Consider the following 57,671-nt stretch of genomic DNA (forward strand, 5'->3'; position numbering starts at 1 on the left):
ACTTTATCTTCTAAAACATAATGGAAGGTTTGACCTTGTTCAGAAATTGTGACTTCGAATGGTTCAAATAGTTTATACCCTTCTTTTCCTTTGGTTTCAGAAAGAATGTACGTATCAAAGACAACAGTATTTTTACCAAAACTAGCATAACCATCTTTATCTGTCACAACTGTTTTTACCACTTTTCCAGTTGTTTTTGACGTCAAAGAGATTTCAATACCAGCTAATTTTGGTTTATTATCTGGATTCGTTGAATCGATTAAGTCTTTATTAGCAACTTTCACTAAATCAATGGTGCCCTTAATCACTTGATCTTTTGCGGTCGCATTGACAGTTTTTCCAGGTTCAACAACAATTTCAATTGCTTCATCAGAAAGCACATAACCTTTTGGCGCTTTGATTTCTTTTAAAACATATTTGCCAGGATCAAGGTCTTTAATTTCTGCTTGAACTTTCCCATTGACGTTCTTCAAAGTAACTTCTTTGATTTTCTTCCCATCGGCTTGATACAAACCATAAACGGCGTTGTTCAAAGAAGAGGCACCTTGTGCTTTCACACTGGTTTCCGCATCTTCTTTAAAAACGCGAATGTTTCCTTGTTTCAGGATATTCAAATTAATAACAGAGTCACCAGGTTCAAAAGGATTCAATACACCAATTGTTTGAGCACCTAGACGACGATATGCTAATGGTGCCCCCAGTGCTTCAACCTGATTAAAATGAATCTTTGCCTTTTCAGACGCATCTTTTGTAACCGTAATCCAGACTTCATTGCCATGAACAGAAACATTTACGCCTTTTGGCTTTTGAATGTCTTTTACACGGTTTAAAAAGTCATTACCGCTTTTTATTTTTAACGTTTCGCCAATTTTTACCGTATGTGTTTGGTTATGAAACGTCGCTCTTACATCAAAATTATTAAGCAAACGTTTAATTTCTGTTTTTCGACGATCATAGTCAATACGAATATTTTTGATTGGGATTTTCGCTCCTAGTATTTCCCACATCATCAATTGTGCCGCTATATATTGTTCATCTGACTGATCTTTATTTGTGACATATCCTAAATAAGAGATCAAACTTGTTTTTTTACGGATATTCGCGTTCTTCAAATAGTTTTCTAAAGCAGTAGCCGTATAAGTTTCTCCTTGACCAGCTGCAACACCAGGTTCAATACAAAAAGCAACATGACCATCAATTTCAAAACGAACCATATAATCTAGGGTAAAATTTGGATTATTGGGAGTAGAAGTAACAGCAATATTTTCACCCCAATCAATTCTTCGTCCACCTAAAACAACAGTATTGATTGCACGGCGAACGCGAACCGAACGATTGGTTGGTACTGTTACTAACAGTGTAGGTGTACCTGTTTTTGGAATGTCCTGCTCTTTTTTCTTTTGATCTTCAATACTATCCGTAGATTCTTTGTTTGGTTTCGTTGGTTGATTTTGACTAGCTGCGGTTGAAGAGATTGTTTTTTCAACGTTTTCCTCATTTTTTCCTTCTTTGTCAGCAGTAGCCGCTGGTTGTTCCACTGTTTCTTCTATTCGTTGCTTTTCTTCCGCTTGTTTCTCAGAAGACTCTTGCTTCACAGAAGGTGTTGCTTCGGCAGCTTTTTCTCCTTCTGAAGTGGACGTTTCTGAAGCAGGGGTTGTAATTGAGGCAGTTTCTTCAACTGGTTGTGAAGTAACAGGACTATCCCCTGAGTGTTGTGTTTCCCCAATCGTCTGATCGAGAGTCGTTTTGGAATTGACCGTTGGTGCTTCTGTCACAGGGGCCTGTTCAACAGTGGCTTCACCAGCTGGGACCCCGGCTTCTGCTAGTTGGACTTCTGTCACTTCAGAAGCGACTTGGGCAATGGCTTCCACCGTAGGCTGTGTAGCCGTCGTTTCTTCTGCATGTGCTTGAGCAGTTCCCACCAAGAAACAGAATTGAGAAAAGGCCACCAATGCGAGTGCTTTCAACCAATTCATTATCGTTCTTGCATACACAAGAATTCCTCCTTTTCCTGAGAATTTTATATAATAAAACAAAACGCCGTTACCAAAAGTGATAACGACGTGAACTGTCTCTTCTATTTTTATCTGGCGCTCTAATCTGAACACATTTCATCAATGATTTTACCCTCCCACTATAATTACAGAACAAAAAAAGAACCTGCTTCGTGGAAATCAACTGTCCATTTCCCAATTGGAATACCATCTTTATTGGCAACTCACCATCACCAAATCTCATGCCATACCAATTACTACCTTCATCCTTAATTTCTTTCCAACTATATGACATAGCTTCATCTAACGAATCAAAAATCATGCCACTGTTGCCAATTGTTGCAGGATCTGGCTTAAGATCTTTTGGAAGAGAAATATCAATCACACCATAATGATCCGATTCCCCAGTATTATTGTCATTACTAGCTACTGGTTTGGTTGTTCTACTGGCTTATTTTGATACAACAAGTACGCTTATTCTTCTTTTACTTCTCCATTTTCAATTTCCCATTCAAACCACTCCGCAAAGTCTTGCTTAAAACCATCTACTCGATACCTATTTTGTAAATAGCCATCTTCTGACGTCGTAGGATCTAAATAGGTAGGTTTATTCTCTGGACGAGCATAGACACCTACCCATGTTTCGTAATCTCCTTCAAAATAACTATCTACCAAATAGCTTTTTTTTCTAAGAATCTCACGAACTTGATTTTTAATTATTGATACTTGTTCAAAACCATCACTCATTCTATTACCTCAAATAACTCTAGATTCTCATAAATATTCCCGACAATTTCAATCCTATCAATGATCTCTAACAAATCGCTACTTATGCTTCCCCATTCGTATAAGCATTTTCCTTCCGCAAAATAAATTTTCCATAAACCTCTTCATGATCGTCCCAACCAATGTCACTCTCGAAAATTTCCACGTTGTTCTTATCTTTTAGCTCAGTAAATGCCATAAGTTCAACATATTTTCCAACTTCGAAACAATCACACCACCCATCAACCGTTACACGTGTGCCTTCAATACCTAAGAAACTTTGTCCTCTTGTATTAAACACTAAAACTTTCCGCATTTTTTGTTCATTAATTAATCACGCGCGAAATCTAGGAATCACAACTTGTTCGCTTCTTCTTTATAAAATAAAAAAACTCCAATAATCGGAAATTACTATCTTTTCCTCATTCCTTTTTTAAATCTTCATACTTCTTCTTATCTTTGTCCTAACCTAATAACACAAATTTTGAAGAAAAACTCAGTAAAACCTGATTCTTTTTTATCTTCACAACAACCAACTTTTTCTTCAGATCCTTTTACTAGAACTTGTATACAAAAATTGTTGAATGCTGATACAATTTGCGGTTACTTGAAAAAACGATAGATGTAAAAAGATAAATAGAATCATTTTTATTCTATATCAGTCTATGATTCATTGCTTATCAATCACCCAACCCATTCGAAGCCGTTTTTTTTAAGAGAAATTTAAAAAAGACCGTACGAATCTCGCATTGTCCGATTACTTTTCCAGAAAAGATCCCCAATTCTGTATAAATAACCCTATCTTCTTGTTGGTTTCATTTTCTCATATAAGAATTCAGTCAATCTACCCACTATGACCATTACTACGTCCAACACAACCGACATATTAACCACGTAAGTATTCCCTCACAGATCTCCGAATCTCCATGGTATGGATTCCTATCCTGACGCTGCAGAGGACAACATATTTCATGTGGCTCTGTACCCTTTTGATTTGGAAACACTACAACTCAATACTCATCTATAACTTATCAAGCGAACTTTCGCTAGGCTTCTAGTGATTACTAAATTGTTGGATAACATACCTAGCCCATTTTATCTAGCTGTTATTCATAACAGTTATTTCTTGTATTACTTCTTCCGCTTGTGTTGCCATTGAGCTTGTCAAAAAGTTACTTAGAAAAAAGCTGCCAGTAAAACAACTTTCAACAAACCTTTTTTGTTTCTTATCATATCAAGAAACCTCCTTTTATAAATTTTTTCTATAATAAAAAACGTCGATAACTTAATAAGTATCGACGTAAACTATTTTTATATCCCGTAAATCAAAAATTCTAAAGAAAGATTTCCTATATAAGCATATTGGATAATTCGATTGGTATTGGGTATATCTCTACCATTCTCATACCTATCTATGGACCATTTTGAAATTGAAGGAGAAAAAAGCTTTCCAAACTCCTCCCTTTCTAGATAATAATCTTTCCTAATTTTCCTCATCCTTAATCCCATACTAAAAGAATTTATCTTTTTAAAATCGCTAACTCTTTCATCTTTTGGAAGTATATTCTTATAATCTTCTCCGTACATAAGGTAAGGAACAGTGACCTTACCAAGATAGGCAATATTCATTAGTTTTTCAATATCTGGAATATTAATACCTTTTTCCCATCTACTTATAACATTTTTGCCTGTATAGATGGTAAAGTTTTTACCAAATTTTTCAAGCGTCTCTTCCCGGTTCTTTCGGACTTCTCGTATTCTTTTTCCCATAACAATTTTATCGTCTTTTGATAAACTAAATATCTCACTATCACGATTAATCTCCTTCAAAATTTCTTTTTCATTACTTAATAGAAAAATATCGATTTTTTTTTGCATTTCTTTTGATGGATTTCTCTTTCTATTTAACACATAACTGAGTAATGCTTCACTAATCCCTATATTATCAGCTAACTCTTTGTTAAGTAACTTATTCATATCTCTGTATGCAATTAGTTGACCGATGAGAATCTCAATCTTATCTTCCTCATCTTTTATTAGAGTTTCTATATTCAGAATCTTGCTTAGAGTATTATCTACGTCTTTAGGGATTTTTCTTGACCCTTTTTCATATTTAACTAAAGTACTTTGTGAAATACCTGCTAAATCAGCTAACTTTTTTTGAGATAGTTTTTTCTCTTTTCTTAGAGATTTAAGAACCCTTCCACTTGAATTATCAACCATGAAAAAAGCACCTCCTATGAGATGCTTTCATCATATACTGACAGCTAAAAATCTTCAAGAAAAATATTCCAATTTTGTTAATTTTAGTATCGCCGTGATAACCAAATGACAGTTTAAAATCTTTTATACAGATAATCCTCAGTGTTGCATCTACTCAAAAAGGTTGATTTAATAGGTTTTTCGATTGATTATAAGTTATTTCACACTATCTTGCTCATCCATTTTCAGAACGGCCATGAAGGCTTCCTGCGGAACTTCTACTGAACCGATTTGTTTCATGCGTTTCTTACCTTCTTTTTGTTTCTCTAGGAGTTTCCGTTTACGAGAAACATCCCCACCATAACATTTCGCTAAAACATTTTTGCGCAGAGCTTTGATATCGGAGCGAGCCACAATTTTTTGGCCGATCGCTGCTTGTATCGGTACTTCAAATTGTTGACGCGGAATGAGTTTTTTCAATTTTTCTACGATGGCTTTTCCGCGTTCGTAGGCAAAATCTCGGTGAACAATAAAGCTTAATGCATCAACTTTTTCAGCGTTCAACAAGATATCCATTTTAACTAACTTGCTGGTACGGTAACCGGACATTTCATAATCCAGTGATGCGTAACCTTTTGTGCTGGATTTCAGTTTGTCAAAGAAATCAAAGACGATTTCAGATAATGGAATTTCATAGACGACATTGACCCGATAATCATCTAGATAGTCCATGGTGACAAAATCTCCCCGCTTACGCTGTGAGAGTTCCATAACTGCACCTACATAGTCATTTGGTACCATGATTTGTGCTTTGACAAAAGGTTCTTCGACATTTTCAATAGTACCTGGTTCAGGGAAATCTGCTGGATTATCGACTGTCACGGTTGTTCCGTCTGTTTTGTTGACATGATAGATAACAGAAGGCGCTGTCGTGATCAATTCCAAATTGAACTCACGTTCTAAACGCTCTTGAACAACATCCATATGCAAGAGACCTAGGAAACCGCAACGGAAACCAAAACCAAGCGCTTGAGAAGTTTCAGGCTCGAATTGGAGTGCCGCATCATTCAATTGCAGCTTCTCTAATGCTTCCCGCAGATCATTGTAACGAGAAGTATCGATTGGATAGAGTCCACAATACACCATTGGATTCATTTGACGATACCCTTCCAAAGCTTCTTGCGCTGGATTATTTGCTAGTGTCACAGTATCCCCTACTTGTGTATCTTTCACTGTTTTGATAGCTGCTGTGATATAACCAACATCTCCCACCATCAATGCATCCCGTTGGATCGCTTTAGGTGAAAACACCCCAACTTCGGTGACATCAAAGGTTTTACCATTACTCATCATTTGAATTTTATCCCCAGGTTTGACCATCCCATCCATGATACGGACGTTTAGAACAACCCCCCGATAAGAATCGTAGACAGAATCAAAGATCAATGCTTTCAATGGCGCTTCAATATCTCCAGCTGGTGCCGGTACATATTCGACAATTTGTTCTAAGATATCTTCGATGCCAATTCCGGCTTTGGCACTAGCCAAAACAGCTTCACTTGCATCGATACCGATAACGTCTTCGATTTCTGTACGTACTCGTTCTGGGTCTGCCGCTGGCAGATCGATTTTATTGATGACTGGTAAGATTTCTAAGTCGTTGTCCAGAGCCAAATAAACATTGGCTAATGTTTGAGCTTCAATCCCTTGAGCTGCATCCACAACCAATACAGCACCTTCACACGCAGCCAAACTCCGCGATACTTCATAAGTGAAATCCACGTGCCCTGGAGTGTCGATCAAATGGAAAATATAGGTTTCACCATCTTTTGCGGTATAATTCAACTCAACCGCATTCAATTTAATGGTGATTCCCCGTTCCCGTTCTAAGTCCATGGAGTCTAATAATTGATTTTGCATTTCTCTAGACGTTACCGTATGAGTTTGTTCCAAAATCCGATCGGCTAGCGTAGACTTTCCGTGGTCAATATGAGCGATAATGGAAAAGTTACGAATCTTTTCCTGTCGTTTTTTCATTTCTTCTATATTCATGGATACGTTCCTCATTTCTTTTAGTCAGCTTTTCTATTATACCAACGAAATGCTGATAATTAAAGTATTTTTCTTGACCGATATCTAAACAAATTTGTTCAGGTTTTGCTATACTATAGCTAGTAAATAAATTGGAGTTGAAAGAATGGACAATAATTTTCATCAAGATTTGCATATTCGACCAGTAGAAGAAAAAGATGTCGATCAGTTCAATGAGCTTCTAAGCTATGTTTTTCAAATCACTGAGTCGGACATCGAGGAAAGCGGTTATGAAAGCAAGCGTGAAATGATCAAATCAAAACGACCAATCTTGGAATTATCTAAAGTGTTCGGGTGGTTCAACGGTGATCAGCTTGTTTCGCAAATTGCTGTCTATCCCTGTGAAGTGAACATTCATGGAACTCTTTACAAAATGGGCGGCGTGACCGGTGTCGGAACTTACCCTGAATATGCGGGACATGGACTGATGAAAGACTTGATCAAACTCGCTCTTGAAACGATGCGAGCAGATCAGCAATGGATCTCTTATCTCTATCCTTATAATGTCCCTTATTATCGTCGTAAGGGCTGGGAGATGATGTCAGATAAATTAACCTTCAAAATACGTGATACCCAGTTACCAAAAACGGTGGAAGTTCCAGGGATCGTTGAACGAAAAGAGGTAGATGATCCTGACGTTTTCACTGTCTATAATCAATTCTCAAGAGAAAATCATGGTGCATTACAGCGGACCGCTTTCCACTGGGAAGAATACTGGCGGTACGAAAACGAAGAAAGCCGAACAGCAGCTGTCTATTACAATAAAAGTGGTCACCCCACTGGTGTACTTTTTTATTGGGTCGCCGAAGAAGTCTTTCACGTAAAAGAAATGTTTTACTTGAATCAAGAAGCCCGCAATGGATTATGGAACTTTATCTCTGCTCATTTCTCTATGGTCTACTGGGTCAAAGGCGATATTTATAAAAATGAACCATTGGCTTTCTTGTTGGAAGACAGCCAAATCAAAGAAACGATCGAACCTTACTATATGGCACGCATCGTTGACGTAGCAGAGTTTTTGAAAAAATTCCCCTTTAAAGCATTTGATCAGCCTTTTCATTTCGTTGTCTCCGATCCTGTTGCTGAATGGAATAATGGGATTTTTGGGTTGAACTATGCTAAAGGTGAAGTCATCGTTTCGAATGATCCGATCGGAAAAGCGGTCCAATTAGATATCCAAACGTTAACTTGCGTACTGATGAATTATCGGAGACCTGCGTATTTGGCTCGAATCGAGCGTCTCCATACCGATTCGGATACGTTACAGTTATTGGAGACTATTATTCCTGATATGGAAGCTTATTTTGGCGACTATTTTTAATCATGTTGATAAATGAAGGAGAATGAAAATGAATATTTACTTTGCAGCCCCCCTCTTTGCTAAAAGCGATTTGCTTTATAATGCCGATCTAGTCAATCAAATTCGGAGCACTTATCCAAAAGCAGAGATCTATTTGCCACAAGAAAATGCATCCATTAATGATAAGTCTGCTTATGCTGATAGTAAAATGATAGCTCAAGCTGATACAGAAAAAGTATTGGAAAGTGACCTAATGATTGCATTATTAGATGGTCTAACGATCGATCCAGGCGTAGCCTCAGAAATCGGCGTGGCTTTTGCCAAAGAAATCCCTGTCTTAGGGCTATATACAGACAGTCGCCAACAAGGAGCAGATAATCAGCAAAAGATTACTGCACTGAAAACTGTAGCCGAAAATCAATTCCATTATTTGAATCTCTATACAGTCGGTTTGATCAAACTGAATGGAGAGATCTATTCTTCAGAAACTGCTTTACTAGAAGGTTTGGCTGCCTATCTCGGGGAGGAACAATAAATGGGTGATAATTATAAACGTTTATTAAAACTATTTACACTATTTGGCTTCCTTGTTTTCGCATTTTCTGTTTGGGAATTCTTTCAAGGAGTCTATCCTAAACAGCAAGCACTGATTTTTCTTGTTCAAGCATTACTAGGTATTTTGTTGATCTATGTACCTGAATTCAGTAAAAAGCTGTTCCGAATTCAACTTCCCAATGCGACTATTTACTTTTATTGGTTCTTTTTGTTGATCTCGGTCTTTATGGGAACGATTTTGCATCTGATTGAAATTATTTCCTTCTGGGATAAAGTACTGCACACAGTTAGTCCGATGGTTCTGACAGCAGTTGGTTATGGGCTGATCTGTATGTTTCTAAAAGATGTTCCAGTACGAAAAGTTTCTCCATGGCTTTTTCTTCTGATGGGATTTGCTTTTGCAGGCCTGTGTGGTGTTTTTTGGGAGTTCTGGGAGTTTATCTGCGATTCGCTTGGCGGAATGAATCTGCAGCGCTATGCGACGCTAGAAGGCACCCCATTCATTGGCCGCGAGGCATTAATGGATACGATGGGTGACCTTTTGACCAACACGATCGGAGCTGTATTGATGGGATTGATTGCTTACTTCCAAGGGCGAGGCAAGCCTGATTATTTTGAAAGCTATCGTATCAAAAAAATTGAACAGTGATTTTTATTAACTGTCTGAACTAGTAAAATTAGTTCAGACAGTTTTTTTATCCTAATGATTTCGCAAAAACTAATTTTGACAACGATCATTTTTTAGCAAAAAATTCCCCAAATTCATTGAATCCGCTTTTATCATTAAAGAAATAACTGTTATTTAATAATTTATGTTATTGGACGAGTTCTCTTTATACCAATAATTACAAAAAGAATTGCCTGAAATACAGTGTATTTGATTTCACGATTCTCAAAAGGTCTGTTATAATATTTAACAATAAGTCGACCTGGAAGTCAGTAAGGAGATCGCCATGATTTTGACGGTATTTTTTCTTTTGTGCTGCATGATCTTTTCATCTATTACCTATGCCTTTTCTAAAGATGCACGAAAATTCGTCCAACCCCTGCCTATTAAAATCATTTTCATTGCTTCTGCGGCGATTGCCGTTTGGACAATGTTCTTTTCCGTGATTGCGCTAGTAGCTTGGGTCGTTTAAAAAAGCATTCTTGCATGTTTCGAGTGAAGACTCGCTCCTGTGCAAGAATGCTTTTTTACTGTGCTTTAAAATAATGAAATTTCACTTAATGGCCAGTAACGCAAGATAACTTTTCCTTGCATTTGATCGGCATCCACCACACCGAAAGAACGGCTATCTCTTGAAATCAGACGATTGTCTCCCATAACAAAATATTTTCCCTTAGGGACGGTAATAGAGAAATCTTCAGTGAATTGGGTCGCACTGGCGGCGATTTGCTGGAATAATTCCCGGTAGCTATATTCCTTTTGCAACTGATCATCCGCAAATTGCTTCTTAAAATCTTCTAAGTACTCTTCTTGATACTCTTTGCCATTGATTGTCAGGACGTCATTTTTCATCTCGATTTTATCTCCAGGCAAACCAATTAGGCGTTTCACCGCAATTTTACTGGTATCGTCCGGTTCTACGCAAATAATCACGTCTTGCCGCTGATAACTTGAAATCTTGGAAGCAATCAAGCGTTGCCCATCAGCCAAAGTCGGATCCATTGAATGTCCGCTGACTTTGACAGGCGTTAAAATAAACAATCGAACGACAACAATCACAACAATAAAAGCGAGAATAAACCAATTCTCTTTTAAAAATTTCTGCATCTTATTTTATTTGCTCCTTCAACTATTTTCTCAGTAGATCCTTCATTAGAAAATAGACCTGCGTTTTGCGTTTACTTCTCAATCTTACGTTTAATTTGCCTTTTCGGCAAGTAAAATCTTTTTACGAAAGGTTTTTTTTACGAGAAACTTACCAATCTTTGTTTAATAAAAAGGAAGTTCTTAAACCACATTGACGTAGCATAATAACATGCTTGATTTTTTTCAAAAGAAAAAACCTGAAAAATAGCGGAATAGGCAGAAGACTTCATTCAGGTCTTTCCCACAGTATCAATCCGTCTATCATTCAGGTAATTCAAGGGTTATTTTCTCGTTTAAGTTAGATGACTAAGAAATCTCTTATTCACTTATCGGTGTATTTTCAAAAACAAGCTGGTCATTCAACACTTCTATCGTCACTTTTGTTTTCGGCAAAACACGTCCGGCAACGATTTCTTTAGCCAGAGGTGTTTCTACCTCCCGTGTAATGAAACGTCGCAATGGTCTTGCGCCATAAGCGGGTTCGTACGAATGCTCTGCGATCCATTTTTTGGCTTCTTCTGTAATGGATAACTGAATGTCTTGATTTTCCAAGCGTTGAGACAATTGAGCGATAATTTTATCCACGATACCTGTAACATTGGCTAGGCTCAGTGGCGTGAACAAAATTGTATCATCGATACGGTTCAAGAACTCTGGTTTAAAATGACCGCGTAATAGCGAACGAACATTTTCAGCAACCGATTCTGGAATCGTTCCCTCACTAGTCACACCATCTAATAGTAATTGGGAGCCAATATTGCTCGTCATGATCAAGACCGTGTTTTTGAAATCTACCACTCGACCTTTTGAATCCGTCAATCGGCCGTCATCCAATACTTGCAATAAAATATTGAAAACATCTGGATGGGCTTTTTCAATCTCATCCAATAAGACGATCGTATAAGGGTTACGGCGAACAGCTTCTGTCAGTTGGCCGCCTTCTTCAAAACCAACATAACCTGGAGGTGCCCCGACTAAACGTGACACAGAATGTTTCTCCATGTATTCACTCATGTCAATCCGCACCATATGATCTTCTGAATCAAACAGATTGACGGCTAAAGCTTTGGCTAACTCGGTCTTACCGACTCCTGTTGGCCCTAAGAATAGGAAAGAACCTAATGGTCGATTTGGATCTTGAAGACCTGCACGGGACCGGATCACCGCATCACTTACTGCATCGACTGCCTCGTCTTGGCCAATCACGCGTTGATGAAGTGTTCCATTCAATTTCAGTAGTTTTTCCCGTTCCCCTTCTACTAATTTCGCAACTGGAATGCCTGTTAGGCGGCCAACAACTAGTGCAATTTCGTTTTCGGTCACAGATTCTTGCACCATTCGAACGCCTTCCGCTTGGTTTTTTGCTTCCAATGCAGCAAGTTCTTTTTCTAATTGAGGAATCGTTCCATGGCGTAAAACAGCAGCGCGTTCTAAATCATAATTATTTTCGGCATCTTCTAATTCATGCTTGGCTTTGTCGATTTCTGCCCGTTTATTGGAAACCGCATTGACTTCATCTTTCTCAGTTTCCCATTGCATCTTCATGGTATTGGCTTCTTCCCGCAAATCAGCTAATTCTTCTTGCAGGTTTGCCAACCGTTTTTTAGAAGCATCATCCGTTTCTTTTTTCAATGCGGCTTCTTCAATTTCCAGCTGCATTAAACGTCGAGTGACTTGGTCGAGTTCAGTTGGCATTGAATTCATTTCTACGCGGATCGTTGCACTCGCTTCATCAATCAGATCGATTGCTTTATCCGGCAAAAAGCGATCTGTGATATAACGATCGGATAATGTCGCTGCAGCAACTAGTGCGTTGTCATGAATGTTGACCCCGTGATGGATCTCAAAGCGTTCTTTTAGTCCCCGCAAAATCGAGATGGTATCTTCAACCGTTGGTTCCTTGACTAAAACTTTTTGGAAACGACGTTCCAAAGCTTTATCTTTTTCCATATATTGACGGTATTCGTCCAATGTTGTTGCACCGATCGTATGAAGTTCGCCACGAGCCAGCATTGGTTTTAGTAAATTACCAGCATCCATGCTACCTTCCGTTTTGCCGGCACCCACGATATTGTGGATTTCATCAATAAATAAGATGATTCGTCCGTCAGATTTCTTGACTTCTTTCAAGACAGCCTTCAACCGTTCTTCAAATTCACCACGGAATTTTGCTCCAGCGATCAATGCGCCCATGTCTAAAGAGAAAATCGTTTTGTCTTTTAAGTTTTCCGGCACATCTTTTCTAACGATTCGTTGCGCCAGTCCTTCAACGATCGCTGTTTTTCCGACACCAGGCTCCCCGATCAAAACTGGATTGTTTTTCGTTTTTCGTGAAAGAATGCGGATCACATCACGGATCTCTTCGTCACGACCAATGATCGGATCCATTTTTCCGCTGCGTACTTGCTGAACAAGATCCACGCCATATTTTTCTAAGGCTTTGTATTGTTCTTCTTGGTTTTGAGATGTCACACGTTCTCCTCCTCTCAAAGATTCAATCGTTGCTTTTAATTCTTTTTCATTGATTCCTTGACCTTTTAAGTAATTGGTCAATGGATGGTTTTTTAGTTTCATTAATGCGAGTAAAACGACCTCAGTCGATAAATACTCGTCGTTGAATTCGTTTTTTAGTTGGTCCGCTTCAGAAAGCAAACGAAATAAGTTTTGACTCATACTTTGTCCATATTGGACATTGCCACCCTCTACGGATGGATATTCATCTAATAATCGGTCGACTTCTTTCTCGAAAGCATCAACATCAATACCAGCGTCCGTATAAAAATTGCGGCCAAATTGATTGGCTTGCAATAAAATTTTCCATAAATGAGCGATATCGATTTCCTGATGATGGCGAGTTACCGCCACTTGTTGCGCTTCAGCAATAGCACTTTGCAAAGTTGTCGTCATTTTTTCTGGGTTCATTGTTCTACCTCCCCGTCATTTCTAGGATTTCTCCTACTTTTTTAGTATACCACTTTGGTCAGTAATGGTCAAAAGATATACAATGACTTTTTGACCTTTCTTAGCAAAAAAAGCGAAAGTTGACACAAGGAAAGTCAAGATGTTATGCTTAATGAACAATTTCTATGGAGGATCAGCAGATGTCACGCTACTATTTTAAGTTTATCAGAAAATCTGCTCTTAACAGGAAAACGATGAAGCATTGTTAAGAGCCTACAAGCGCCTAGCGCATCTGCTTCATCAAAAACTCGGAATGAGGTTTTTTTCTCATGCCTTAGTTTTTGATGGATACTAAAAAGATTGTAAGCTGTAGACAATGTCTGTCTATGGCTTTTTTATATGGAGGAAAATCATGTTAACTATATCAAATTTATCACAACAGTTCGGTGACAAAATCTTGTATGAAGAAGTCAACGTTCAAATCAATCGTGGAGAGAAAGTCGGATTGATTGGACGTAATGGAGCCGGAAAAAGTACCTTGATCAAAATCATTACCGGGGAGATTCTTCCTGATGAAGGACAAGTCAATTTCCCCAAAAATCTGAACATGGGCTATTTGGATCAATATGTCAATGTCGATGAAACTCAGACCATTCGTGATTTCTTACGATCAGCTTTTGCCGCTGATTTTGAAAAAGAAGCAAAAATCGCGTCACTTTACACGGAATATGCAGAAACATTGGATGATCAGTTACTTGAAAAAGCTGGTGAATTACAAAATCAGTTGGATCAAGGTTCCTTCTATCAAATGGATACGCTGATTGCAGATTTAGCGGAGGGGCTGGGAATTGCCATCCTTGGTATGGAGACCCCATTGGTCAATTTAAGTGGTGGTCAGCGTTCAAAATTAATTTTAGCGAAAATGCTTCTGGAAAAGCCTGATATGTTGATTTTGGATGAGCCCACCAATCACTTAGATGATGAGCACATCAAATGGTTGGTTCAATTTCTGCAAGATTTCAATGGCACCTATTTGGTGGTTTCTCATGACCAACAGTTTCTCAACCAGATCACAACCCATATCATTGATATTGAATTCGGAAAATTAACGAAATATACCGGCAACCTCGAAAAATCCCTGAAACTCAAAGCATTGCAAAATGAAAGTTATTTGAAACAATATGAAGCCCAACAGGCACATATCAAGAAAACGGAAGCCTATATTCGTAAATATAAAGCTGGTTCTCGTTCTACGATGGCCAAAAGCCGAGAAAAACAATTAGCGAAAATCGAACGATTAACGCCACCAACGGATGCGCCGACACCGCATATTGCTTTTCCTTATGCCCCTATCGTTACAACATTAGCACTGGAAACAACTCACTTAGAAATTGGCTATGAAAAGCCGCTGTTGCCGCCAATCGATTTGACGGTACGCTACGGTGAAAAAATCGCTATTCGTGGGTTTAATGGGATTGGGAAATCGACGTTGATCAAGACACTCTTGGGTCAGATACCTGTTATCAATGGGGCCGTTTCTTTTCCCCAACACACAGAATTCAATTATTTCTCGCAAGATTTGATCTGGGAACAACCGTTACAGAACCCTTTGCAATATTTGAGCGACAAATTCCCTAAAGCCACTATCAAAGAACTTCGACGCCAACTATCCCGCGCTGGATTACCCAGTCAGTTGGCGCAAGAAGCGTTGAAATCATTGAGTGGTGGCGAACAAACAAAAGTCAAACTCGCTGAAATGATGATGATCAAGAGCAACTTCCTCCTATTGGATGAGCCCACCAATCATATTGACCAAGCCACCAAAGATAATCTGAATGCAGCACTGGCTGATTTTCAAGGAACTGTCTTAGTGGTTTCCCACGAAGCCGATTTCTACGAAGACTTTGCAGATCGAATCATTGAATTAAGTGAATAAGTACGACACTAAAAAAATCTCGAAGAAGTGCCGAAATTTCAGCGAACTAGCTGAAGTTTTTGAGGCATGCCTTCGAGATTTTTTTGATTCAGATTTAATAGGAGAAAGAAAAAGTTTCATTCCTTTGCTCACGCTTTTTCGTTCTTCAACTCTTCCAACTCAGCACTCATCGTTTTGCGTTTTTCCAAAATGACATAGACGAAACCGATCACGAATGGCCAAATAAAAGTAGCAAATCGATAAAGCAACATCGATGACGCTGCATCAACAGTCCCTACCATTGGTCCAAAAAGTAACATATAAACAAATTCAAACGAACCGATTCCAGCCGGCGTAGGAATAACACCCGATAGGATCACTGCAAAGCTGACAAAAGAAAGCGTCAGTAAGAAGTCGATTTCTGGATGTTTAGGCGCCAATACTACATAAGGAATCACATACCAAGCAGCCAATTTAACAACATTCCAGAAATAGATCCGCAAAAAAGCGGTACGATCATGGAGAATCGAATAGACTGTCTCCCGTAACGAGTAAATCTGCGTATTGCAAGTATCGATGATTTTGCGCATGCTCTTACTTTTGAAAAGTTTGTCGCTGATTACCACAAAAGCCACTTGAACGTTGACACTTACAGAAAGTGCAAGCAAAAAGGCAATAATTAGAAAAGTAACGACCATACCAGCTAATATCACCCAAATCATATTTGGGGCTTTCTCATAGAATAAAGAAAATTGAATCACTAACCCTGCGATAGCATAAGTCAAGACCGCCAATTTATACATGACCATATGCAACGTAGTCACACCTACACCTTGTGACAATTTCAAACCATTTTTACGATAAAAATTGACTTCTGATATCAACGTCCCAGCACCAAAAGTAATAATTCGATAGAATCCAGAGTAACAAACGGTAAATAAGCCGTCTTTCGTTGTAAACTCCGGTTGAAATCCTACAGCGATCTCTTTGACGGAACGGCCTTCAATAAATAAGTAAATTGTTCCTAACGCCATCACTGCTGTAACGATCGACAGACTGGTTTGTCTTAATTCCGCCAAAATATCAGTCATAGAGCTGCGAATAAAATAGTACATCGCACCTAAGATCACTACCATTAATAGCAGGTTTAAGGCAAATTTCACTTTTGCTTTCATTTTTAACTCCTTAGGCAAACTTAATAAACAATAGAAGATCTACAATCACACCGAAAGCAAAAAAAATATAAAATTTACGTTTGCGTGTTTTATGGTGAAAAACGCGTTGCGCGATCAATCCACCGATTCCGCCGCCAATCAATCCCATAAACAACAGATTCCATTCAGGAACACGCCATTTTTTTCTTACGGCTTGGTATTTATCATACCCCATCAAGCCAAAAAGATAAAGATTCGCTATAAGTAAATAAAACCACAATGGATTTTGTATAAATTCTGTCATCATTTCTCCCCTGGTTGAAATTATTTAGCATCCAAGTCTTCTTCTTGAACACGGACACGAAGGGCCTGTTTCATCACCTTCATTTTAACAGGCAGATTATCTGTCGGATCGCCATCAGTTCGTGTATAAACAGTTTTTTCCTGAGCACGAATCTCAATTTCATTTGCAGTAAAGTACTCGACATCTGGCACTTTCGCAATACGACCACGTATGATCCGGGGCAAATAAAGAATGAATTCCAATAGATTGAGTTTTGGCAATAAAATCATGTGAAACAGCCCGTCATCAGGTCGTGCCAACTCGTCGAAATTGGTAAATCCGCCAGCTGAATTGGACATGACCACTGTTAACAATTGACTCTTGCCACGCCAGCGTTTTCCGTCTGCAATGATTTCCAATTTGTATTGTTTCTTTTTGAATAAATAATGGAAAAACCGCTTGGTAAAAGCGAATGGTCCAAACTGTTGTTTTTCTTCTTGCGAAGTAGCTGCTGCCGTATCGGCCAGCAATCCGATGGTCATCGTCGAGATCATCATGGAGTCATTGACCAATCCATAATCAATTTGTCGATCAGTCCCATTCAATATCGTTTCAAATGCTTCTTCAGGTTTGAGAGGAATCCCTAACATACGGGCAAAGTTATTGACCGTTCCGCCAGGAATAATTGCCACTGTCAGCTTATCTAACTGATCCACAAATGTTTGCAGCACATGATGGATTGTACCGTCTCCACCAATGATTGCAATCGTATCGATTTGATGTTCTTTCGCATTTTTTTGGATTGTTTCCGGCTCAATATCAGGATTGGAAGGTTGCAAGACTGCTTCACTTTTAGGATCATGTTCTTCTAGATAGTTCTTAAAAGACTCTGCAGTATCCTTGGCATCGCTTTTGCCAGCCGTATCATTATATAAAACCATGATCTTCATATTTTTCACTTCCTAAATAAAATAGGGCTGCGAATGGTGCAGACTTCTGCATCAAGTCTCAGCCCATTATTCAACTCATTTTTCATTATCAAGCGATATTTTTTCACTTGAAGACGAAACAAAAATAAAGTTCTACTGTGCGTTTTTTTCGGCAATCTTCACAATTACATCAGTTGCTTTTTTCATTGATTCCAAGGAAACAAATTCATAGCGTCCATGCATGTTTTCACCACCGGCGAAAATATTTGGTGTCGGAATTCCTAAATAAGAGATCTTCGACCCATCTGTTCCGCCTCGAACTGGTTCGATAACTGGCTCGATACCCAGATCTTCCATTGCAGACTTAGCTAACTCAATAATACTCATGTCTTTTTCAATGATTTCTTTCATGTTGTAGTATTGATCATATAAATCCATTTGGATTCTTGCTTCGTCAAATTGGGCATTCATTTTTTCTTGGATAGTAAGCAATTGTTTTTTACGATTTTCAAACGTTTCACGATCATGATCACGAATGATATACGCCATTTTTGCTTCTTCGACGGTTCCATTCAACGCCATCAGATGGAAAAATCCTTCAGCACCATCTGTTTTTTCTGGCACTTGATCTTTTGGCAATTGATTATGAAAATCGATCGCCAATTGCAAAGCGTTGATCATCGTATCTTTTGCGGTTCCTGGGTGCACATTTTTCCCTTGAATCGTTAGTTCAGCTTGTGCAGCATTGAAAGTTTCATATTGCAACTCACCCACTGGACCGCCATCCATGGTATAAGCAAAATCAACATTGAAATCAGCAACATCAAATTTATCAGCCCCCACCCCAATTTCTTCATCTGGTCCAAAGGCGATTTTGATTTCTCCATGTTTGATTTCAGGATGGTTAAGCAAAATTTCCATAGCCGTCAAAATCTCTGCGATACCTGCTTTGTCATCGGCTCCTAAAAGTGTGCTGCCATCTGTCGTAATCAACGTTTCTCCACGATAATTTTTCAAATTAGGAAAGTCTTTGACATTCAGTGTAAATTTGCCCTCTTTATCCAATTTGATCGTTGACTCACCGTCATAGTTTTCAATAATTTGGGGATCCACATTCACCGCGTTAAAATCCGCCGTATCCATATGTGCGATAAATCCAATGGAACGAACTGGCTCGGAAACATTACTTGGTAACGTACCAATCACAAAACCATTTTCCTCATTATAATGGACATCATGAAGTCCTAATTCTTCCATTTCTTTTTGCAATGTCTTGGCAAACGCCACTTGCGTTTGTGTGGAGGGTGTTGTTTGACTTGTTGCATCAGAACGAGTTTCCGTCTTTACATATCTTAAAAAACGCGGTAATAAATTTTCGTACATAATTGATCACTCCTATTTATATTGGAATGGATTTGTGGAGGTCTCTGAAGGAATAAAGTCTACTTGCCAACCTTCTTCCGCTTTCCATTCATTGAATTTTTTGATAAAACGAGGGATACATTCCCGTTCAATGTTATGACCTGGATCGATTGCCGTCAAGCCGTTTGCTTGTATATCATGAGCGGTGTGATAACTGATATCTCCAGTAATATATACATCTGCTTTGGCCTTCACGGCTTCTTGATAAAATTGTTCGCCACTGCCGCCGCATATAGCAATCCGTTGAACGTTTTGCCGCTTTGCTTTTGGTTCAATCAAACGCAACCCCTCTAACTGAAAAACACATTTGATTTCGTCGATGAAATCTTCCAGCAAAACAGGTGCTTTTAATTGACCTACTCGCCCGATCCCATAATGCTGAGACAAGTTATCCAAGGGATAAAGGTCATAGGCGGGTTCTTCATAGGGATGCGCCTCAACCATCGCTTGCAACACCTTTTCGGTGATGGTTTCCGGGAAAATCACTTCGATTTTTGCTTCTTGTACCGACTCTTCTTTCCCAATTTCACCAATCGCAGGATGGGCATCCTCTTGAGGAGTAAAACGGCCGGTACCAATCAGTGAATAGCTGGTATTTTGATAATTTCCTTGCTGTCCAGCTCCAGCTTTCCCTAATGCTTTTCTCATTGATGCACCCTGCTCAATTGGAACAAAAACAGCCAATTTTTTCATTTTGATTGTATGGGTGGGAACGAGATACGTGGTTTCTTCTATTCCAAGCATTTCACAAAACCAGTCATTCAACCCATCATGAATAATATCCATATTTGTATGCGCAGCATAGACCGAAATATTATGTTTGATCAGATCCATATACATTTTTTGTTGCGGATCATCGGCTCTCAAACGACGTATGGAACGAAAAATCGGTGGATGTTTGGCAACAATGAAGTCTACTTGTTTCTCAATTGCTTCTGCAACGACTTCCGGGCGAACATCTAGTGTCATCATTACCCGTTGGATCTCGTTGTCCAACGTTCCGATATGCAATCCCACTGGATCGCCATCTTCTGCTAACCATTGCGGGCAATACCTTTCAAAACGTTCAATAAACGTTTTAGCCAACATTATTCCAGCACCTCCTTGATCCAATCAATCTGTTCATTCAACTCACTTATTTTATCTTGAGGAGGAGTTGCCGCTTTCTCTAGTTCTTGCAAAACGATTTCTCGCTGCTGCAATTCATGGGCCCATTTTTTATAAAAAACGAGATTCTTTTCTTTCAATAAACACGGACCAAAAAATAATTCTTGTGGTGTATAGATTTTACTGCCTTCTTCAGCTACGATGATCTCGTAGTTTTTATGGTTTTCTTCAATCAGTTCTTCGTGTAAAATCATGTAGTTATTTTCTTGAAGCCATTCTCGCAACGTCCGCTCCCCCACATTGGGTTGCAAGACAAGGCGCTCCTTCCCAGTAATTTTCTGCTGAGATTTTCCATTTTCTAAAATTGTTCGAATCAACGTGCCACCCATACCAGCAATAACCACCGTATCGATCTGATCTTCAGGTTGGATTGCAGCTAACCCATCTGCTAAGCGAACAGTGATTTTGTCACTTAAGCCATTTTTTTCGACTTGCCGTGAAGCAGATTCGAATGGTCCTTTTACAACTTCACCTGCTACTGCATACTGAATTTTATTTTGTAGCATCAATGCTACGGGTAAATAGGCATGATCTGATCCAATATCTGCCAATCGGGCTTGATCCGGAATCTGTTCGCCAACACGAGTCAATCGCAGTGATAATGATTGTTCGTTCATAACGTCACTCCTTCAGAAATAGTATATCATTCTTTATTGCATTTTAAAGGGAGAGTTTTTACTCCTTTTATTTACGGCTTTACTTCGCCTAGAGTTGATTCTGCACTTTTCGTAAAGAAAACTTTGCATATCTTGCTTTTCAAACCAATCGCAGTGATTCATACGAAGGTTACTACGCTCCCTTTGGTCGCCTAGTACTGCTCATCATCTGCTCTGCTACTCTATGAGTATCAATCGCAGTGATTCATACGAAGGTTACTACGTTCCCTTCAGTCACCTAGTACTGCTCATCATCTGCTCTGCTACTCTATGAGTATCAATCGCAGTGATTCATACGAAGGTTACTACGTTCCCTTCAGTCACCTAGTACTGCTCATCATCTGCGCTGCTACTCTATGAGTACCAATCGCAGTGATTCATACGAAGGTTACTACGTTCCCTTCAGTCACCTAGTACTGCTCATCATCTGCTCTGCTACTCTATGAGTATCAATCGCAGTGATTCGCAGCAAAACGCGTTGTCCGTTGGGACAACGCGTGGGGTTATTGCACGATTTCAACTGTTTTGATTGAATTTCCTGGAACTTGAGGTGGGATTGACATAGTCATTACTGGCAAGCCTGTCAATGTGACTTGGACCGTTGTTCCTTTGGTCAACTCAGAAACTTGACCTTTAAATGATTCCTGTGGTGCGTGTAGGATCACGCCGTCTGTTTGAAAGTTAGGGACAATCGTTTCTTGATCGTCGACTGCTTCGATATCATTTAGAAAAATCTGTATCGTTTCGTTGTCGCCAGCTGTTGCATTTTCTTGAAGAACTCCTGTAAAAATAGTCGTTGCCTCGCTTTCGACAGTGCTATTTGTCGTGCTTTCATCGTTTTTAGTTGTTTCGCTCATCGAATCATTATCTGACGGCGAACCGCAGGAAACTAATAATAAGGCTGTCAAAGCCAAACCTAAAATCGTCAATTTCTTCATAAGAAGTTCTCCTCTCTTCTATATTTCCGAATTCCGGCGATTTTTGCCAGTCATTTGGATCTCTTTTGTCAAGTAACGAATTCGTTCCATGATCCGCTTGGCTTTCAATGGCTCTGATTCTCCACGTTGAGTAACGGATAGATGCTTCTCTAACTCTTGCATAGTAAAGTTGGAGGAAAAGAACGTTGGCAGTTGTTCTTGCATCCGATATTGCAGAATGACACCAAAGACTTCATCACGGATCCAACTGCTCATGGCATCTGCACCAATATCATCCATCATTAGGATAGGAGCTTTTTTAACTGCATTTAGTTTGTCGCCAACCAAGTCTTTGCCGATTGCTTGCTTCATTTCGACAGCAAATGTCGGGAAGTGAACAAGGGTCGTCGTATAACCTGCTTCCGCAAGGTCCCGGGCAATTGCCCCTAGTAAATAAGTTTTGCCGATTCCGAAACTTCCCACCAGATATAATCCTTTGTGGAAAGCCCTTGGATCGTTTTTTAGGTTTTCAATAAACTCGACTGCAGCCATCAAAGCTTCGCCCCGGCCGGGAGTACTTTCATACTGAGCAAAATTGGCCTCTTGAATATCTTTCGGCATATCCATTGCTTTGATGCGGCTGCGGATCTCTTCTTGTCGTTGATGCGCTAAAAGCTCTTGCGTTGGCACATAAGTGACATCGATAAAATGAAAGTTCAACGCTAGTCGTGGCTCATATCCAGGTGCGATCATTGTAGGGTCATTCAAACGAAACTTGCGTTTTTCTTGAACAAATTCATAGAGTTTCGCATAACTTTTTTGGATATCTGCATCAGTCAGTTCATCCCGATGTTCTGAGATGAATTCTTTAACATCCGGATCTTTCAATACGTCCCCCATCATCTCAGAGAAACGATCGCGATAGTTTCGTTTGTCTAAAATTTTTGATAGATTCTTCCCAACATCTTCCATTAATTGTCACCTGCTTTCTTTTGCAAGTAGGCTTGCAGTTTTTTGTCGATCTCTGCCTGACGTTCTGGGGATAATGTCGTTTCTTCAACTGGTTTTTCGGCCCAGCTTGGCAGTTTTTCTTCACGAATGATCTTTTTAGACGGGCTTTGCGGCCGTGTGCGTTTTTCTTTTGCTGAATTAACTAAGTCTCGCACATGCTTGATCGCTTCTTCCGCGGTTTTTACTTGCAATTCAGACCATTGTGCCGCAATGTTATTGACATAACTTGCTGGCAAAGCCGCATTGTTCTGTACCACTAACACATAATGAATAAGAACATTGATCACACTATTGGATAATGGCGAGCGTTCCACTAAGCTTTTTAGCAGCCATTGTTCGGAGTCTGTGACAAAGCTCTTTTTTTCAGCTTTGATTGCTTTCAAGAATGCCATCGGCGCATTATTCTCACTTTCGCGGATCAATGCAAGATCATTATCACTATACCCATTTTGTTTTAATGTATTAAATCGTCGAATCTCCTCATCTGAAGTGGGATCCACTTTATTTACAGTTTTGGTAAAACGCGTTCGTGCCTTTTGTAAAATCAATTGTTCTAATGCCTTCTGATCGATTTTCCCAGTAGTTAAAGAAACCGAATCTGCCATCAGATCCAACAGCTCCATCACACCATAGCCGTATAATGAATGGTATAGGAGTAGCTTTTGCCGAAAGTCTTTATCGAAATTGTCTGCACGGATGTAGCGACGTTGTGCTTCATAAAGAAGAAAATCCCAATCTAGTTGTTGTTCATCTAACACCAGTCTGCTTTGAGTGTCTTGGAATTTGCCATTGACTTCCTGTAATTCCTCTTCATTGGCTGCAAATTGTTGCGTGTCCAAGCGATAAGCGTCCATAAAAGAAGCCGTAACTTCTTGATAGCCTTCTGCTTGCCATTTTGCTGGTTGGAACAACGAGACGAGTTGTCGAAACTTTCGCTCTCCAACATGGTTAAGCAATAAGAAACTATAGAGTTCATCTTGAAAGAAATCACTCGCATGAACTGGCTCTTGCAGGTGATACAAAAATGTGATTCCTAACTCATCATCTTCTTTTTCAAACGTTTTGAGTAAGCCGATTCCTTCTAACTTATTTCGTGCTTGAATAAAACGCTGTAAACCTACATTCATCGCATTCAAAATATCTAGATGAATAAACTCACTTTCTTGCGGATCCTGTTGATCCGCAGTCAGTGTCAGATAGAGTGCTAAGGCATCACTTTCGATGATTGGCTGATAAAGATGAATCAGCGCATCCTTCCCTTCAGTTGTTAGTGGACGACTTTTGAAGACACGATACAATTGATTTGGTAATATGTTGCCCACCATTCAGGGACCTCCTATTCCTCTTGATTGTCTACTGTTTCTTGCGGATCACTTGGTTCTTTTGCCTTTTCAACGATGTCCTGCAATTCTTTTAAGAAGACTGACATATCTTTGAATTGTCGGTAGACACTAGCAAACCGAATGTAAGCAATCTCATCTAAGTCGACTAGATCTTCCATTACATATTCGCCAATCATCGTTGTCGAAACTTCATTTTCACCTAGTGCTCGCACCCGATTCTCCACATGATCAACAATTTTTTCCATTTGTTCCATTGTAACGGGTCTTTTTTCAGCAGAGCGTATCAACCCTCTTAATATCTTTTCACGATTAAATTCTTCACGAGCCCCATTTTTCTTAATAACTAATAATGGTGCTTCTTCAATTCGTTCAAATGTGGTAAATCGATACCCACAGTTTTCACATTCGCGGCGGCGGCGAATCACGCGACCATCGTCGGCTTGGCGGCTATCAATCACTCGAGAATTGTTATGATGACATTTTGGACATTGCATAGTTCCACCCCGTTCTCTCTTCCGTGTCTCGAATGATGGCGAGACAGCGGTGATTTATATGCTTAATTATAACATGAAATTCTTTTATCTAATAGGTAAAGTCTTTCAAGCGAAAGAAATATTACAAATTTAAATAATGTGACGGGTGTTTTTTTAGCCACAAAAGAAAAACGACAGAATCCATTCTGCCGTTCTCCTCCTTATCTCATTTGTAACAGTGACACAAACTCATCCAGATTTTCCCGTTGTTCCATTTGTTGGTTGCATTGCTCACTGTCGCGACAAATATAATTTCCTCGCTTGGTGTATGTTCCATCGCCACCACTTTTTGTCAACGATAAAAACATGGAGACGGTAGACTCATGTTGACATAAAGGACAGATTCCTTTTGTTACTTCCGTAGATAAATGACCATAGATTCCTTGGTAGCCTTTTTGAGTATTTACGATCATAAATTTACTTTGACTACCAATGTCATCCCAAGCCAGATACGTATAATCACGAAGGTCTGTTTGGGAAAAATCAGGAACTTTTAATTTTTTTACTTTACGAAATAGTTTCTCTGTTTGTTTGACTGAAGGTACTTGAAAAGGTCGGACATTCTTTTTTAATGCTTCAAGAATGGTCAAGCTCTTTGACATCGTCAAAGATGAATCAAAAAATTGACGAATCAGAGACTGCGCTTCTTTGTCCTCCGCAGAAAAAAATGGTTGAATGGCTTCTTCGGTTAACATTTCAACTGTGCGAATCGTATGGCGATCATTAACAGACTGATAAGTCCGAACTAATTGTTGGACTTGATGTTTGATGAAATGAAATTGATAGGGTTCAATGGTGGTCATAATAGATATCGATCCTCTCTTTAATGAAAAAACAAAAGACATTACTGATAAATTCCTCTGACCACAGTCAAGGACAATGCAGAATTCAGCATTTGTTGACCACCTCCTGGACTTCCCGTTTTTTTATGGAAAGTCATTGGCTATTATAGTTTTTCCTTCAGGGGTTGTCAATCATTGTCCGCAGATAGCATCTTTTTCTTGTCAAAGTGGAATTATTGATACTTTTTAAATCAGGATTTCCTTCTTTTTTATCTATGTATGTTGATTGACGAATATAGGGTTCATCATAAAAAAAAACTCCAGATCCTATCTAGAGTTTTTCTTCGATTCCTGTATAATGTTTCAAATGATCAGCATCCCGTCGTTCGGTTGAAGAAATCTGTGCAGCATCTGTGTCTTCATTTTCGTTTAGCAATCGGTCCCGACCAAGTGTTTCTGTTGTTTTATCACCCGGTTGAGCATCTAATTCATCATGCCGATCCTCAATTTCGTCTACCCGTTGTTGACGGTGATCTTTTTTGGCTTTTGCTTCATTCGCCTGTTCTTTTCCTTCTTGTTCCATTTTTTCATTATTGATCAATTCACCAATTTTTTCTTTTGCAGAACCAACAATTACATCTTTTTCGTCTTTCAATGATCCCATGATGATTCCTCCTTTTTTATTAGCATAGCAAGAATTTCTTCGATTGACAAAAGATACGTATGCGCTTCATTTAAAGATATGGTATACTGAATCAAATTTTCAGAATATTCTTTAACAAGGAGCAGTTTATGGACATCTTAAATTTTGAAGACATTCAGTTGATTCGCAAACAAACTGTTTTGTTGCAAGACATCAACTGGCAGATTGCTAAAAATCAGCATTGGGCACTTTTAGGATTAAATGGTGCTGGCAAAACACTTTTATTACAACTGATCATTGGGATGATCTGGCCGACTTCTGGCAAACGGCAAGTCCTAGGTCAAGTTTACGGAAAAACATCTGTGCCAGACCTTCAGCGCAGAATTGGTTGGATAAGTGCGACCTTGCAGGAGAAGATTCCTGCTCAGGAACTATCAGAAATGGTCGTTTTATCGGGAAAGTATGCTAGTATCGGTATTTATGAAGACTACCAAATGAAAGACTTGAACCAAGCTATTGCCATTCTTTGTTCAACTGGCGGCAGTCAACTGATTGGCCAGCCATTTCATCAGTTATCTCAGGGGGAACGTCAATTAGTCTTAATCAGCCGCGCTTTGATGGCAAATCCCGAATTGTTGATTTTAGATGAACCTTGCAATGGATTGGATCTTTTTGCTCGAGAAGAATTGCTAAGTCGAATTAGCGAGATGGCGCACAAGGGATCACCTACGTTGATTTATGTGACCCATCATACAGAAGAGATTTTACCGATTTTTGATCATATCATGATGCTGAAAAATGGTAAAATCCACGCTTCTGGCAAGCGCCAGCAAATTTTTAACGAAAAAACGTTATCTGCTTTTTATGGGAAACCTGTTTTTTTCCATGAAGTTACTTCCGATCGCCTGGCAGTTTTACCAAAAGCAACTCACTAAACAAAAGATGAAACAAAAAAAGAGACAACGACAACCAAAGCCTCTTTCCAGATATCCTTTCTAACTTCAGTTTCCCGCAAACGACAAAATAATGCGTCAACTGTTAGCTTTTCAGAAATAAAGAGGCTCATTTGTGTCGGTGTCTCTGTCTTAATTCTTTCTTTTGGCAAGCCATTCTTGAACTTGCGTCTTAACTTCTTCAATGGTTCCTTGATTGTCAAAGAGAATATCTGCCCGTTTGCGCTTCTCTTCTATTGGCATTTGACTATTGATACGTTGTTGGGCTTCGAAGCTGGTTAAATGGTCTCGCTTCATCAGTCGCTGCAACTGGATCGATTCCGGAAGATAGACGACCGCTACTTGATCTAGCAGGGGTTCATAACCAGTTTCGTATAACAAAGGAATATCTACGATCACAAGATCAGCTTTTGCTTTCATGACTTCAATTTGTCGTAGGATTTCTTTACGGATAAATGGTCCTAATGTGCGATTCAGCAATTCCCGTTTATTGTCATCCGCAAAAATGATTTTTCCTAATTTTTTCCGAGCAAGTGTCCCATCGGGATTGATGACCTCTGGTCCAAAAACAGTTTTGATTTTTTCAAGCCCTGGCATCCCTGGCTCCACCACTTCGCGAGCCACGATATCAGCATCGATGATTGGAATACCAGCTTCTTCAAAGCACCTGACAACGGTACTCTTGCCAGTAGCAATCCCGCCCGTTACACCTACAACCAAACTCATCTTTCTGTCCCCGCGTGTAATTGCTGGCAGGATGGACAATAGTGGGTCCCTCGTTGTGCAACTTTTGTTTTTACGATCGGAGTACCACAGCGGACACAAGGATTGCCCGTTTGACCATAAACGTGTAGAGAGACTTGGAAATGCCCCGCTTCGCCTAACGCATTCAAATAGGACCGAATCGTCGTGCCTCCTGCCTCCACTGCTCGTGCTAAGACATCAATGATCGCCCGATGCAACAAGTCAATTTCGGTTTCATTCAGTGTCGCTGCCGATTGCTCGGGATGAATCTTTGCTTCCCACAAAGCCTCATCCACATAGATATTACCTAAACCTGTCACGAGCTTTTGATCTAAAAGCAGCGGCTTGATGGCTTTTTTTGATTTCTTTAGGTCACGAGTAAAGTCTGCCAACAGAAACAATTCCGGCAATGGTTCCGGTCCCAACTGCATGATTCCTTTATACGTACTGCTCTGGTCTTTTTCAACTAAAGTCATACGTCCAAATTTTCGAACGTCTCGATAATGCAATTCACTGCCATCAGTGAAATGAAAAATCACATGCGTGTGTTTATCCGGCACCCCCTCTTTTTCAAAAAATTCATACTTGCCTTCCATGCGTAAATGGGAAATCAAATCATAATCGGTCAATTTGAAAATCAAGAATTTGCCTCGACGATCAAAAGCTTGAAATTGTTGTCCTTTTAGCATCGCTGCAAAAATAGGTACTTCTGGAGATTCAATGATCCGAGGCCAACGAATCTCCATTTCTTTGATCGTTTTATTTAAAATCAGTTTCTCTAGTCCTCTGCGAACTGTTTCCACTTCTGGTAATTCCGGCACAACATTTCACCTCATTTATTTTGCTTCATACCACGTTTTGCCCCAGTTACTATCTGTCAACAATGGCACATGCAGTGAGACAGCATTTTCCATGACTTCTTTGACAAGAGCATCTAGGCGTTCTAATTCATCTTCTGGTACTTCGAAGACAAGTTCATCGTGGACTTGTAAAAGCATCGTTGCTTGTAATTTTTCTTCTTTTAGACGACGATCCAAATCGATCATGGCAATTTTCAAAATATCTGCGGCACTGCCTTGGATCGGTGTATTGATTGCTGTACGTTCCGCGAATGTCCGCAAATTAAAATTGCGGGAATTGATATCTGGTAAATAGCGACGACGATGATACAATGTTTCCACATAGCCTTTGTCTTTCGCTTCACGGACAACGTCTTCCATATAAGTTTTGACCCCTGGATATTTTTCAAAGTAGGTATCAATGTATTGCTGCGCTGCTTTGCGAGTGATCCCAAGATTTTGGGAGAGACCATAATCAGAGATACCATAAACGATCCCAAAGTTGACCGCTTTTGCTTGACGTCGCATATTTGGTGTAACTTCTTCTGGAGTGGAGATTCCAAAGACTCGCATAGCGGTACTTGAATGAATATCTTGTCCTTCTACAAAAGCCGCCTTTAAATGCTCATCATTCGAGATATGGGCTAAAACCCGCAGCTCGATCTGGGAATAATCCGAAGAATAAATGACCCAATCTTTGGCTCTTGGAACAAAGGCTTCTCGAATTTTCCGTCCTTCTTCTAATCGGATTGGGATATTCTGCAGATTGGGATCAACGGAACTCAAACGTCCAGTTTGTGTTAAAGTCTGCACGTAACGGGTATGGACTTTGCCATCTCCTTGAATCACTTTAAGCAGTCCTTCCACATAGGTGGATTGGATTTTGGCAATTTGACGATAAATCAAAATGTCTTCGACGATCGGTGCCTGCTCCTTTAGTTGCTCCAATACATCAACAGCTGTCGAATAGCCAGTCTTGGTTTTTTTAATGATTGGAAGCCCCATCTTTTCAAATAAAATCACACCTAATTGTTTTGGTGAGTTCAAATTGAATTCTTCTCCAGCTTCTTGATAGATTTTTTGTTCGATTTCGTGCAAACGTTCAGCGAATTCGCCTTTCATTTGATGCAAACGAGAAGCGTCCACGCGAATCCCCGTGATTTCCATCTCGGCCAAAATCATCGATAATGGCAGCTCCATATCGGTAAAAAGGGCAGTTTGATTTTTCTCTGCTAATTCTTTTGCCAAACGGACTGATAGATAGTTGATCGCTGCAACTTTACGAGCTAAATGGGCAAAGAAGACTTCTTCGTCTGCGGGTAGTCCTCGTTTAGCACCTTTTCCGTAGATGGCTTCATCAGATTGAATCGCATCAAATCCATAATGCTTAGCAACACCAGCAATATCATTATTTGAATCATTGGTATCTAGCAAGTAAGCCGCTAATAATGTATCAAAGACAATCCCTTGTGGTGCAGTCGCATAACGATTCAGCGCCACATACGTTCGTTTTGCATCATAGACTTTCTTCTGTGAAGAGGCATTTTTTAGCCAAGCAATAAAATACTCATTTTCAAAGAGATCATCTTGATTGGTCACATAAATTTTTTGCTGATTCCCCCAAGCGACACCAACGATATCTTCTAAATGATAGTTATCGCCCAGCATCTCAACATAAAGAGCCATGTCCTCAGTAAACATTTCCGGAGTGACCTCTGTTACAACGTCAAAAAGAATATCTTCCATTTCTTCCGGTTCAGCCACCACATTTAATTTTTCCAAGAAAGAATTGAAGTTCATTTCTTGATAGAATGGAATCAATTTATCCAGATCTTTTCCTTCGTACTTCAATGAATCAATGGCCACATCCACTGGCGCATCCACATCGATCGTTGCCAATTTTTTTGACAAAAAGGCTGTCTCTTTATCATTGAGCAAGTTTTCTTTCATCTTGCTTGGTTTCATCTCATCGATATGCTCGTAGATTCCTTCAACTGAACCATATTCTTTCAAAAGTTTGATGGCCGTCTTTTCACCGATTTTTGTGACACCGGGAATATTGTCAGAGGCATCTCCAGCTAATCCTTTCATGTCAATGATCTGTAATGGCGCTAAACCATCATATTTTTCTGCAACATGTTCTGGCGTATAACTTTCAATCTCACTGACACCCTTTACTGTGATATCAACTTTCACATGGTCGGTAGCCAATTGGGTCAAATCGCGATCTCCAGATAATACCACAACATCAAATTGCTCTTTGTCAACTTTTTGTGCCAATGTGCCGATAATATCATCCGCTTCATAATTATCCAGTTCATAATACTGAACCCCTAAAGCGGTGATCAATTCGCGAATATAGGGCATTTGTTCCTTGAATTCTCCAGGCGTTTTTGAACGGCCGCCTTTATATTCTTCATACATCGCAGTCCGAAAAGTGGTTTTGCCCGCGTCGAAAGCAACGAGGACATGAGTTGGCTGTTCTTTTGCCATCACATTTTCAAACATGGTGTGAAAAGCGTAAATCGCATTTGTGTGCAGCCCATTGTTGTTTTTAAAACGTTCCAATGAATTGTGCAGTGCAAAAAAAGCCCGAAATGCGACACTATTTCCGTCAACTAGCAATAATTTATTTTTTGTCATTTGAATAACTCCTCACCTCAAAAGTTCTCTCTTATTCTATCAAAGAAATCCATGAAAAGCGATGGATTGCCTTTGTTCGATTGAGCCAATTGCAAAAAAAAATGCGAGTTTCCTCGCATTTCTTCATTAGTTGTTTTTACCAAAGATTCGTAAAATCGCTAAGAACAAGTTGATAAAGTCAAGGTATAACTGCAATGCCATGAAGACGGCCATTCCTGAATTTGCTTGACCATTCGATGCTTGGTATAAATTGCGAATCTGTTGGTTGTCATAGGCGGTGATACCCATAAAGACAAACACCGTTACGATCGACAAGAAAAAGTCGACTGGACCACTATGCAAAATAAACACATTCAGCAATGTCGAAATGATGATCCCGATCAATATGCCGTAGCCGATTCGTCCCACAACACTTAAATCACGTTTCGTCATGATACCAAATGCTGACATTACGCCGAAGGTAATCGCTGCGGAAACAAATGCACCTGCGATCGATCCGAAGTCATAATACATTAGTGTAACTGACAGCGTCACCCCATTTAAAAGGGAGTAAACCAGATATCCTGCTATGGTCAGCGAAGGATTCTTTTGCGCTTTTGCGCCTAATACCAAGACCAAAATAATTTGAAGGATCCATAACCCTGTAAAGCCTAGTGGAAAATTACGGATAAAATTCATTGTCTGTTGTGCAAATACCTGTCCGAAAAAGTAGGCAGACACTGCGCTGATTCCTAGTCCTACAGCAAAAAATAGATAGACTTTGGAATAAAAACGATTGAGCCCTTGGGCATTAACTACTTCATTGTTCATTTTCTTCACCTTCCTCTACGATTTTTGGAGGTTGGACCATCACTACTGCATCCAACACACGATCTTCTTGCGTATTGATAGCTTCAACAGAGATCGTCACTACGTCTTTCATTTTATCGACTTTGATCACTTCGAAATCGAAGGTCAACGTCTCATAATGAAAAACGGGTTCAATAAAGTTCACCGAAAAATTCACCACATGAGAACCTGGTCCTGGCAAATGTTTAGAAATCGCACTTGTAATAATCCCCATCAACATTACCGAAGGCACGATTGGCCGTTGGTATTCTGTTTTTTGGGTATAGTCATGCTGAATATAAAGCGGATTGGCATCATTTGTCAAACCGAGATACAACAAAAGCTGACTGTCTTCGATCGATTCTGTTAAAGATAACGAATCGCCTTCCTCGATTTCATCAATTTTCTTACCTAATTTTCGCGGTTTACCAATGTTCAAGTTTATTTCCTCCAAAATAAATAATTTTACTCTGATTTCATTTTATCAGATGCAGATAAAAGTGCAAGTTCGTGGTGCGATGTTCCAAAAAAGCAAAAACGGGGCGCTGACTTTTGTCAAATCGATGCGAGCAATAGCAACGAAAACTAAATAGTAGGTCTCACTGGTTGATTTTGTATCATAGTTCTGTTGACAGCCAGTGCAATTGAGATACCATTTGTCTCGTTGGTCTGCTCGGGTGATTTGATTGGGTCATCGCTCCGTATTTTTTTATAACACGTTTCGAGTCGTATTACTCAACAACTTTTCATAAGCTGATTCAAACTTTTGTACGTCCCCGGCACCCATGAAAATGATCACAGCATCTTGATGATCCAATAATGGTGAAACATTCTCTTCTTTGATCACTTGTCCACCTTTTTGAATCTTGTTCCCAAGATCTTCAATTTTCACATCGCCGCGAGATTCCCGAGCCGAGCCAAAGATATCGCACAGATAAACGCTATCGGCTAGATCCAATGCCTCTGCGAATTCGTCCATCAATGCAATCGTCCGGGTAAAGGTATGGGGTTGGAAAACAGCGATAATTTCTTTTTCAGGGTATTTTTGGCGTGCGCCGTCAATCGTTGCTCTGATTTCTGCCGGATGATGAGCGTAATCATCAACGATTGTCATATCAGCGACTTTCTTCTCACTGAAACGACGTTTAACACCAGGAAATGACAACATTTCTTCCGCAACTTCTGTCATATCCAGCCCTTCTTTATAGGCTACTGCAATGACCCCTAAAGCGTTGTTGATATTATGTTGGCCAAATGCCGGTAACACGAAATGACCGATGTTTTCGTTATGGATATAGACATCGAACTCAGAACCTGTCGTTGTACGCTGAATGTTTTTTGCTTGTACGTCATCATCATCATTCACACCATAATAATAGATCGGTACATCTGCTTCTAATTTTCTTAAATAGGCATCGTCACCAAACGCAAAGATTCCTTTTTTGACTTGCTTGGCCATCGATTGAAAAGCTGAGAAAACATCGTCGATCGATTGATAATAATCAGGGTGATCAAAGTCGATATTCGTCATGATCGCATAATCTGGAGAATACGCTAAAAAGTGACGACGATATTCACAGGCTTCAAATGAAAAGAACTCTGCGTTAGGGTCTCCATGACCTGTTCCATCGCCAATCAGAAAACTAGTTGGACGAACACCGCTCAACACATGGGACAATAGACCTGTCGTACTGGTTTTACCATGAGAACCAGTGACTGCAATACTTGTGTAAGGTTGGATGAATTTACCAATAAAATCATGGTAACGCGTAATTTCTAACCCTAATTCCTTCGCACGAAGGATTTCTTCGTGGTTATCCGGAAAGGCATTTCCTTGGATGATCACCATTTCTGGCTGAATATTCTCTTTATCGAAAGGCAGTAATGTGATTCCGGCTTTTTCCAGATCACGCTGTGTAAAGAAGTACTCTTCCACATCTGAACCTTGTACATGATAGCCCTTTTCATGCAGAACCAAAGCCAATGAACTCATGCCGGAACCTTTGATTCCAACAAAATGATATACTTTGTCTTGATTTTCCATTTTTTAAAATCCTCTTTTCTCAAGTTCACATTACAATAAACGCATGTTTATTAACATTTAGATTTGTTGCACGTCCTACATTATCATACAAAATGAAAAAAATAGCAACGAGTTTTGTTTTTGGGCTTGACTTTTTGCTCAAATCGCTATTTCTTTCAAGCGTCCGCGACACTTTCCACAGCCATAACGTTTAACGTTCAGCCTTCTCGTTCGTTTGATCACAGCTCCACAGTGTTGACACTGGTACTGATGCTTCGCATTTTTCATCATACTTGGGGCATAACGAAGTCCACCAGTAGCTGCCAAAAGAGCTTTGAATTCTGGATCTCGGTGACGGTAGCCTTTGCCAGCTAAATGCAGATGATAATGACACAACTCATGCTTGATGATTTGAATGAATGTATCTACCCCAAATTCAGCTAATAAATGCGGATTGAAATCTAAATGATGATCGCTTAAGTGATAACGTCCACCGGTGGTCTTTAGCCGCCCATTGAAATATGCCTCATGTTGAAATGGTTTGCCAAACGATTCTAGAGAAACTTTTTCAACGAGCTGCTGCAATTCTTTGGTGGTCATTTTCCGTGTGTTGGATCAACCATTGTCAGGCTGATTCGGCCTTTCGTGGTATCGACTTGTTCAATCCAGACAGTAACGATATCTCCGACAGCGACAACGTCTTTCGGATGCTTGACAAAACTTCGGCTTAATTTTGATAAATGTACCAAACCATCTTGTTTGACACCAATATCAACAAACGCACCAAAGTCAATAACATTTCGGACAGTTCCCATCAATTCCATTCCTGGTTTAAGGTCCTCCATGCTCAGGACATCTTTACGCAACAATGGTGCCGGCATCTCATCCCGCATATCTCTTCCAGGTTGCATCAGTGATTTCAAGATATCTGTGATCGTTTCTTTTCCAATCGCTAGTTGTTTAGAAAGATCAGCAACATTTAACTGTGCAAGTCGTTCTTTGGCTTCTGCTGATTGGGCTCCTAGTTGAGTTAGTTTAACTCCAGCAACTTCTAAAATTTCTTTGGCTGCAGTATAACTTTCCGGATGGATTCCAGTGTTGTCTAAAATATTCTTCCCACCAGGGATCCGCAAAAATCCAATCGCTTGTTCATAGGCTTTGGGACCTAAACGAGGCACCTTTTTTAATTGGCTTCTTTGCGTAAAGCTACCGTTTTCTTCTCTGTAAGCAACAATATTTTGTGCAGTCGTTTTATTCAATCCTGAGACATGCTGCAGCAGTTGAGGACTAGCAGTATTGACATCGACCCCTACTTGGTTGACGGCAGTTTCGACCACAAAATCAAGTTGTTCACTCAATCGTTTTTGTGACACATCGTGCTGGTATTGACCAACCCCTACAGATTGAGGATCGATTTTGACCAGTTCAGCTAAAGGATCTTGGAGTCGACGCCCGATACTAATGGCGCTGCGTTCTTCCACTTGTAGATCTGGAAATTCTTGACGGGCGATTGGGCTGGCAGAATACACGGATGCACCCGCTTCATTCACAATCACATAAAATGCTTCGTGATCGATTTGTTTCAATTGTTCGGCAACGAATTGTTCTGATTCACGACTTGCCGTCCCATTCCCAATAGCGATCATTTGGACACCGTACCGATTGATCAAACGTTGCAGTGCTGGACCAGCTGCTTGGCGTTTATTCATCGGTGCCGGTTTATGAGGGTAAATGACCTCGATGGCTAATACTTTCCCAGTTTCATCAATCACAGCTAATTTACAACCTGTTCGGTAAGCCGGGTCAAACCCTAAGACGATTTTTCCTTTTAAAGGTGGCTGCAGCAAAAGATTTCGCAAGTTTTCACCGAAGATGGCAATTGCTTGTTCATCTGCTTTCTCTGTTAATTCATTGCGGATTTCCCGCTCAATCGACGGTGCAATGAATCGTTTATAAGCATCAAGATAAGCTTCACGAACAAATGGAGTTGCTGGTGAATTGGCGTGCTTAATGAGTTGCCGTTCAAAATAATCAGTGATTTTTGACTCATCGACAACTAAGGCAACCTTTAAAATATCTTCTTTTTCACCGCGATTCGTTGCCAAAATACGATGAGAAACCATTTTATTGATGGGGTGCTGAAAATCGTAATACATTTCATAAACACCTTTCTCATCCTTTTCAGCATCGCGAAGTGTACTCGTGTAACTTCCCTTATTTGCAAAATAACTTCTGATCCAAGAACGATAGCTCGGCTCATCACCAATCGTTTCAGCAATGATCTCGTGGGCACCTTGTAATGCAGATTCAGGATCAGGGATGGCTTCATTGGTAAATTCCGCCGCTTTTGCATAGACATCTCCTGTTGTTGGAAATGCCACTATCCAGTCAGCTAACGGCTGCAAGCCATTTTCTTTTGCAATAGTTGCTTTCGTACGCCGTTTTTGTTTGTAAGGACGATAAAGATCTTCGACCTGCTGCATTTTTGTTGCTTGCTGAATCGATTGCGCCAATTCACTAGTCAATTTTCCTTGTTCGTCAATCAACCGAGCAACTTCTTGCTTGCGTTTTTCCAAATTCTCAAGATATTGGTAGCGCTCTTCAATTTCACGAATTTGTACCTCATCTAAACCGCTAGTCATTTCTTTGCGGTAGCGAGCGATAAACGGAACGGTGTTTCCTTCATGGAGCAGTTCCAATACTTTCGTGATTTGTCGTTGATTGTAAGATGTGGTTTCCTGCATTAGTAAGTGCAACACATCATGATTTAATTCTGCCATATTCGTTCACCTTTCAATTTAACTGCTCTAAGTTTAACATAAAAAAGTTTAACATAAAAAAGACACCTCAGAAAAGAGACGTAAGCAACAGGTTAAAAACAGAACATACTGAACATGAGGTACGAAATTAAGGCTCAAGATATAAATCAGCAAAAAACACTTCCGCTGAATCATCAGCAGGAAGTGTCATCTACATTCAAAATCTTTCTTCAACGTCCTCGAAAGCCGTAGTTATTAACAAGCATGGATGTTTCCTTTTTACTATGCGGATCCATCTTAACTCTGTTTGAAAATAGTTTGTATACCCTATCTTTTTCCAAGGACCTTTAGACGCAATAGTCGTAATGACACATAGATTCCTCTATGGTTAGAAAAGTTTTTTAAAAGTCTGGATGCCAAGGGCCGGTTAAATTTTGGTATTCAATATCTTGTACAATGCCATCTTTATCAAAAATCACGCCGTGAACGGAACCACCAAAAACAGCCCCTCCATCGATGCCAATCTTATTATCATGAAACCATAAATCCGTTGTTTCCATGTCACCATGAAGCATGGGTGTGATAGTATGGCCAAAGACGATTGTTTTTCCCGTATGATTTTCTCCAGTATGAAATGGTTCTCGAATCCAGATAAAATCGTGGTCAGAAGTATCCTGCCAATTCTTCTTGGTCAAATCAACACCAGCATGAACAAAAAGATACTTTTGCCATTCATAAGAAAGCGGCCTTTCCATTAAAAACGCCACTAAGTCACGGTAGCGACTCCGGATCATTAATGCAATCTCAGTTGGTGAGTACTCTTCTGTTGCTCCCGGATGTAAAAGACTTTCCATCGTCTCCTTGCCTCCATTACGGACATAAGCGGAATACCAGTCTTCTGGTGCGTTCAAAAATTGCAGAAAATATTCTTCATGGTTCCCGCGCAAATAAATCGCTCCTGTCTCTTCCACCAATTGTTTACCCAACAAGAGACACTCTTTACTTCGTGGTCCTCGATCATTCAAGTCCCCAATCAGAACAAGCTGATGCAGTGACGGATCGTAATCCAATAAAAGTTTTTTAAAAAGATCATACATCCCATGGATATCACTAATGACGTAAATGAGTTTTTTCATTTGGGTTCATCCCCTTCTTTAAATTATTATAAAAAAGCCAGCGAAACTTTACAACTGTTAGCCCTTTCCTTATAATAAAACCAACTAAAGGAGCGAGAAGATGAATTGGCTGCATCAACAATGGATCCATTTTAAAAAAGACATGCGAGAAGCTTTTGATACAGGAGCAATCGCTACACATGGCAAGAAATAATTTGAATTTTGATCGTTAATTGATTGAATCAAAAAAAGAGAATTCTCCAGTTAAGTACTGGGAATTCTCTTTTTTTATTTTCCAGAAACAGCAAAGTAATTACCATCTGGATCTGCAAAATTAAAGACCATTCGTTCTTCCATCTGAATCAGGTCGCCAACTTCTACATTTGTATCTAGTAATTTCTTGTAAAGCGTTGTGATATCTTCCGAAAAAAACATGATCGATGGTGAGTTCAATGCTACTTCAGGAGAATGGGCTTCAATAAAGCCTTTATCATAAAGCACAAAACGAGCATCTGATTCTCTGCTTGGTGCTATTTCAACGACAGAAGTCCCATCTGCCGTTTGCTCATCAATGACTTCAAATCCCAATGATTGCCAAAACGCAACGGATTTGGGCACGTCCTCTACATATAACATGATCTGCATTTGATTGGCAAACATATCTCTCACTCCTCTGTTGTTGATGATTCTGATGTTTCTGAGGCTTCATTTGACGTATTGAAATTCAATTGCAGACCTGGTTTGTCGGTAATGATTTCTGTTACTTCATAGGTTAAGCGTTTGATAATATCAAACAGCGGCTCCACCAAGCGGTCTGTCTCCGCTTTGCTTAAGTCTTCACCTGAACGGACTTGCCGGTTCAAGATGTGATTGACCTGTCCTACCCGACCGGACAGCACATATTCAGGAAAAACGAGTTGAAATTCCAAGCGGGCGCCAATAATACTATTCTGTTTCATATACTCTTCATCTTGTACCTTCAACGGGGCAAAGCCAACATTCAATTTGGTTTCCATTTCTTTGTCTTTAGGCTTCATATCGAAATGATAAGCTTCGACGATTGGTTGTTGTCGTTTGATTTCCACAGTCTTCACACTCCTTGATTAAAAGTATAGCATACCGATGACATCCAGCCTACCTTCATTAAAAAAATCCAGACAAAAAGAAGCAAGATCCCCTCCATGCTAGAAAACTTGTTCCTTCGTTACAATTGGATCGTTAGGATCCAATCGTGACTTGATAAATTGTTTTCTATCTGATGGGTTCTTGCTTCCTGTTGTATTCTTGCTTCTATTTCGTTAAGTAAAATTCTTTATTTAAGCGTTTTGAGATAATCTAGTGCGTCTTGCACATTTGAGACTGGTACGATCTTCATGTCAGTCCCTAGTTTCTTCGCAGCTGCTAAAGCTTCTTGATAATTTGTTTTGATCGAAGGATCTACTTCTTTTTCTTCCTTCGTGATTTCATCCTCTGGTGCAAAAAAGATTTCTACACCACTTTCACTTGCGCTTGCTACTTTTTTATCGATACCACCAATGCGGCCAACGGTTCCGTCACTGGAAATCGTCCCAGTACCGGCAATATTATGCCCTTTACGCAGGTTTTGCTGCGTCAATTGTTCGTAGATTTCTAACGTGAACATCAAGCCTGCTGATGGCCCACCGATATTTCCTGCATCGATAACAATATCTTGATCTGAACTAATTTCCGTATGGTCAACTAACGAAATGCCGATGCCGGCTTTTTTATTCGATGGCAATTCAATCAGCGATCCGGTTGCTTCTTTTTCTACATCGTCTTGGAGATACGTCACTTGGATCTTATCACCGACTTTTTGACTTTGGACATAATCAATAAAATCTTGACTGTTGTCAAACCGTTTCCCATTGACAGCTACTACTGTATCACCAACAGAAATTTTCCCTTTGAAGCTAGAGTTGGATTCTACACCCATAACATAAACACCTTTATAGTTCATTGTGTAGGGAATATCTGCTAGCTTCAGTGCTTGCTCAATGGCACTATTTTGAGAGGACTCCATGTAGTAACGTTGGATTCGATTGTACTCTTCATCCGTTGCACCGCCAAAAAGTTCTTCTTCAGAAACCAAGTCTTGAAATTGATTAAATTTACTGCCAATTGCAGTAAAAACGGTTGCCTGTCGAATACCGACACTGGTCAATGAAAACGAGCCATCGTTTTGATCTTTTTGGTCATTGACTGTAATTAGTTCTTTCAAATTGATCGTTGCCCCAGGCTGTTCAATATAATAAGGGATTGGTAAAAAGGCACAGGCGGCAACTACTAATGCTACAACAAGTAATAAGGTATATTTAACGGTTGATTTAAGATTCATGAGCATCACGCTTCTTTACGATTGCTTGGTAAATATTTGGTGGTAAATAGGCTTTCACATCGCCACCGAAATGCAAAATTTCTTTTAGCATACTTGAACTAATATAACTGTATTTGGCATTTGCCAATAAAAAGACTGTTTCTAGCGTCGGATCCAAGTGGTGATTCATTTCCATGATATCTCGTTCGTACTCATAATCCTTGACACTTCGAATTCCTCGCAGTAAAAATTGGGCACCCATTTTTTTGGCAGCCGTAACGGTCAATTCCGTCTCTTGCGCAACAACGCGAACATTCGGGACATGCGCTAGTGCCTCAGTGATCAATTCCACTTTTTCGCCACCGGTAAAGAAGTTGACTTTACTAGTATTCACAAAGACACCAATGATCAATTCATCGAAAAGGGGCGCTCCCCGTTCGATCAGATCTACGTGACCAGCAGTCAATGGGTCGAAACTGCCAGGAAATAATGCTATTTTCTTCATCTTATCCCTCATTTCTATAAATCGTGACTGCCGTAATCCCATAAACCTGTCGTCTACTTTGGGCCAATGTGCCAATTCTCTCTGGCATATCTACTTCTTTTGCTGTTTCACAAACAATGACCGCATGAGTTGTCATAAGATCCGCTTGTACCATTTGTTCCAGCTGCAAAAGCAGCTCTTGCTTCGCATAAGGAGGATCCAAAAAAATGTAGTCGAACTGCTGTTGATTGCCTGCAAATTCTTTTAGGGCTTGTTTGGCGTCCATTTTTAATACAGTAAACTTTTCAGGCTCCTTTGTGATGCCAATGTTTTCTCGAATGATCTTAATCGCTGGATAACTGCGATCGACACAGACGGCATGTGCGGCACCGCGAGAAACAGCTTCAATAGCTAATCCGCCACTGCCCGCAAATAAATCCAATACCAAGCCGCCATCCAAATAAGGACCAATCATATTAAAAATCGATTCTTTCACTTTATCGGTGGTTGGTCGGGTATTATCCCCGCTTAAGCTCTTCAATTTTCTTCCTCGATAATCTCCTGCAACAACACGCATATGCGTTCCTCCAATGGCTCCATAATTTCTTAAAAAAAGCATTCCAGCGACCGTCATCTTTTTGAGCAACAAAAATGGGTGCGATTGGCACCCAAACTTTTGTTATACATTTTCTGCCAGTCGAATCGTCGTATTTTTTTCTTCCACATCAAATCCATCGTCACTCACTTGATATGCTGCGTCAGTGCCGATTTTTTCCGCAAAATTCATCTCAACATCTGGTCGATATGAAGGTTCCACTTGCCGTACGAAATGAAATTGTTCGATTTTATTTTTTTTCATTTCATAGTCTTCTTCATTCAAGTACATGACCACATATTTCATTTTGCGTGACACGTAATGGACAAATCCGAATCTGCGTAAATTTTTTAATTGGCGTAAACTATAGACCCATACGATCAATCCCCGTCGTTTTTGGATCTCAAACGTTTCTTTCGTCTCCTCTTGCATGACAACTTCCTCCACATGTTGATTTCGATTGAAAAAAAGGACTTCCAGCGTCCACTTTGACTTCCTCTGAGAAACAATCAGCAATCGACACTGTGATCTCATCAAGCAAGACTTGCAGCTGGTTTTCACTGTGTCGAAATTCTCCGACTTGAGGGTTCAAATCAAGTGCCCTTTTGGCTTTGCGTAATGCCCGCTGCTGTTCTTTATACCCGGGAGCAAACGTGCCATAAGCAGCTGTTTTTTCAAAATCGGTCTTTTTATGTACAAATGAATCAATTAATCCCAATACTTCTTGGTCTTGGTACATCGCCTTCTTATTGTAACAATAAGAGCGAAACAACTGACTGTTCTTGATACTGGAAATTAATTGTTCAATTTGGTCTTCAATTGCATATAAATGGTCATTATAAATCATCTGATGTGCTATCCTCTGTGTGTTCATTCTCATCTTCTTGGATTAAGACTACCATATTTGCTTTAGAAAAAGCAATTCCTATCTTCTCAGGGGTTTGATTCGATAAAACATTGTAAACCGAAGGATCACTATACCATGATAAAATCGTAAATGTCGGATCGTAGACAGGTGCTTCAAAGATGGAAGAAACGGTTGAAATTTCCTTTTCCTTTAAGATATCCTGCCATTCTTCTTGGGTCAGAGTGAAGGTGCTGGTTCGCTCAGCTGTCAATGCTTTTTGATAGGCATGAATCCGTTGAGATGTTAAGTGATCCGAAAGATTCTCCGTGATTTCTTGAAGGAGATCTTTGGCTTCACTATGAGTATCTAAAGCCATCCCAAAACTTTCCAGCTCTTTTTGATCACGCATTTTTTGGATGATCACAAAAGCTAACGTTTCTTTTTCAAGAGCAGCTGTTTCTTGGTTCACTGTTTGAGACTCTTGAAACAGCGTCAGCTCCCCTTCTGTTAATTGATAAGGAGATAGCTTCAATAATGTCGTTTGATCCAGATAAGTGACTGCTGCTAATTCCGATGTCGTTTGATCAAAAAACAAAACTGCGAAGGTGCCATTGTCAAACGCCACTAAGGGACGATAGTTCATATCTTGTTCCATAAGTTCAAAACTCACTGAACGATCATTTTGACTCAATGTAAAATTCGGATAGATCATCGTGAGCTCTGTAAGATCTGTCATTGTCATCCCAATCGAAAATGGGGCTAAGGATGCGCCGCCCTGACCAATCACTTTGATTGCCTGAACACTTTCGCCGTCGGTGTTGATTTCGAGATATTGTTGATCATCTAGGTGATTATATACGCGAACTTCAAAGTCATATCCTGTACGATACGTGCGTATCGGCGCGCCAAAATCTTCTTCAAAATCAGAAAGAGGTTCACCGATCGCTTTTGCTAAGCCATCTGCTTTGATTGGTTCATAATTCAAATTGGTAGGCGCTTTTACAGGATTATCAAAAAGAGGTCTTGAAGGAGAAACCCGCTGAAAAAATACTGGCTGCAGATAGACGACGACCAGCGCCAAAATAAACAAGCAGCAAAATAAAATTCCTCTACGTTTCATCTTCAAGACCTACTTCCTACTTCTCTTTGATTTCGATCAGCAAATCACCTGATGTGATGGCTTCACCTTCTGCAACATAGACGTGTTCTACCACACCTGAGAAACGAGCTTCGATCGCTGTTTCCATCTTCATCGCTTCAGTTACTAGAACGGTTTGTCCTTTCGCTACCCGATCCCCTTTTTTGACTAATACTTGTAGAACAGAACCTGACATCGTTGCACCAATTTGTTCTTTATTTGTTGGCTCAGCTTTGCGTTTTGTTTGAACGGAGCTGATGATTGAATGATCTTTGACTAAGATCTCCCGACGTTGTCCGTTCAAGTTAAAGAACAACGTGCGGTTGCCTTCAATATCTGGTTCGCCAATTTCATCCAAGCGGATGATCAAGATTTTCCCTTTTTCAAGTTCAACATTGATCGTTTCACCTAATCGCATCCCATTAAAGAATGTTGGTGTATCTAGGACCTTGACGTCGGCAAACTGTTCATATGCTTTTCGGTAGTCTAAAAAGACTTGCGGATACATCAAATAGCTCAATACTTCTTCTGTTTTAGGCTGATAGCCGATCTTTTCTGCTAATTCGGCTTTGACTTTTCCAAAATCTACTGGCTCAGCAAACGCACCAGGACGTTCTGTGAATGCTGGACGACCTTTCAGAATGATCCGTTGTAATTCTTTTGGAAAACCACCGACTGGTTGACCTAGTTCACCTTGGAAGAAAGTAACGACTGATTCTGGAAAACTTAAGGTTTCACCTTTATCATAAATGTCTTGTTCAGATAACCCGTTTTGTACCATGAAAAGAGCCATATCGCCAACCACTTTTGATGATGGCGTGACTTTGACGATATCACCGAACATCATGTTGACTTCATGATAAACTTCTTTGATTTCATCCCATTTTTCGCCAAGTCCCACTGCTTTTGCTTGTTGTTGCAGGTTCGAATATTGACCACCAGGCATTTCGTGTTTATACACTTCTGTCTGAGGTGCATTCAACCCATTCTCGAAAGGATGGTAATACATCCGCACATCTTCCCAGTAATGATTCAACTGCTGGATATTATCGACATTAATTTCTGGACAACGTTCGCCGTTGACTAACGCATAGTAAAGACTGCTCATACTTGGCTGGCTAGTTGCCCCACTGACTGCAGACATAGCAACATCGACAATATCGACACCCGCTTTGGTTGCGGCAGAGTAAGTGATGATGCCATTGCCACTCGTGTCATGGGTGTGCAGATGAATTGGTACATCAATACTCGCTTTCAATTCACTGATCAAGCGATACGCCGCTTGTGGTTTCAGCAATCCTGCCATATCCTTGATCGCAATGATATGTGCACCAAGATTTTGCAACTCCTTAGCCATATCCTTATAATAATCGATCGAGTATTTTTGACGAGTCGGATCATTGATATCTCCGGTATAACAGATCGCTGCTTCTGCAATTTTGCCTGCGTCCCTTACTGCTTGGATGCTTTTTTCCATTTGCGGAATCCAGTTCAAGCTATCAAAAATTCGGAAGACATCGATTCCTTGCGCAGCAGATTCTTTGATAAATTCTTCTAACACATTATCCGGATAATTTGAATATCCCACCGCATTTGATCCTCGGAACAGCATTTGTAACAATGTGTTCGGCATTTTCTTACGAAACATACGCAGACGTTCCCATGGATCTTCTGTCAAGAAACGGTAAGCAACATCAAACGTTGCTCCGCCCCACATTTCACTGGAGAATAGTTGAGGAATCCCCTCTTCTGTCAACGCAGCGATCTTCTTGAAGTCCTGGGTACGAACTCGTGTAGCTAGCAAGCTTTGATGCGCATCACGGAAAGTCGTATCCGTTAGCAAAACATTTTTTTGCTGATTGATCCAACGAACGACGCCATCAGCACCTTGAGTATCTAAAATGGTTTTAGCCGATACGAAATCAGGCAATGTCTCGATCTGTTGCGGGATTCTTGGATCATTATAAAATGGTTTTTTCAGTTTCTCGATTCCCGGAAAGCCATTGATCGTAATCTCACCGATATATTTCATTGTTTTATTTCCGCGGTCGCGAATGCGAGGAAACTTAAACAATTCAGGAGTATTATCAATAAATGTCGTTTTCGCTTCGCCAGACCGAAATTGCGGATGAGAAACAACATTACGCATAAAGAGAATATTGGTTTTGACTCCACGAACCCGAAATTCTTTCAAGCAGCGCATCATTTTTTGAATCGCTTGATCAAATGTCGCTGCATGGGTACAAACTTTTACCAGCAATGAATCAAAATAGGGAGTTACAACGGCGCCAGCATAGGCATTACCAACATCTAACCGAACACCAAAACCACCAGGTGAACGATAGGTGTCGATTTTCCCAGTATCAGGCATAAAGTTATTCGCAGGATCTTCTGTCGTTACACGGCATTGGATCGCAACTCCTTCAAAATGGATATCCTCTTGTTGAGGGATGCCGATTTCTTTGTGCAAGTCTTTCCCCTGGGCAATCAAAATTTGTGTCGTTACAATGTCCAAGTTAGTGATCATTTCAGTAATGGTATGCTCCACTTGAACCCGAGGATTCACTTCGATAAAGTAAAAGTTGTCTCCTTCTACCAAAAACTCCACTGTTCCCGCATTGATATACCTGACATGTTTCATCAACTGTACCGCAGCTTGACAAATTTTTTCTCGTTGGGCAGCATTCATTGATACACATGGAGCAACTTCCACCACTTTTTGGTGTCGTCGTTGGACAGAACAATCTCTTTCAAATAGATGAACAACATTGCCATGACTGTCCCCTAATATTTGCACTTCGATATGTTTTGGATTACTGATGTATTTCTCTACATAGACTTCGTCACTACCAAATGCTGCTTTTGCTTCGCTTTTAGCTCGTTCATAACCTTCACGGGCTTCTTTCTCATCGTGAGCGACCCGCATGCCGCGGCCACCCCCGCCTAAGGCTGCTTTAATCATGATTGGATAACCATGGGTTTCAGCAAACAGCAAAACGTCATCAATAGTGTTGACGGGTCCGTCGGAACCTGGAATGGATTGGATACCAGCCTCGATTGCAGCTGTTTTGGCTTTGATTTTATCGCCAAAGATATCCAGATGGTGTGTCGAAGGTCCAATAAAAATCAAGCCTTCTTCTTCACAGCGTTGCGCAAACGCTAAATTCTCGGATAAAAATCCGTAACCGGGATGAATCGCTTCGGCACCGGCCTTTTTCGCGGTGCGAATAATATCTTCTATGTCCAGATAGGCTTCAATGGGGCGCTTGCCTTTTCCGACAAGATACGCTTCATCCGCTTTAAAACGATGGACTGAATATTCATCTTCTGCAGCGTAGATACCCACTGTTTTGATGCCCAACTCTGCACACGCACGGAAAACTCGAATCGCGATTTCTCCACGATTAGCGACTAATACTTTTTTCATCATACCACTCCATTCCATTGATCAATAATTCAAACTATATTGTTTCCTCTTTTCTTCTGCACTGATGTTCAAAATAAAGCCGATACAAATCGACAACATTAACAAACTTGATCCTCCTTGACTCAAAAAAGGAAAAGTGATCCCAGTTAACGGAATCAAGCCGGTGATCCCACCTAAATTGATAAAAATCTGTGACATAAATAATGTCCCGATCCCAATACACATCATGGAATTAAAGGAATCTCTTGATCGAATTCCAATCAAAAACATTCTTCCTACCATATAAAAGAGAATCCCTAACAAAATGATTGAGGGAATCAAGCCAAGTTCTTCCATCACGATTGAAAAAATATAATCGGTATGGGCTTCATTCAAGAAGCCTCGTTTTTGAATACTATTTCCTAATCCGCGACCAAATAATCCACCATTGAACATGGCATAGTATCCATTGACCATTTGATGTCCTGTATCAAATTCATCGGCAAAAGGATTGGTGAAAGCGGCAAATCGATTGTAGATATATTCAGGCAGAAATTTCCCACCTGTCAAATTGACAAAGGTAATCGCCAAAAAACTAAAGAGAACTGTGGCCCCACCTAATATCAAGGTATACACATAATTGAGACCGCTAGCTAGTAAAACGACAAAAGCCAGCATAAAAATAATAACAGCGTTCCCGAAATCGGGATAAAAGGCCAAAATCACCGTATAAGCCAATACGATCGCCATTGGTCTTCTCACAGAACCCCAGAAGTCTTGCTGGATGCCATCTTGTCGATAAGAAAATGTGACCGACAAGAACCAAATGATAATAAACTTTAAGTACTCCGCTGGCTGAACAGAGAATCCTGCAATCGAAAGCCAGCCCCATGCACCATTCCTTTTTTGGAAGAAAAAGGCGGCGATCAAAAGAAAGAAAATAACGATCATGGCAATTTGAACAAATTTCTTATTGCGAAAGACATCAGTTTTCATCTTGTACATGATCGTGATCATAATCAAACTTACCACCCAAAAAACGGCTTGATTAATCACATAAGCTGCTGAAGTAGTCGGTGGCTTTGCTGTCATTGCGACATATGAGGTCGAACTGTAAACCATCATCAAACCAGTTACGCATAAAATAAGGTAAGGTATTAAAATGCTATAGTCTAAAAGGTGTCTTTTTTTAACTTTTTCTGGCAAGATTATGCCTCCTTGCCAATTTCAGTAGATTTTTGTTCTTCATATACTTCGCTATACAATTGATTTAGGTCTTTTTCCAGATCTGCCATCAATTGTTGGCCAGCAGCATTGTCTACAATACCCAAGCGTGTTGCGAAAGCGACTTGTCGTGATAAGCCATACATTTGTGTGTCAACGACTTCCTCGAATGCTTTACACTGAGCAATACACAAACTATTTTCTTGATTGCGAATCAATCGTTTGATTCGTTCGGCATCCTCTAAAAGCAGATTCAATGCCATTTCTGAATCAATCTGCGCCATTCTGGTCCCCCCATTTCTTAGTTTCATTATTATAGCATATTCTATACCGATTTGGCACAGTAGGATGTCATAAATTCAGCCGCAAATAACGAACATAAAAATTTTTTTGCTAACAAAAAAAGCGAATTGGCGACTGATATAAAAAAATGAAGTATTTTCATTCGTTTTTTTCTGTTTTATTTGGTTCCGCTTTGCCTTGTAAAATGTGAAACATAATCCTGTTGTGAAACAATCTTTACGATTCTCTTAATGAGGAAAAAGATAAAAGATTGATTCAGCAGCCTTTATTGAAAAAAAGAAGTGGAATTGTCCACATGTCCTTTTTTCCTTTCGAAAAAAAGAACAGGAAGCGCGCAGCTTCATGTTCTTTTGATTACTACTGTTTTTGCTTTTCACCGATAAAGCCATCACCGTTGATGTCCTCATCTGATAACCGTTCGACTTCTTTGATGAAGCCCTGACTAAGTTCTTCGTAAGATTCCCCAACAACTGCGTCATCTGGAATTTGATCTAAGTTCGCAAAAAATTCAATATGATTATGCAAGTTGGTAAAGATCATCGGGGCATCGCCGCCGTATTCACCATCTAAATTGATCATCAAACGATCTTTTGCATCTGGCGCATCGACTTCCAAACGAGACGTTTTTGTATAGATCAAGCGTCGGTCATTGATATGTTTGCCACCGTTCATCATCAATGCAATCAGATGAACGATCTCAAAAATATTTGCCGTTTTCACTATGATCAGCGAAAATTTCCCATCGTCAAGTTTCGCATCCGGGGCGATTTGTTCAAAACCTCCCACTGAATTCGTCAATCCTAGGAAGAACATCGAAGCGCCGCCAATATATTCTCCATCGTCATATTTAAAGTGCATCTTGATTGGTTTGACTCGCGGCAACAATTCTGCGCCTTTTGCAAGATAAGCCAAATAACCGAACACACTCTTCAACTCTGAAGGAACATCATAGGTCAACTCAGTCAGGTGTCCACCTGCAGCGATATTGATAAAATAATCCCGATCAGTTTTTCCAATATCCATTTTGATCGTTTGTTCCTTGAGAATGACTTCTGCCGCAGCCTTCACATCGTTTCTAGGAATCTTCAATGCACGAGCATAATCATTGGTTGTTCCGCCTGGGATGATCGCCATTTTGGGGCGCTTTTTTAACGGAGCGATACCATTAACTACCTCATTAATGGTTCCGTCGCCTCCGGCTGCAACAACCAGATCAAATCCGGCTCTCCCTGCCCTACTCGCTTCATCGCGAGCAGAGAATGGGAGAGCAGTCGTCGCAAAAGCACTGGCTTCATAACCGGCTTTCTCTAAGACTTCTAATATATCGGCAAGATGTTTACGAATCAGTTCTTTTCCTGATGTTGGATTATAAATGACTCTGGCTCTTTTCATATTCCGCCTCTTATCGTTTTGCTAATTCTTCTTGAAGTAATTTGTTCACAACGCCAGGGTTCGCTTGTCCTTTAGTTGCTTTCATGATTTGACCAACCAAGAACCCAACTGCCCGGTCTTTTCCGTTCTTGAAGTCATCAACAGATTGTTGATTCTTATCCAAGACTTCATTGATCATTGGTAGTAGTTGTGCTGGATCGGATAGTTGGATCAATCCTTTCGCTTTGACAACTTCTTTTGCATCGCCACCATTGGTGATCAATTCTTTAAAGACTTTTTTCGCAATCTTAGAACTGATCGTTCCATCAGCAATCAGTTGGATCATTCCTGCAAGATTATCCGGCGTTAATTTGGTTTCTTCTAATTCCAATTTTTCACTGTTCAAGTAGGCCGAAACTTCACCCATCAACCAGTTTGATGCTTGTTTTGGCTCTGCCCCAGCATCGATGGTTGCTTCAAAGAAGTCGGACATTTCTTTGGTCAGTGTCAAGACCATTGCGTCGTATTCTGGCAATCCAAGTTCGTTGATGTACCGTTGGCGGCGTTTTTGTGGAAGTTCTGGCAATGTTTGCCGTACTCGTTCGATCCATTCGTCATCAATAACAAATTTAGGAATATCTGGTTCTGGGAAATAGCGGTAATCAGATGATCCTTCTTTGACCCGCATCAAGATTGTCTTATTAGTGGTTTCATCGAAACGACGTGTTTCTTGTTGGATCTCACCGCCAGAAAGCAATACTTTTGCTTGGCGTTTTTCTTCGAAAGCCAAGCCTTTTTTGACAAAGGACATAGAGTTTAGGTTTTTCAATTCGGTTTTGGTACCAAAAGCTTCTTGACCATAAGGACGTAAAGAGATATTGGCATCACAACGCATGGATCCTTCTTCCATCTTCACATCAGATACTTCTGTAAATTGGATGATAGAGCGCAAAGCTTCCAAATAAGCATAGGCTTCTTCTGGCGAACGCATATCTGCTTCAGAAACGATCTCGATCAACGGCGTGCCCTGACGATTTAAATCCACATAAGAATAGCCGCCGATGCCATGCATATTTTTCCCAGCATCTTCTTCAAGATGAACCCGTTCGATACGGATTTTTTTCTTTTTGCCTGCTACTTCGATCTCGATCCAACCATCATGGCCGATTGGTTGGTCAAATTGAGAAATTTGATAGGCTTTCGGATTATCCGGATAGAAATAGTTTTTGCGGTCGAAATGAGTATCTTTGGAAATTTCACAGTTTAACGCTAGTGCTGCTTTCATCCCAAATTCTAACGCAGCTTTATTCATCACCGGTAATACCCCTGGATAACCCCAGTCAATCACATTCGTATTGCTATTTGGCTCGGCACCAAAATGTGCTGGCGCCGGTGAAAAGATTTTTGAGTTGGTTTTTAATTCTACGTGGACTTCAAGCCCAATGACTGTTTCGAAGTTCATGCATTATTCCCTCCTAAAATCACTGGTTTTTTCGTATGAAAATCAGTTGCTTGTTCAAACGCATAAGCCGCTTGATACATCGTTGCTTCATCAAAATGTTTACCAATGATTTGCAAACCGACTGGTAATCCTTCGGAAAATCCTGCTGGTACAGACATACCTGGCAATCCAGCTAAATTAACTGGAATCGTTAAGATATCATTCATGTACATTGTGATTGGATCATTGATGTTTTCACCTAGACCAAAAGCAACGGTTGGTGATGCAGGACCAATAATCAAATCGTAATCAGCAAATACTTTGTCAAAATCTTGTTTGATCAATGTACGGACTTGTCCAGCCTTTTTGAAGTAAGCATCATAATATCCAGAACTTAATGAGAATGTCCCTAACATGATTCGGCGTTTTACTTCTTCTCCGAATCCTTCACTACGAGAATTGACATACACATCGTCTAGATTTTTTACGTTTTCTGAACGGTAGCCATAACGGATTCCGTCAAAACGTTGCAAGTTGGAGCTTGCTTCAGAAGAAGCAATAATATAATAAACGGAAACGCCATATTTAGAATGAGGCAAGCTGACTTCTTCGACTGTTGCTCCTAATGCTCGGAATGTTTCTGCCGCTTTCAACACAGCTTCACGGACACCAGGTTGAATCCCCTCACCCATGTATTCTTTTGGCAGCGCAACTTTCATGCCTTTGATATCGCCAGTTAACCCTGCAGCAAAATCTGGTACTGCTACTCCAGCAGAAGTGCTGTCTTTGGCGTCAAATCCACTAATGGCAGACAATGCCAGTGCATTATCTTTTACTGAACGAGTCATTGGTCCGATTTGATCCAATGAAGAAGCAAACGCAATCAGACCAAAACGTGAAACACGACCATATGTTGGTTTCATTCCTACGATTCCATTGAAAGAAGCAGGCTGCCGGATCGAACCACCCGTGTCGCTCCCTAATGAGACTGGTACTTGCCCAGCAGCTACTGCAGCTGCAGAACCACCAGAAGAACCGCCAGGAACTTTGGTATGATCCCACGCATTCTTTGTTTTTTTGAAGTAGGAAGTTTCCGTACTTGCTCCCATGGCAAATTCATCCATGTTCAATTTACCGACTGGTATCATGTCTGCTTGGTAGACTTTTTCCATAACAGTTGCATCATATATTGGTTCAAAGTTAGCCAAGATCTTAGATGCAGCTGTAGTCAGTAGGTCTTTGGTCACGATATTGTCTTTGATCCCGATCGGAATCCCTGCCAAAACATTGCTTTCAGAAATACCCTTCTCATCAATTGCTTTAGCTAATGCCATCGCGTTTGACTCGTTTAATGTAATAAAAGAATCCACTTTTGGTTCAGTCGCTTTGATTTGCTCGAATGTCTCTGCTGTCAAATCGACAGCTGAAATTTCTTTGGCAACAAGCATGCCATGGAGCTCTTCCAAACTTTTACTTACTAATTCTGTCATTACGCACCGGCCTCCCCATTATCAATAATTGCTGGTACTTTAATGAAACCATCTTCTGATTCCGGCACATTACGCATCAATTCTTGTCGGTTCCAGCCTTCTGCTGCAATATCTTCACGCATCACATTGATTGTTTCAGCAACGTTTGATGTAAATGGCACACCTTCTGTGTCTACTTCCTCTAAGGTTTCTACCATATCAATAATTTTTCCTAGCTGAGAGGTAAACTCATGTAATTCATCATCTGAGAATGATAATTTTGCTAGCTTGGCAACGTGTTTGACTTGTTCTTCGCTTATCGCCATAAAATCCTCCTCTTTCTCGCATCCATAAAAATACGTTTACGTTTTTCCAATGTATTGTATCACTTTTCCAGCAAATCATGAAATACATTTTGAAAATTATCATACTTAATTGAAAATGTAGGTCTCGATTTTTTCTGCCCCATCTTTACGGGCAATAAAAGCTTGCTGTTTCCCTAGAGAGCCAACTTGGACTTCGATCTCGCCAGGAACTCCTTTGAAGACAGATTCGACTTGCTTTGCGCTATACTGAACAAAACTGGTGATCTCAGTTTTACTGTAGTAATTCGACTCGACTTTCAAAACAAGTTTTTGGAGTTGATCATCTACGTAATACGCATTGCCGGTCACACCACTCAAGTCAGGAAAGAAACTAATGACAGCATCACGAAATGTTTTGAACTTATTATCCAAACCATCATCGGTGGCAGCATTGGTGACCCCCGCAGCTACAGGTAAAATGATGTGGGCCTCTGCTACTTTCTCGTACTGATCGATAGTGGTTCCTCCATCTTGGCTGACTGCTTGATAAACGTAATTGCCTCCGGCGATATCATCTTTAGCAGCTTGTTCGAACAAACCGATCACGATAGGTACATTCTCCAACCCTTTGATTTTTCTTACTTGTGTCAAAACAGCATTGACTGTCTTCCGCGCATTTGCCATCCACTCATCACGAGAGATAGAAATGGTCTCGTCGCTGCCATAGTAGACGGTATTAAAGGCAAAGCCCAAACTAATACCTGCCAATGTTTTGCCGTCTTCTTTAATAAAATCTTGCTCCATCAATTGCTGAAAAATAAGCGGCTGATCTGAACCAGCAGGGTTAAGGCCTTGCGGGTTATCATCAGAGACACGTTTCAGCCAATTCTTGATCGTATCAGCAGGAATTTTTTGACCTTCTTGAAAGTAGCACGTATCGACAGAAAAAGTCTGCTTGGACAGCCTCAGCAAGCCATTCTCAAAATTGGTTTGATTGAACCCGCTGTTCATTTGCTCGGCATTCAATCCTCTGGCAGCACTCGGTTGGTACTTGCCATCTGTCATGACTGCCTGATAGACCGAATTTTCGACACGGCCAGTGGTAATATTACCGCTGGCCGTCTCTTCACCTTCGTTGATATTCGTGATTCCTTTGTTGAGATTGCCGCAACCTGACAAAAAACTTAACGACATCGCGACGATCAAGAAGTGTTTAATCTTCATGGTTATGGCTCCCTTCAATCGCTGCCACCATTTGATTCTCTTCCCAAACTGTAATGCCCAAGCTTTGCGCTTTGGTCAATTTACTACCAGCCTCTTCTCCCGCTACGACGATATCTGTTTTCTTTGAGACACTTCCCGTCACTTTGCCACCAAGGTTCTCAATTCTTTCCTTTGCTTCTTCCCGAGTGAAATGAGTCAACTTTCCTGTTAAGACAATTGTCTTATCTTTAAAGGGTGAGTCAATCGCCGTGAGCTCCTCATTTTTTAAACCAAGGTAATCAAAATTGACCCCTGCTTTCTCCAACTCATCTAAAAGATCGTGGACTTCTTCGTTGTTGAAATAAGTGACAACACTATCCGCGATGGTTTGCCCAATCGTTTCTAAAGAAACGATCTCCGACTCATCCGCTTTGCTTAGATTACGCAGATTGCGATAATGTTCCGCAAGAATTTTTGCTGCTTTAGATCCGACATGGCGAATCCCTAAACCAAATATCAAACGCTCAACGGAATTTTCTTTACTGGCTTCGATTGCTGTCAAAATATTGTTTGCCGATTTTTCTTTGATTTTATCTAATGTCAACAATTGTTCTTCCGTCAAATAATATAGGTCTGCAACATCAGCAACTAAGTGCTTTTCATACATTTGTTTAAGCACTCGTGGGCCTAACCCTTCAATATTCATAGCATTTCGGGAAACAAAATGACTCAATCCTTCTTTCATTTGTGCAGGACACTTCGGATTGATGCAGCGCAGGGCCACCTCTTCATCTAAATGGACCAATTCACTGTCACAAATGGGACAATGGGTAGGAATCGGATAGGGCTCACTGGCTTTTGACCGCTTATCCGTCAATACGTTGGCAACTTCTGGAATGATGTCTCCAGCTTTATAGATAATCACAGAGTCATTCAAGCGAATATCTTTGGCGCGAATATAATCGACATTATGCAGGCTGGCACGACTTACTGTTGTACCAGCTACTCGAACCGGCGTCATGACCGCTGTTGGTGTCACAACACCTGTGCGTCCGACTGTCCATTCGATATCTTCAATGGTCGTTTCTGCTTCTTCGGGCGGAAATTTATAAGCTGCCGCCCACCGAGGAGCTTTGACCGTAAATCCTAGTGTATCTTGATCGGAGAAGTCATTGACTTTGATAACAACGCCATCGATTTCATAAGGCAGCTCACTGCGTTTTTCGTGAAATTCTTCGATATACGCCCAGACTTCATCGATCGTTCGGCACAAACGCCGTTCATGATTTGTCCGGAACCCCAAACTGTCTAATTCATCAAGCGCTGAGAATTGATCGTGTGCCTCGATAGGACCGAAGTCTGCCAGAGTATATAAAAATGTGCTCAAATTACGGCTGGCAGCAATCCGGGTATCCAACTGTCTCAAACTCCCTGCTGCTGCATTTCGAGGATTGGCAAACACTTCTAAGCCTTCTTCTTCCCGTACTTGATTCAAACGGATGAAAGAAGCTTTAGGCATGTAACATTCGCCGCGGACTTCTAATGAAACAGGTTCTTTCAATTTTAACGGAATTGACTTGACTGTTTTCAAATTTTCCGTGATGTTTTCACCGACTGTTCCGTCACCCCGTGTTGCACCACGCACAAACCGTCCATTCTCATATTTCAAAGAGATTGATAGCCCATCGATCTTCAATTCACAGACATAATCAACGGCACGACCTAGCGCTTTTTGGACTCGCGTATCAAAAGCGATGATTTCTTCTTTATCAAACACATCGTTCAAACTGTACAGAGGAATATCATGGATGACCTTTTCAAATCCAGGCAGCACGATCCCACCCACTCGCTGAGTAGGAGAATCTTCTGTCACTAGCTGTGGATAGTCCGTTTCTAATTGAACAAGTTCTTTATAAAGTTGATCATAGACGTAATCTTCGACAGACGGCTGATCCTTCACATAATACTCATAGGCATATTGATTCAAAGTGGTTCTTAATTCTTCCGCTCGTTGTTGAACTTCAGTTGATGGCACAGCCATTTCGATTCCTCCTTATAGTTTTTCAATCGGAGCAAACGCAGCAAGTAGCCGTTTTACTCCTTGTTGGGGAAAAGCAACGTCCAATTCAAGATCCTGGGCAGCTCCAGTCGTTCGAACGATCGTGCCGACGCCCCATTTTTTATGGTTGACTTTTTCGCCCACTTGCCATTGGTTGCCAGCTGCCGTCGTAGTTTGTTTCGACGAAACAGTGGACTGACGAGGTTGGGTATATGTTGGTTTGAAAACTTTTGGCTGAAAGGAAGCAGTTGCCCCTTTCGGCTGAGTTCTTTCTCCCAGTGACTGCAGGAGATCTTGTTCAATCTCTTCCACAAACCGAGAAGGACGATTGTATTGAGTGCGTCCATACAATGTACGAGAAAATGCATTAGTCAAGAATAGCTCTTCTTCTGCACGAGTAATCCCCACATAAGCCAACCGTCGTTCTTCTTCCAGCTCGCTTTCTTCCATCAATGCTCGAGATAACGGGAAGATGTTCTCTTCTAGTCCAATCAAAAAGACCACAGGAAATTCCAACCCTTTTGCCGCATGCAATGTCATTAATGTCACTTGACTGCTTTCTTCTTCATAGGAATCAACATCGGAAAGTAAAGCGAGGTCATTGAGGAAGACAGTCAATTTTTCTTCTGGCGCATCGGCATCATCTTCATTTTGTGCCTCAAAGCGTTTGTCAAATTCTTGGGTCACTGTTAAGAATTCTTCCAAGTTCTCCAGTCGGGATTGTGATTCCAGATTGTTCTGATTGATCAAATCTTGTTTATATCCTGTTTTATCCAAAATTTCTTTTGTCAGTTCGGTCACTGATAGATAAGGAATCATTTGGGCAAACTGGTCCATCATCATGCCAAAGCTGCCAAGTTCTTTCCCAGCTTTTCCTGAGATATTGGCTAAATCGACGTTCATCGCGGCTTCTAACAATGACCATTCATGAAGCGAGGCAAACTCACGAAGTTTTTCGACAGAAGTCGCCCCGATACCACGTTTAGGCACATTGATGATCCGTTCCAAACTTAGAGAATCGCTTGGGTTAGCAATTGCCGACAGATAAGCCAAGATATCACGGATCTCTTTTCGATCATAGAATTTGCGTCCGCCCACCATAGTATAAGGGACATTTGCTTTCAACAGCATTTCTTCAATCACCCGGGATTGAGCATTGGTCCGATACAAAACAGCAAAATCGCCAAATTTACGTCCTTTCTCTGCAATTT

The 57,671-nt window shown here is 40.4% G+C and carries 52 protein-coding genes and 1 pseudogene (1 of these 53 running past the window's edge); 6 read left to right on the plus strand and 47 right to left on the minus strand.

The window, feature by feature from the left end; all coding sequences use genetic code 11:
* The 6 genes and pseudogenes from EG2_RS02235 to lepA all read right to left on the minus strand — a co-directional run.
* Positions 1-1,994 (minus strand): thioester domain-containing protein (locus tag EG2_RS02235; RefSeq protein WP_169793122.1); only part of this gene is annotated, 1,994 nt, incomplete at its 3' end.
* A gap of 49 nt (positions 1,995-2,043) precedes the next feature.
* Positions 2,044-2,379: a hypothetical protein gene (locus tag EG2_RS02240; RefSeq protein WP_249024282.1), complete on the minus strand. Its 336-nt coding sequence runs from the start codon at positions 2,377-2,379 to the stop codon at positions 2,044-2,046.
* 89 nt (positions 2,380-2,468) lie between these two features.
* Positions 2,469-2,711: pseudogene (locus EG2_RS02245) on the minus strand (hypothetical protein); the annotation flags it as partial.
* A gap of 112 nt (positions 2,712-2,823) precedes the next feature.
* The gene (locus tag EG2_RS02250; RefSeq protein WP_060813278.1) at positions 2,824-3,075 is read right to left on the minus strand and encodes a YopX family protein; all 252 of its coding nucleotides are present in this window, start codon (positions 3,073-3,075) and stop codon (positions 2,824-2,826) included.
* Positions 3,076-4,070: 995 nt separating this feature from the next.
* On the minus strand, positions 4,071-4,982 hold the full coding sequence (locus tag EG2_RS02255) for a helix-turn-helix domain-containing protein (protein ID WP_060813279.1): 912 nt from the start codon (positions 4,980-4,982) through the stop codon (positions 4,071-4,073).
* Between the two features lie 195 nt (positions 4,983-5,177).
* Entirely contained in the window at positions 5,178-7,013 is a 1,836-nt protein-coding gene (lepA, locus tag EG2_RS02260; RefSeq protein WP_060813280.1) for a translation elongation factor 4, read from the minus strand.
* A 145-nt stretch (positions 7,014-7,158) separates the two neighbouring features.
* Between lepA and EG2_RS02265 the strand changes: the two genes are divergently transcribed.
* The 4 genes from EG2_RS02265 to EG2_RS02280 all read left to right on the plus strand — a co-directional run bounded on the left by EG2_RS02265 (position 7,159) and on the right by EG2_RS02280 (position 10,046).
* Entirely contained in the window at positions 7,159-8,373 is a 1,215-nt protein-coding gene (locus EG2_RS02265) for a GNAT family N-acetyltransferase (RefSeq protein WP_060813281.1), read from the plus strand.
* 28 nt (positions 8,374-8,401) lie between these two features.
* On the plus strand, positions 8,402-8,887 hold the full coding sequence (locus EG2_RS02270; protein WP_060813282.1) for a nucleoside 2-deoxyribosyltransferase: 486 nt from the start codon (positions 8,402-8,404) through the stop codon (positions 8,885-8,887).
* The gene (locus EG2_RS02275; protein ID WP_060813283.1) at positions 8,888-9,556 is read left to right on the plus strand and encodes a hypothetical protein; all 669 of its coding nucleotides are present in this window, start codon (positions 8,888-8,890) and stop codon (positions 9,554-9,556) included.
* 304 nt (positions 9,557-9,860) lie between these two features.
* Positions 9,861-10,046, plus strand: a complete 186-nt coding sequence (locus EG2_RS02280) for a hypothetical protein (protein ID WP_003126511.1) — start codon at positions 9,861-9,863, stop codon at positions 10,044-10,046.
* Between the two features lie 65 nt (positions 10,047-10,111).
* Here EG2_RS02280 and lepB read toward each other — a convergent pair whose 3' ends face one another.
* Positions 10,112-10,681, minus strand: coding sequence for a signal peptidase I (gene lepB / locus EG2_RS02285; protein WP_060813284.1), 570 nt, complete (start codon positions 10,679-10,681; stop codon positions 10,112-10,114).
* Between the two features lie 357 nt (positions 10,682-11,038).
* Positions 11,039-13,642, minus strand: coding sequence for an ATP-dependent chaperone ClpB (gene clpB, locus EG2_RS02290; protein ID WP_060813285.1), 2,604 nt, complete (start codon positions 13,640-13,642; stop codon positions 11,039-11,041).
* Between the two features lie 391 nt (positions 13,643-14,033).
* Here clpB and EG2_RS02295 point away from each other — a divergent pair, with 391 nt between their 5' ends.
* Positions 14,034-15,557: an ABC-F family ATP-binding cassette domain-containing protein gene (locus EG2_RS02295; protein ID WP_060813286.1), complete on the plus strand. Its 1,524-nt coding sequence runs from the start codon at positions 14,034-14,036 to the stop codon at positions 15,555-15,557.
* 128 nt (positions 15,558-15,685) lie between these two features.
* Here EG2_RS02295 and EG2_RS02300 read toward each other — a convergent pair whose 3' ends face one another.
* The 12 genes from EG2_RS02300 to EG2_RS02355 all read right to left on the minus strand — a co-directional run bounded on the left by EG2_RS02300 (position 15,686) and on the right by EG2_RS02355 (position 26,397).
* A complete protein-coding gene (locus EG2_RS02300) occupies positions 15,686-16,711 on the minus strand; it encodes a lysylphosphatidylglycerol synthase transmembrane domain-containing protein (RefSeq protein ID WP_060813287.1) in 1,026 nt (341 codons plus the stop codon).
* Positions 16,712-16,721: 10 nt separating this feature from the next.
* Positions 16,722-16,994 (minus strand): DUF1294 domain-containing protein, encoded by a 273-nt coding sequence (locus EG2_RS02305; RefSeq protein WP_005471409.1) that lies wholly within the window; start codon positions 16,992-16,994, stop codon positions 16,722-16,724.
* Between the two features lie 20 nt (positions 16,995-17,014).
* Positions 17,015-17,923: a diacylglycerol/lipid kinase family protein gene (locus EG2_RS02310; protein ID WP_060813288.1), complete on the minus strand. Its 909-nt coding sequence runs from the start codon at positions 17,921-17,923 to the stop codon at positions 17,015-17,017.
* 132 nt (positions 17,924-18,055) lie between these two features.
* Positions 18,056-19,285: a peptidase T gene (gene pepT / locus EG2_RS02315; RefSeq protein ID WP_060813289.1), complete on the minus strand. Its 1,230-nt coding sequence runs from the start codon at positions 19,283-19,285 to the stop codon at positions 18,056-18,058.
* Positions 19,286-19,297: 12 nt separating this feature from the next.
* Positions 19,298-20,413 (minus strand): Nif3-like dinuclear metal center hexameric protein, encoded by a 1,116-nt coding sequence (locus EG2_RS02320; protein WP_060813290.1) that lies wholly within the window; start codon positions 20,411-20,413, stop codon positions 19,298-19,300.
* Positions 20,413-21,108, minus strand: coding sequence for a tRNA (adenine(22)-N(1))-methyltransferase (locus EG2_RS02325; protein WP_060813291.1), 696 nt, complete (start codon positions 21,106-21,108; stop codon positions 20,413-20,415). Before EG2_RS02325 ends, EG2_RS02320 begins: the two co-directional genes overlap by 1 nt.
* Positions 21,109-21,650: 542 nt before the next feature.
* Entirely contained in the window at positions 21,651-22,085 is a 435-nt protein-coding gene (locus EG2_RS02330; protein WP_060813292.1) for a hypothetical protein, read from the minus strand.
* An 18-nt stretch (positions 22,086-22,103) separates the two neighbouring features.
* Positions 22,104-23,036 (minus strand): primosomal protein DnaI, encoded by a 933-nt coding sequence (gene dnaI / locus EG2_RS02335; protein ID WP_060813293.1) that lies wholly within the window; start codon positions 23,034-23,036, stop codon positions 22,104-22,106.
* On the minus strand, positions 23,036-24,397 hold the full coding sequence (locus EG2_RS02340) for a replication initiation and membrane attachment family protein (protein WP_169793124.1): 1,362 nt from the start codon (positions 24,395-24,397) through the stop codon (positions 23,036-23,038). The genes dnaI and EG2_RS02340 overlap by 1 nt, the downstream gene beginning before the upstream one ends.
* Before the next feature lie 14 nt (positions 24,398-24,411).
* Positions 24,412-24,912 (minus strand): transcriptional regulator NrdR, encoded by a 501-nt coding sequence (gene nrdR, locus EG2_RS02345; protein WP_060813295.1) that lies wholly within the window; start codon positions 24,910-24,912, stop codon positions 24,412-24,414.
* Between the two features lie 200 nt (positions 24,913-25,112).
* Entirely contained in the window at positions 25,113-25,754 is a 642-nt protein-coding gene (locus EG2_RS02350) for a FusB/FusC family EF-G-binding protein (protein ID WP_060813296.1), read from the minus strand.
* Positions 25,755-26,064: 310 nt separating this feature from the next.
* Positions 26,065-26,397, minus strand: coding sequence for a CsbD family protein (locus tag EG2_RS02355; RefSeq protein ID WP_060813297.1), 333 nt, complete (start codon positions 26,395-26,397; stop codon positions 26,065-26,067).
* A gap of 128 nt (positions 26,398-26,525) precedes the next feature.
* Here EG2_RS02355 and EG2_RS02360 point away from each other — a divergent pair, with 128 nt between their 5' ends.
* Positions 26,526-27,311 (plus strand): ABC transporter ATP-binding protein, encoded by a 786-nt coding sequence (locus EG2_RS02360; protein WP_060813298.1) that lies wholly within the window; start codon positions 26,526-26,528, stop codon positions 27,309-27,311.
* Positions 27,312-27,461: 150 nt separating this feature from the next.
* On the opposite strand, the gene coaE is transcribed toward EG2_RS02360, so the two are convergent.
* From coaE to pcrA, 27 genes are all read right to left on the minus strand, one after another.
* Entirely contained in the window at positions 27,462-28,055 is a 594-nt protein-coding gene (gene coaE, locus EG2_RS02365; protein ID WP_060813299.1) for a dephospho-CoA kinase, read from the minus strand.
* Positions 28,052-28,894: a DNA-formamidopyrimidine glycosylase gene (gene mutM / locus EG2_RS02370; RefSeq protein WP_060813300.1), complete on the minus strand. Its 843-nt coding sequence runs from the start codon at positions 28,892-28,894 to the stop codon at positions 28,052-28,054. Before mutM ends, coaE begins: the two co-directional genes overlap by 4 nt.
* A gap of 15 nt (positions 28,895-28,909) precedes the next feature.
* A complete protein-coding gene (polA, locus tag EG2_RS02375) occupies positions 28,910-31,555 on the minus strand; it encodes a DNA polymerase I (RefSeq protein ID WP_060813301.1) in 2,646 nt (881 codons plus the stop codon).
* Between the two features lie 126 nt (positions 31,556-31,681).
* Positions 31,682-32,374, minus strand: a complete 693-nt coding sequence (locus tag EG2_RS02380) for a Bax inhibitor-1/YccA family protein (RefSeq protein ID WP_115241611.1) — start codon at positions 32,372-32,374, stop codon at positions 31,682-31,684.
* Positions 32,355-32,822, minus strand: coding sequence for a MaoC family dehydratase (locus EG2_RS02385; protein ID WP_060813303.1), 468 nt, complete (start codon positions 32,820-32,822; stop codon positions 32,355-32,357). The genes EG2_RS02380 and EG2_RS02385 overlap by 20 nt, the downstream gene beginning before the upstream one ends.
* A 270-nt stretch (positions 32,823-33,092) precedes the next feature.
* A complete protein-coding gene (murC, locus tag EG2_RS02390; protein WP_060813304.1) occupies positions 33,093-34,427 on the minus strand; it encodes a UDP-N-acetylmuramate--L-alanine ligase in 1,335 nt (444 codons plus the stop codon).
* 138 nt (positions 34,428-34,565) lie between these two features.
* Entirely contained in the window at positions 34,566-35,006 is a 441-nt protein-coding gene (locus EG2_RS02395; protein ID WP_060813305.1) for a SprT family protein, read from the minus strand.
* The gene (locus tag EG2_RS02400) at positions 35,003-37,186 is read right to left on the minus strand and encodes a Tex family protein (protein ID WP_060813306.1); all 2,184 of its coding nucleotides are present in this window, start codon (positions 37,184-37,186) and stop codon (positions 35,003-35,005) included. The genes EG2_RS02395 and EG2_RS02400 overlap by 4 nt, the downstream gene beginning before the upstream one ends.
* A 380-nt stretch (positions 37,187-37,566) precedes the next feature.
* A complete protein-coding gene (locus EG2_RS02405; RefSeq protein ID WP_060813307.1) occupies positions 37,567-38,301 on the minus strand; it encodes a metallophosphoesterase family protein in 735 nt (244 codons plus the stop codon).
* Positions 38,302-38,568: 267 nt separating this feature from the next.
* On the minus strand, positions 38,569-38,940 hold the full coding sequence (locus EG2_RS02410) for a VOC family protein (protein WP_060813308.1): 372 nt from the start codon (positions 38,938-38,940) through the stop codon (positions 38,569-38,571).
* A gap of 5 nt (positions 38,941-38,945) precedes the next feature.
* Positions 38,946-39,365, minus strand: a complete 420-nt coding sequence (locus EG2_RS02415; protein WP_005471385.1) for a DUF1149 family protein — start codon at positions 39,363-39,365, stop codon at positions 38,946-38,948.
* A gap of 227 nt (positions 39,366-39,592) precedes the next feature.
* On the minus strand, positions 39,593-40,636 hold the full coding sequence (locus EG2_RS02420; protein ID WP_082709499.1) for a SepM family pheromone-processing serine protease: 1,044 nt from the start codon (positions 40,634-40,636) through the stop codon (positions 39,593-39,595).
* Positions 40,626-41,120, minus strand: a complete 495-nt coding sequence (coaD, locus tag EG2_RS02425; RefSeq protein WP_060813310.1) for a pantetheine-phosphate adenylyltransferase — start codon at positions 41,118-41,120, stop codon at positions 40,626-40,628. Before coaD ends, EG2_RS02420 begins: the two co-directional genes overlap by 11 nt.
* Position 41,121: 1 nt before the next feature.
* Positions 41,122-41,676 (minus strand): 16S rRNA (guanine(966)-N(2))-methyltransferase RsmD, encoded by a 555-nt coding sequence (gene rsmD / locus EG2_RS02430; protein WP_060813311.1) that lies wholly within the window; start codon positions 41,674-41,676, stop codon positions 41,122-41,124.
* A 102-nt stretch (positions 41,677-41,778) separates the two neighbouring features.
* The gene (locus EG2_RS02435; RefSeq protein ID WP_003126468.1) at positions 41,779-42,126 is read right to left on the minus strand and encodes a YlbG family protein; all 348 of its coding nucleotides are present in this window, start codon (positions 42,124-42,126) and stop codon (positions 41,779-41,781) included.
* On the minus strand, positions 42,098-42,541 hold the full coding sequence (locus tag EG2_RS02440) for a YlbF family regulator (RefSeq protein ID WP_060813312.1): 444 nt from the start codon (positions 42,539-42,541) through the stop codon (positions 42,098-42,100). The genes EG2_RS02435 and EG2_RS02440 overlap by 29 nt, the downstream gene beginning before the upstream one ends.
* Positions 42,531-43,661: a CAP-associated domain-containing protein gene (locus EG2_RS02445; protein WP_060813435.1), complete on the minus strand. Its 1,131-nt coding sequence runs from the start codon at positions 43,659-43,661 to the stop codon at positions 42,531-42,533. Before EG2_RS02445 ends, EG2_RS02440 begins: the two co-directional genes overlap by 11 nt.
* 16 nt (positions 43,662-43,677) lie before the next feature.
* The gene (locus tag EG2_RS02450; RefSeq protein ID WP_060813313.1) at positions 43,678-47,106 is read right to left on the minus strand and encodes a pyruvate carboxylase; all 3,429 of its coding nucleotides are present in this window, start codon (positions 47,104-47,106) and stop codon (positions 43,678-43,680) included.
* 21 nt (positions 47,107-47,127) lie between these two features.
* Positions 47,128-48,291, minus strand: coding sequence for an FtsW/RodA/SpoVE family cell cycle protein (locus EG2_RS02455; protein WP_060813314.1), 1,164 nt, complete (start codon positions 48,289-48,291; stop codon positions 47,128-47,130).
* Positions 48,292-48,293: 2 nt separating this feature from the next.
* Positions 48,294-48,593 carry a YlaN family protein gene (locus EG2_RS02460; protein ID WP_003126453.1) on the minus strand — a complete coding sequence of 100 codons (300 nt, stop codon included), beginning with the start codon at positions 48,591-48,593 and terminating at the stop codon, positions 48,294-48,296.
* 376 nt (positions 48,594-48,969) lie between these two features.
* On the minus strand, positions 48,970-50,004 hold the full coding sequence (locus EG2_RS02465; protein WP_003126452.1) for a diacylglycerol kinase: 1,035 nt from the start codon (positions 50,002-50,004) through the stop codon (positions 48,970-48,972).
* 10 nt (positions 50,005-50,014) lie between these two features.
* On the minus strand, positions 50,015-51,445 hold the full coding sequence (gene gatB / locus EG2_RS02470; protein WP_003126451.1) for an Asp-tRNA(Asn)/Glu-tRNA(Gln) amidotransferase subunit GatB: 1,431 nt from the start codon (positions 51,443-51,445) through the stop codon (positions 50,015-50,017).
* Positions 51,442-52,914, minus strand: coding sequence for an Asp-tRNA(Asn)/Glu-tRNA(Gln) amidotransferase subunit GatA (gatA, locus tag EG2_RS02475; protein WP_060813315.1), 1,473 nt, complete (start codon positions 52,912-52,914; stop codon positions 51,442-51,444). Before gatA ends, gatB begins: the two co-directional genes overlap by 4 nt.
* Entirely contained in the window at positions 52,914-53,219 is a 306-nt protein-coding gene (gene gatC / locus EG2_RS02480; protein ID WP_003126448.1) for an Asp-tRNA(Asn)/Glu-tRNA(Gln) amidotransferase subunit GatC, read from the minus strand. The genes gatA and gatC overlap by 1 nt, the downstream gene beginning before the upstream one ends.
* 105 nt (positions 53,220-53,324) lie before the next feature.
* Entirely contained in the window at positions 53,325-54,422 is a 1,098-nt protein-coding gene (locus EG2_RS02485; protein WP_060813316.1) for a CamS family sex pheromone protein, read from the minus strand.
* Positions 54,412-56,442, minus strand: a complete 2,031-nt coding sequence (gene ligA / locus EG2_RS18735) for an NAD-dependent DNA ligase LigA (protein ID WP_060813317.1) — start codon at positions 56,440-56,442, stop codon at positions 54,412-54,414. The genes EG2_RS02485 and ligA overlap by 11 nt, the downstream gene beginning before the upstream one ends.
* A gap of 12 nt (positions 56,443-56,454) precedes the next feature.
* Positions 56,455-57,671, minus strand: the 3' portion of a protein-coding gene (gene pcrA / locus EG2_RS18740) for a DNA helicase PcrA (RefSeq protein WP_060813318.1). 1,024 nt of this gene lie beyond the right edge of the window; the window shows 1,217 of its 2,241 coding nt (coding positions 1,025-2,241); its start codon lies beyond the right edge, outside the window; it ends in the stop codon at positions 56,455-56,457.

The organism is Enterococcus gallinarum NBRC 100675 (genome assembly GCF_001544275.1).
Taxonomy (GTDB): Bacteria; Bacillota; Bacilli; order Lactobacillales; family Enterococcaceae; genus Enterococcus_D; species Enterococcus_D gallinarum.

Coding starts and splice junctions, on each gene's coding strand:
- EG2_RS02310 (WP_060813288.1), bottom strand. CDS start 17,923: ATGAAGATCATGGTTTTATATAATGATACGGCTGGCAAAAGCGATGCC.
- EG2_RS02295 (WP_060813286.1), top strand. CDS start 14,034: ATGTTAACTATATCAAATTTATCACAACAGTTCGGTGACAAAATCTTG.
- lepB (WP_060813284.1), bottom strand. CDS start 10,681: ATGCAGAAATTTTTAAAAGAGAATTGGTTTATTCTCGCTTTTATTGTT.
- gatA (WP_060813315.1), bottom strand. CDS start 52,914: ATGACAGAATTAGTAAGTAAAAGTTTGGAAGAGCTCCATGGCATGCTT.
- EG2_RS02445 (WP_060813435.1), bottom strand. CDS start 43,661: ATGAAACGTAGAGGAATTTTATTTTGCTGCTTGTTTATTTTGGCGCTG.
- EG2_RS02485 (WP_060813316.1), bottom strand. CDS start 54,422: ATGAAGATTAAACACTTCTTGATCGTCGCGATGTCGTTAAGTTTTTTG.
- nrdR (WP_060813295.1), bottom strand. CDS start 24,912: ATGCAATGTCCAAAATGTCATCATAACAATTCTCGAGTGATTGATAGC.
- lepA (WP_060813280.1), bottom strand. CDS start 7,013: ATGAATATAGAAGAAATGAAAAAACGACAGGAAAAGATTCGTAACTTT.
- dnaI (WP_060813293.1), bottom strand. CDS start 23,036: ATGGAAGATGTTGGGAAGAATCTATCAAAAATTTTAGACAAACGAAAC.
- EG2_RS02275 (WP_060813283.1), top strand. CDS start 8,888: ATGGGTGATAATTATAAACGTTTATTAAAACTATTTACACTATTTGGC.
- clpB (WP_060813285.1), bottom strand. CDS start 13,642: ATGAACCCAGAAAAAATGACGACAACTTTGCAAAGTGCTATTGCTGAA.
- coaD (WP_060813310.1), bottom strand. CDS start 41,120: ATGAAGAAAATAGCATTATTTCCTGGCAGTTTCGACCCATTGACTGCT.
- ligA (WP_060813317.1), bottom strand. CDS start 56,442: ATGGCTGTGCCATCAACTGAAGTTCAACAACGAGCGGAAGAATTAAGA.
- EG2_RS02400 (WP_060813306.1), bottom strand. CDS start 37,186: ATGGCAGAATTAAATCATGATGTGTTGCACTTACTAATGCAGGAAACC.
- rsmD (WP_060813311.1), bottom strand. CDS start 41,676: ATGCGTGTTGTTGCAGGAGATTATCGAGGAAGAAAATTGAAGAGCTTA.
- EG2_RS02420 (WP_082709499.1), bottom strand. CDS start 40,636: ATGAATCTTAAATCAACCGTTAAATATACCTTATTACTTGTTGTAGCA.
- polA (WP_060813301.1), bottom strand. CDS start 31,555: ATGACAAAAAATAAATTATTGCTAGTTGACGGAAATAGTGTCGCATTT.
- EG2_RS02355 (WP_060813297.1), bottom strand. CDS start 26,397: ATGGGATCATTGAAAGACGAAAAAGATGTAATTGTTGGTTCTGCAAAA.
- EG2_RS02460 (WP_003126453.1), bottom strand. CDS start 48,593: ATGGCGCAGATTGATTCAGAAATGGCATTGAATCTGCTTTTAGAGGAT.
- EG2_RS02300 (WP_060813287.1), bottom strand. CDS start 16,711: ATGAAAGCAAAAGTGAAATTTGCCTTAAACCTGCTATTAATGGTAGTG.
- murC (WP_060813304.1), bottom strand. CDS start 34,427: ATGGAAAATCAAGACAAAGTATATCATTTTGTTGGAATCAAAGGTTCC.
- EG2_RS02250 (WP_060813278.1), bottom strand. CDS start 3,075: ATGCGGAAAGTTTTAGTGTTTAATACAAGAGGACAAAGTTTCTTAGGT.
- EG2_RS02450 (WP_060813313.1), bottom strand. CDS start 47,106: ATGAAAAAAGTATTAGTCGCTAATCGTGGAGAAATCGCGATTCGAGTT.
- EG2_RS02330 (WP_060813292.1), bottom strand. CDS start 22,085: ATGAAGAAATTGACGATTTTAGGTTTGGCTTTGACAGCCTTATTATTA.
- EG2_RS02410 (WP_060813308.1), bottom strand. CDS start 38,940: ATGTTTGCCAATCAAATGCAGATCATGTTATATGTAGAGGACGTGCCC.
- EG2_RS02270 (WP_060813282.1), top strand. CDS start 8,402: ATGAATATTTACTTTGCAGCCCCCCTCTTTGCTAAAAGCGATTTGCTT.
- EG2_RS02325 (WP_060813291.1), bottom strand. CDS start 21,108: ATGAACGAACAATCATTATCACTGCGATTGACTCGTGTTGGCGAACAG.
- EG2_RS02280 (WP_003126511.1), top strand. CDS start 9,861: ATGATTTTGACGGTATTTTTTCTTTTGTGCTGCATGATCTTTTCATCT.
- EG2_RS02320 (WP_060813290.1), bottom strand. CDS start 20,413: ATGTTGGCTAAAACGTTTATTGAACGTTTTGAAAGGTATTGCCCGCAA.
- EG2_RS02440 (WP_060813312.1), bottom strand. CDS start 42,541: ATGATTTATAATGACCATTTATATGCAATTGAAGACCAAATTGAACAA.
- EG2_RS02305 (WP_005471409.1), bottom strand. CDS start 16,994: ATGACAGAATTTATACAAAATCCATTGTGGTTTTATTTACTTATAGCG.
- coaE (WP_060813299.1), bottom strand. CDS start 28,055: ATGAGTTTGGTTGTAGGTGTAACGGGCGGGATTGCTACTGGCAAGAGT.
- gatC (WP_003126448.1), bottom strand. CDS start 53,219: ATGGCGATAAGCGAAGAACAAGTCAAACACGTTGCCAAGCTAGCAAAA.
- EG2_RS02395 (WP_060813305.1), bottom strand. CDS start 35,006: ATGACCACCAAAGAATTGCAGCAGCTCGTTGAAAAAGTTTCTCTAGAA.
- EG2_RS02465 (WP_003126452.1), bottom strand. CDS start 50,004: ATGAAAAGAGCCAGAGTCATTTATAATCCAACATCAGGAAAAGAACTG.
- EG2_RS02265 (WP_060813281.1), top strand. CDS start 7,159: ATGGACAATAATTTTCATCAAGATTTGCATATTCGACCAGTAGAAGAA.
- gatB (WP_003126451.1), bottom strand. CDS start 51,445: ATGAACTTCGAAACAGTCATTGGGCTTGAAGTCCACGTAGAATTAAAA.
- EG2_RS02350 (WP_060813296.1), bottom strand. CDS start 25,754: ATGACCACCATTGAACCCTATCAATTTCATTTCATCAAACATCAAGTC.
- EG2_RS02360 (WP_060813298.1), top strand. CDS start 26,526: ATGGACATCTTAAATTTTGAAGACATTCAGTTGATTCGCAAACAAACT.
- pepT (WP_060813289.1), bottom strand. CDS start 19,285: ATGTACGAAAATTTATTACCGCGTTTTTTAAGATATGTAAAGACGGAA.
- EG2_RS02255 (WP_060813279.1), bottom strand. CDS start 4,982: ATGGTTGATAATTCAAGTGGAAGGGTTCTTAAATCTCTAAGAAAAGAG.
- EG2_RS02435 (WP_003126468.1), bottom strand. CDS start 42,126: ATGCAAGAGGAGACGAAAGAAACGTTTGAGATCCAAAAACGACGGGGA.
- EG2_RS02405 (WP_060813307.1), bottom strand. CDS start 38,301: ATGAAAAAACTCATTTACGTCATTAGTGATATCCATGGGATGTATGAT.